The sequence below is a fragment of the Cyclobacterium plantarum genome, assembly GCF_011290685.1.
GTDB classification, from domain to species: Bacteria; Bacteroidota; Bacteroidia; order Cytophagales; family Cyclobacteriaceae; genus Cyclobacterium; species Cyclobacterium plantarum.
Genome location: NZ_JAANYN010000001.1, coordinates 288,996 through 346,666, shown reverse-complemented (window position 1 = coordinate 346,666; position 57,671 = coordinate 288,996). Strand labels below are relative to the sequence as shown.

The 57,671-nt window shown below is 42.1% G+C and carries 49 protein-coding genes (1 of these 49 only partly in view); 27 read left to right on the top strand and 22 right to left on the bottom strand.

The annotated features are described in order from the left end of the window. Positions 1 to 508: 508 nt before the first annotated feature. The gene (locus G9Q97_RS01465; protein WP_166142423.1) at positions 509 to 793 is read right to left on the bottom strand and encodes a hypothetical protein; all 285 of its coding nucleotides are present in this window, start codon (positions 791 to 793) and stop codon (positions 509 to 511) included. Positions 794 to 959: 166 nt separating this feature from the next. Beyond that, positions 960 to 2,219: a serpin family protein gene (locus G9Q97_RS01460; RefSeq protein ID WP_246255321.1), complete on the bottom strand. Its 1,260-nt coding sequence runs from the start codon at positions 2,217 to 2,219 to the stop codon at positions 960 to 962. Positions 2,220 to 2,437: 218 nt separating this feature from the next. Here G9Q97_RS01460 and G9Q97_RS01455 point away from each other — a divergent pair, with 218 nt between their 5' ends. After that, positions 2,438 to 3,124 carry a hypothetical protein gene (locus G9Q97_RS01455; RefSeq protein ID WP_246255319.1) on the top strand — a complete coding sequence of 229 codons (687 nt, stop codon included), beginning with the start codon at positions 2,438 to 2,440 and terminating at the stop codon, positions 3,122 to 3,124. A gap of 300 nt (positions 3,125 to 3,424) precedes the next feature. On the opposite strand, the gene G9Q97_RS01450 is transcribed toward G9Q97_RS01455, so the two are convergent. Further along, positions 3,425 to 3,712, bottom strand: coding sequence for a hypothetical protein (locus G9Q97_RS01450; protein WP_166142421.1), 288 nt, complete (start codon positions 3,710 to 3,712; stop codon positions 3,425 to 3,427). A gap of 245 nt (positions 3,713 to 3,957) precedes the next feature. Between G9Q97_RS01450 and G9Q97_RS01445 the strand changes: the two genes are divergently transcribed. From G9Q97_RS01445 to G9Q97_RS01415, 7 genes are all read left to right on the top strand, one after another. Further along, a complete protein-coding gene (locus tag G9Q97_RS01445; protein ID WP_166142419.1) occupies positions 3,958 to 5,196 on the top strand; it encodes a mandelate racemase/muconate lactonizing enzyme family protein in 1,239 nt (412 codons plus the stop codon). A gap of 45 nt (positions 5,197 to 5,241) precedes the next feature. Then, the gene (gene dgoD, locus G9Q97_RS01440) at positions 5,242 to 6,507 is read left to right on the top strand and encodes a galactonate dehydratase (protein WP_166142417.1); all 1,266 of its coding nucleotides are present in this window, start codon (positions 5,242 to 5,244) and stop codon (positions 6,505 to 6,507) included. A gap of 47 nt (positions 6,508 to 6,554) precedes the next feature. Further along, positions 6,555 to 7,907, top strand: a complete 1,353-nt coding sequence (locus tag G9Q97_RS01435) for an enolase C-terminal domain-like protein (RefSeq protein ID WP_166142415.1) — start codon at positions 6,555 to 6,557, stop codon at positions 7,905 to 7,907. A gap of 134 nt (positions 7,908 to 8,041) precedes the next feature. Then, positions 8,042 to 8,977, top strand: coding sequence for a hypothetical protein (locus G9Q97_RS01430; RefSeq protein WP_166142413.1), 936 nt, complete (start codon positions 8,042 to 8,044; stop codon positions 8,975 to 8,977). Positions 8,978 to 9,293: 316 nt separating this feature from the next. Beyond that, positions 9,294 to 10,442 (top strand): glycosyltransferase family protein, encoded by a 1,149-nt coding sequence (locus G9Q97_RS01425; protein ID WP_187357697.1) that lies wholly within the window; start codon positions 9,294 to 9,296, stop codon positions 10,440 to 10,442. Between the two features lie 70 nt (positions 10,443 to 10,512). Then, positions 10,513 to 11,295: a glucose-1-phosphate cytidylyltransferase gene (gene rfbF, locus G9Q97_RS01420; RefSeq protein ID WP_166142412.1), complete on the top strand. Its 783-nt coding sequence runs from the start codon at positions 10,513 to 10,515 to the stop codon at positions 11,293 to 11,295. Positions 11,296 to 11,317: 22 nt separating this feature from the next. Then, positions 11,318 to 12,382 carry an NAD-dependent epimerase/dehydratase family protein gene (locus tag G9Q97_RS01415; protein ID WP_166142410.1) on the top strand — a complete coding sequence of 355 codons (1,065 nt, stop codon included), beginning with the start codon at positions 11,318 to 11,320 and terminating at the stop codon, positions 12,380 to 12,382. 57 nt (positions 12,383 to 12,439) lie between these two features. On the opposite strand, the gene G9Q97_RS01410 is transcribed toward G9Q97_RS01415, so the two are convergent. Then, the gene (locus tag G9Q97_RS01410; RefSeq protein WP_166142408.1) at positions 12,440 to 13,738 is read right to left on the bottom strand and encodes an NAD(P)H-dependent oxidoreductase; all 1,299 of its coding nucleotides are present in this window, start codon (positions 13,736 to 13,738) and stop codon (positions 12,440 to 12,442) included. Between the two features lie 8 nt (positions 13,739 to 13,746). Next, complete coding sequence (gene rfbC / locus G9Q97_RS01405; RefSeq protein WP_166142405.1) at positions 13,747 to 14,277, bottom strand: dTDP-4-dehydrorhamnose 3,5-epimerase; 531 nt, start codon at positions 14,275 to 14,277, stop codon at positions 13,747 to 13,749. A gap of 252 nt (positions 14,278 to 14,529) precedes the next feature. Here rfbC and G9Q97_RS01400 point away from each other — a divergent pair, with 252 nt between their 5' ends. The 4 genes from G9Q97_RS01400 (at position 14,530) to truA (ending at position 19,416) form a co-directional block, all read left to right on the top strand. Then, positions 14,530 to 15,915 carry an NAD-dependent epimerase/dehydratase family protein gene (locus G9Q97_RS01400; RefSeq protein WP_246255316.1) on the top strand — a complete coding sequence of 462 codons (1,386 nt, stop codon included), beginning with the start codon at positions 14,530 to 14,532 and terminating at the stop codon, positions 15,913 to 15,915. A 9-nt stretch (positions 15,916 to 15,924) separates the two neighbouring features. Then, complete coding sequence (locus G9Q97_RS01395) at positions 15,925 to 16,344, top strand: Mov34/MPN/PAD-1 family protein (protein WP_166142401.1); 420 nt, start codon at positions 15,925 to 15,927, stop codon at positions 16,342 to 16,344. Between the two features lie 4 nt (positions 16,345 to 16,348). Continuing rightward, a complete protein-coding gene (gene moeB / locus G9Q97_RS01390; RefSeq protein ID WP_166142399.1) occupies positions 16,349 to 17,770 on the top strand; it encodes a molybdopterin-synthase adenylyltransferase MoeB in 1,422 nt (473 codons plus the stop codon). Between the two features lie 845 nt (positions 17,771 to 18,615). Beyond that, a complete protein-coding gene (gene truA / locus G9Q97_RS01385; RefSeq protein ID WP_166142397.1) occupies positions 18,616 to 19,416 on the top strand; it encodes a tRNA pseudouridine(38-40) synthase TruA in 801 nt (266 codons plus the stop codon). A gap of 111 nt (positions 19,417 to 19,527) precedes the next feature. Here truA and G9Q97_RS01380 read toward each other — a convergent pair whose 3' ends face one another. Then, positions 19,528 to 21,000, bottom strand: coding sequence for an SLC13 family permease (locus G9Q97_RS01380; RefSeq protein ID WP_166142395.1), 1,473 nt, complete (start codon positions 20,998 to 21,000; stop codon positions 19,528 to 19,530). A gap of 222 nt (positions 21,001 to 21,222) precedes the next feature. Here G9Q97_RS01380 and G9Q97_RS01375 point away from each other — a divergent pair, with 222 nt between their 5' ends. The 4 genes from G9Q97_RS01375 (at position 21,223) to G9Q97_RS01360 (ending at position 25,174) form a co-directional block, all read left to right on the top strand. Continuing rightward, positions 21,223 to 21,738 (top strand): DUF4494 domain-containing protein, encoded by a 516-nt coding sequence (locus G9Q97_RS01375; RefSeq protein WP_166142393.1) that lies wholly within the window; start codon positions 21,223 to 21,225, stop codon positions 21,736 to 21,738. Between the two features lie 402 nt (positions 21,739 to 22,140). Continuing rightward, positions 22,141 to 22,827, top strand: a complete 687-nt coding sequence (locus tag G9Q97_RS01370; RefSeq protein ID WP_166142391.1) for a hypothetical protein — start codon at positions 22,141 to 22,143, stop codon at positions 22,825 to 22,827. A 129-nt stretch (positions 22,828 to 22,956) separates the two neighbouring features. After that, positions 22,957 to 24,300: a sugar porter family MFS transporter gene (locus tag G9Q97_RS01365; RefSeq protein WP_166142389.1), complete on the top strand. Its 1,344-nt coding sequence runs from the start codon at positions 22,957 to 22,959 to the stop codon at positions 24,298 to 24,300. After that, a complete protein-coding gene (locus G9Q97_RS01360; RefSeq protein ID WP_166142387.1) occupies positions 24,293 to 25,174 on the top strand; it encodes a carbohydrate kinase family protein in 882 nt (293 codons plus the stop codon). Before G9Q97_RS01365 ends, G9Q97_RS01360 begins: the two co-directional genes overlap by 8 nt. Before the next feature lie 298 nt (positions 25,175 to 25,472). On the opposite strand, the gene G9Q97_RS01355 is transcribed toward G9Q97_RS01360, so the two are convergent. The 7 genes from G9Q97_RS01355 to G9Q97_RS01325 form a co-directional block, all read right to left on the bottom strand. Beyond that, a complete protein-coding gene (locus G9Q97_RS01355) occupies positions 25,473 to 26,066 on the bottom strand; it encodes a porin family protein (protein WP_166142385.1) in 594 nt (197 codons plus the stop codon). Between the two features lie 152 nt (positions 26,067 to 26,218). Then, positions 26,219 to 27,289 carry an alanine racemase gene (locus G9Q97_RS01350; protein WP_166142383.1) on the bottom strand — a complete coding sequence of 357 codons (1,071 nt, stop codon included), beginning with the start codon at positions 27,287 to 27,289 and terminating at the stop codon, positions 26,219 to 26,221. 1 nt (position 27,290) lies between these two features. Further along, positions 27,291 to 27,731: a GNAT family N-acetyltransferase gene (locus G9Q97_RS01345; protein WP_166142381.1), complete on the bottom strand. Its 441-nt coding sequence runs from the start codon at positions 27,729 to 27,731 to the stop codon at positions 27,291 to 27,293. Positions 27,732 to 27,762: 31 nt separating this feature from the next. Then, positions 27,763 to 29,172, bottom strand: coding sequence for a sodium:solute symporter family protein (locus tag G9Q97_RS01340; RefSeq protein ID WP_166142379.1), 1,410 nt, complete (start codon positions 29,170 to 29,172; stop codon positions 27,763 to 27,765). Positions 29,173 to 29,332: 160 nt separating this feature from the next. Further along, entirely contained in the window at positions 29,333 to 30,082 is a 750-nt protein-coding gene (locus tag G9Q97_RS01335; protein WP_166142377.1) for a succinate dehydrogenase/fumarate reductase iron-sulfur subunit, read from the bottom strand. A 27-nt stretch (positions 30,083 to 30,109) separates the two neighbouring features. After that, the gene (locus tag G9Q97_RS01330; protein ID WP_166142375.1) at positions 30,110 to 32,044 is read right to left on the bottom strand and encodes a fumarate reductase/succinate dehydrogenase flavoprotein subunit; all 1,935 of its coding nucleotides are present in this window, start codon (positions 32,042 to 32,044) and stop codon (positions 30,110 to 30,112) included. Between the two features lie 44 nt (positions 32,045 to 32,088). Then, on the bottom strand, positions 32,089 to 32,772 hold the full coding sequence (locus G9Q97_RS01325; RefSeq protein WP_166142373.1) for a succinate dehydrogenase cytochrome b subunit: 684 nt from the start codon (positions 32,770 to 32,772) through the stop codon (positions 32,089 to 32,091). Between the two features lie 404 nt (positions 32,773 to 33,176). Between G9Q97_RS01325 and G9Q97_RS24735 the strand changes: the two genes are divergently transcribed. The 4 genes from G9Q97_RS24735 (at position 33,177) to fabD (ending at position 38,092) form a co-directional block, all read left to right on the top strand. Then, positions 33,177 to 33,380, top strand: a complete 204-nt coding sequence (locus G9Q97_RS24735) for a hypothetical protein (protein WP_222851889.1) — start codon at positions 33,177 to 33,179, stop codon at positions 33,378 to 33,380. Positions 33,381 to 33,458: 78 nt separating this feature from the next. Further along, positions 33,459 to 36,236 carry a T9SS type B sorting domain-containing protein gene (locus G9Q97_RS01320; RefSeq protein ID WP_166142371.1) on the top strand — a complete coding sequence of 926 codons (2,778 nt, stop codon included), beginning with the start codon at positions 33,459 to 33,461 and terminating at the stop codon, positions 36,234 to 36,236. Positions 36,237 to 36,482: 246 nt separating this feature from the next. Further along, a complete protein-coding gene (locus G9Q97_RS01315) occupies positions 36,483 to 37,106 on the top strand; it encodes a carbonic anhydrase family protein (RefSeq protein WP_166142369.1) in 624 nt (207 codons plus the stop codon). Between the two features lie 107 nt (positions 37,107 to 37,213). After that, positions 37,214 to 38,092, top strand: coding sequence for an ACP S-malonyltransferase (fabD, locus tag G9Q97_RS01310; RefSeq protein ID WP_166142367.1), 879 nt, complete (start codon positions 37,214 to 37,216; stop codon positions 38,090 to 38,092). Between the two features lie 9 nt (positions 38,093 to 38,101). Here fabD and folK read toward each other — a convergent pair whose 3' ends face one another. Next, entirely contained in the window at positions 38,102 to 38,587 is a 486-nt protein-coding gene (gene folK, locus G9Q97_RS01305; protein ID WP_166142365.1) for a 2-amino-4-hydroxy-6-hydroxymethyldihydropteridine diphosphokinase, read from the bottom strand. An 80-nt stretch (positions 38,588 to 38,667) separates the two neighbouring features. Here folK and sppA point away from each other — a divergent pair, with 80 nt between their 5' ends. The 3 genes from sppA to G9Q97_RS01290 all read left to right on the top strand — a co-directional run bounded on the left by sppA (position 38,668) and on the right by G9Q97_RS01290 (position 44,106). Beyond that, entirely contained in the window at positions 38,668 to 40,425 is a 1,758-nt protein-coding gene (gene sppA, locus G9Q97_RS01300; RefSeq protein WP_166142363.1) for a signal peptide peptidase SppA, read from the top strand. 64 nt (positions 40,426 to 40,489) lie between these two features. Next, the gene (locus tag G9Q97_RS01295) at positions 40,490 to 41,347 is read left to right on the top strand and encodes an endonuclease/exonuclease/phosphatase family protein (protein WP_166142361.1); all 858 of its coding nucleotides are present in this window, start codon (positions 40,490 to 40,492) and stop codon (positions 41,345 to 41,347) included. A gap of 122 nt (positions 41,348 to 41,469) precedes the next feature. Further along, positions 41,470 to 44,106, top strand: a complete 2,637-nt coding sequence (locus tag G9Q97_RS01290) for a valine--tRNA ligase (RefSeq protein WP_166142359.1) — start codon at positions 41,470 to 41,472, stop codon at positions 44,104 to 44,106. A 97-nt stretch (positions 44,107 to 44,203) separates the two neighbouring features. Here the strand turns inward: G9Q97_RS01290 and G9Q97_RS01285 are convergent, their stop codons facing one another. The 5 genes from G9Q97_RS01285 to G9Q97_RS01265 form a co-directional block, all read right to left on the bottom strand. Beyond that, positions 44,204 to 44,749, bottom strand: coding sequence for an inorganic diphosphatase (locus G9Q97_RS01285; RefSeq protein WP_166142357.1), 546 nt, complete (start codon positions 44,747 to 44,749; stop codon positions 44,204 to 44,206). 197 nt (positions 44,750 to 44,946) lie between these two features. Further along, on the bottom strand, positions 44,947 to 46,035 hold the full coding sequence (locus tag G9Q97_RS01280) for a hybrid sensor histidine kinase/response regulator (protein WP_166142355.1): 1,089 nt from the start codon (positions 46,033 to 46,035) through the stop codon (positions 44,947 to 44,949). Between the two features lie 6 nt (positions 46,036 to 46,041). Next, on the bottom strand, positions 46,042 to 48,174 hold the full coding sequence (locus tag G9Q97_RS01275; RefSeq protein ID WP_246255314.1) for a 7TM diverse intracellular signaling domain-containing protein: 2,133 nt from the start codon (positions 48,172 to 48,174) through the stop codon (positions 46,042 to 46,044). After that, positions 48,171 to 48,872 (bottom strand): hypothetical protein, encoded by a 702-nt coding sequence (locus G9Q97_RS01270; RefSeq protein ID WP_166142353.1) that lies wholly within the window; start codon positions 48,870 to 48,872, stop codon positions 48,171 to 48,173. The genes G9Q97_RS01275 and G9Q97_RS01270 overlap by 4 nt, the downstream gene beginning before the upstream one ends. Further along, positions 48,862 to 49,971: a ThiF family adenylyltransferase gene (locus tag G9Q97_RS01265; protein ID WP_166142351.1), complete on the bottom strand. Its 1,110-nt coding sequence runs from the start codon at positions 49,969 to 49,971 to the stop codon at positions 48,862 to 48,864. The genes G9Q97_RS01270 and G9Q97_RS01265 overlap by 11 nt, the downstream gene beginning before the upstream one ends. A 261-nt stretch (positions 49,972 to 50,232) precedes the next feature. Here G9Q97_RS01265 and G9Q97_RS01260 point away from each other — a divergent pair, with 261 nt between their 5' ends. After that, on the top strand, positions 50,233 to 50,697 hold the full coding sequence (locus G9Q97_RS01260) for a response regulator (protein ID WP_166142349.1): 465 nt from the start codon (positions 50,233 to 50,235) through the stop codon (positions 50,695 to 50,697). 11 nt (positions 50,698 to 50,708) lie between these two features. On the opposite strand, the gene G9Q97_RS01255 is transcribed toward G9Q97_RS01260, so the two are convergent. From G9Q97_RS01255 to porX, 3 genes are read right to left on the bottom strand one after another with little or no spacing between them, the layout of a single operon-like run. After that, positions 50,709 to 51,929, bottom strand: coding sequence for an alanine dehydrogenase (locus G9Q97_RS01255; protein WP_166142347.1), 1,221 nt, complete (start codon positions 51,927 to 51,929; stop codon positions 50,709 to 50,711). After that, positions 51,926 to 52,354: a tRNA (adenosine(37)-N6)-threonylcarbamoyltransferase complex ATPase subunit type 1 TsaE gene (tsaE, locus tag G9Q97_RS01250; protein ID WP_166142345.1), complete on the bottom strand. Its 429-nt coding sequence runs from the start codon at positions 52,352 to 52,354 to the stop codon at positions 51,926 to 51,928. The genes G9Q97_RS01255 and tsaE overlap by 4 nt, the downstream gene beginning before the upstream one ends. Before the next feature lie 7 nt (positions 52,355 to 52,361). Further along, positions 52,362 to 53,915 carry a T9SS response regulator signal transducer PorX gene (gene porX, locus G9Q97_RS01245; protein ID WP_166142343.1) on the bottom strand — a complete coding sequence of 518 codons (1,554 nt, stop codon included), beginning with the start codon at positions 53,913 to 53,915 and terminating at the stop codon, positions 52,362 to 52,364. A 51-nt stretch (positions 53,916 to 53,966) separates the two neighbouring features. On the opposite strand from porX, the gene G9Q97_RS01240 reads away from it, so the two are divergent. The 3 genes in view from G9Q97_RS01240 to G9Q97_RS01230 are tightly spaced (at most 47 nt apart) and all read left to right on the top strand, a layout consistent with a single transcriptional unit that may run on beyond the window. Further along, positions 53,967 to 55,208 (top strand): HD domain-containing protein, encoded by a 1,242-nt coding sequence (locus tag G9Q97_RS01240; RefSeq protein ID WP_187357696.1) that lies wholly within the window; start codon positions 53,967 to 53,969, stop codon positions 55,206 to 55,208. A gap of 16 nt (positions 55,209 to 55,224) precedes the next feature. Then, positions 55,225 to 56,247, top strand: coding sequence for a UDP-3-O-(3-hydroxymyristoyl)glucosamine N-acyltransferase (lpxD, locus tag G9Q97_RS01235; RefSeq protein ID WP_166142341.1), 1,023 nt, complete (start codon positions 55,225 to 55,227; stop codon positions 56,245 to 56,247). Positions 56,248 to 56,294: 47 nt separating this feature from the next. Beyond that, positions 56,295 to 57,671: the 5' portion of a bifunctional UDP-3-O-[3-hydroxymyristoyl] N-acetylglucosamine deacetylase/3-hydroxyacyl-ACP dehydratase gene (locus G9Q97_RS01230; RefSeq protein WP_166142339.1), read on the top strand. The gene runs 18 nt beyond the window's last position; the window shows 1,377 of its 1,395 coding nt (coding positions 1-1,377); the start codon lies at positions 56,295 to 56,297; its stop codon lies off the right edge, out of view.

The window sequence follows — 57,671 nt, the reverse complement described above, 5'->3', positions numbered from 1 at the left end:
TTAAAGCAATCAGTTTTAAATCTGTCATCGGTAGACCTAACTTTTTAAAAAATGCAGTAATCGGGATGACGATAGGTTTTTGTATTATATGTTAATATAAAATTTTCATTTTTTAATAGATAATGGTGATTTGAAGGTTATTTTTGGTGTTTTAACGTATTTTTATTGTACTTTTGGTCCCGATTTTTTATCGGGAACAAAAAAACCCTTCCCCCCGCAATCCTCCCGCACCCTCCCGAAAAAAATCGGGACAGGCTCGGTTTTTTGTCTGGCCAGCGCTCTTTTAGTATTAAATCCTATTCCTTCTTTATTTTACAGATTCTTTAGGGTTTCTTTTATAAAAACAACTGATTCAATTACTTCACAGGTAGGCTTAGCATTTAGCAATTACACAAATCAGGATGAAATTGTTTATTTTTTAAAACGTTGATTTACAGTAAATTAACATACACGTCATCGGTAATGGAAATGCAATGCAATAATAACGAAGGCATTTTTTTTAAAAGCCCTAATGTTCTTCAGGCTCCGATGGCTTAACGGTTAATTCGATAGATTTATTCATCAGTTTATCCGCTATCCACCTTAAAAATATCCAGACTGAAAAAAAACCTACTGCATCAGTCAACCCATTAAGCATGATAAAATCAAGCTGTTCGTGCCAATCCAGGTGCCGCTGATGGAGAAGCCAGTCATAAACTCCTGTACCCAATGAATAGCCGATCAAAAGCCAAAGGACAGCACTGATAACTGGCCAAAAAGGTAAATTTCCGGTACTGAATTTAAAATGCATCATTCTTTCATCCATTTAATTTGATACAAATTAAAGCATGCCCATTGGCCCCTGCATTGACCTATGTTAAGTTTGGCACATAACCCTTTTCTTGTTCTGAATGATTCAGGCCTGCTTAAAAAAATATCAGTCCAACCTTATGATCTAACCATTTAATGGAATACCTGATTTAATCCAACAAGGAAGGATCACTCAGTTTTCCCATAAAAAGAATGGCTCCGCTGTGCTTGTCCTGGATTAAGAAAACAAAGGGTTTGTCCAAGGCGAATACCCTGGGCTGATGGGGTCCTACAGAAGTGTAACTCACTTCCACGATGGTGGCTGCTGCGGCCTCGCTTCCCCTTTCATCCACTTCGATCAGCGCATCATGGATGACCCTGCTGATGTACATGGGTTCTGTGGGATGGGCAAAGAGTTTGGTAAAGTTCATGGGACTCGGATGAAAGGGCTTTTCCAGGCCCATTGCCATCAGGTCTTCATTCATTTTATCCATCTTGTACCGCAGCTTAAATTTGGGCATCTGCAGAATAAAATTGGCTTCATTCGCATTTTCCCGCCAGTATTCCAGGTCTTCAAAGGAAAAGCCCTGTAACTTTTCATCCAGGGCAAAATCATCTGAAATGATCACGCCCATATTATACTGTCCGGTGCTGTAAGGTATTTCGAGATATTCCAGTCCGCCATCGCTGAAATACCTCAGCGATGCTGCTTCTTCCATTCGCATCATGTCAACGGCCACTTCATTCCCGGGGCTGACATAAAAAGGTGCTTCCCGTGTATTGGAGGCATTGAAGCGGTACTTCCAATCCGCCTTGAAGTAGATGGCATTGACCAGGTACATAGCTGCATTGGGCGGAATGGCATCCAACATGTCTTTGATCAGGCCTTCCGTGTTTTGTTCAATCCAATTATTGATCACATTTACAGATTGGGGATTGGCCATGTCCAGTCCGCCCACTTCGGCACCAAAGCTGTTTCTTACGGTTTCTTCAAAATCCGGATTGACTTCCCATTCCTGCTTGTACCAAATGGCATTGGCAATGGACAGCCTGACTTTGGGATCCAGCTCCAGTAAAAATTTGGTTAGGGATTGTGCTGCTTCATTCGCCTCTTCCAGGCCCATCCCTTCATACCTCAGTACCCGGACAAACTCTTCCAAAACCTCTCCTTCGTTGCCATTCATGGCCATGGAAAGGGCCTGATGGATGCTGTAGGGACTGTAAAACTGATTGGGTACCTCCTTTTTTTGAAACTGATGAAAAAGGTCCATGGCGAATCGGGAACTGGATAGGACCATTTCCTGCTCATGAGCCTGCAAAGCCCGGAGGTTAGGGCTTACCAATTCATCCTCTGTGCCTCCCCAATCACAAGAGCCAAACAAAAATAAAGCAATAAGGGCTAAAGTCAGATTGAGTCGCATGTTCATCATTACTTGGGATTGATTTCCCTGTCCAGACGCAGTGATGACCAAAAATGCTACATGCTCCCATCAAAAAGATGAGGTTTTCCTTTAAGGTAATTGATTAAAATAACCAGATTTTTTTCTCTGAGTCTCTTTTATCCTTGCCTGAAAAAGAACTAACCACCTAATTTACCCGTATAATTTTTAAATTAAATTACTTTCAAAAACCCCTACCCCTGTATATCATGAATGTCCGACTCCTACTGCTCGTACTCATTTCTACATCATTGGCAAATATAAGGGGAAATGCCCAGCAATTAATTGGAGGCATCCATTTCAAATCTGGAATTCCAACCGGGGACTTTCATCAGGCGTCCGGAATAAACGTTGTTTCAGAATTAAGTGCTGGCGCACTTTATGGCATCAAGGGCAGCCCGGTCTTTGTTGGCGCAGATCTGGGCTATGGTCGCTATGGAACAGCGGTGACCCGAAGAAGGGATATTTTCCCTGGTGTCAACCAACGCTTCCGTATCAGAAGAAACAATAATGTTGTCAACCTCATGGGCCTAGTCAGGTTGATGCCCGATTTGAATTCTAAATTTCGTCCCTTTTTGGAAGGGCAGATTGGCGGAATCCATACTTTTACCAGGTCACGCATCAGGGAAAACAGGTTGGCCGATCCCATTGCCTCAGGCACTGAGCACCACGATTGGGCCCTGATGGTGCAGGCAGGTGCCGGAGTAATGGTTGCGGTAAATTCCAGCAGGGATACTTTTATGGAGTTAAAGGTAAATTATGTGAATTCCGGGGAAATAAATTACCTGAGCAGGGACAGTGCTACCTACAATGAGCAGGGAGAATTAATGCTGGCGCCAAAAAGTTCAACCTTTAACATGATTCAGCCATCGGTGGGAGTTAAATATTTGTTTTAGTTGTAATCCTGAATGAGGGAAAAGAAAGGTTAAGGGTTAATTGGTTGTTATCGTGGTGTAGTATTCAAAGCAGCATTTAGGCAACTGGGCTTGTTTTAGGTTCAACCCTGGTTGTTAAGGGTTAATTGATTAATCGGTTAATTGTTTAGGTTTGTCATTCCTCCCCATTTTCAAACCTCGCCCCTCGCTCCTCGGAATTTGCAATTCCGTGGGACAGATAAAGGGGATTTGCAATCCCCGGTCGTAAAGGCACCACGGCCCAGCAATAGAAATGCAATAATAACCAGCCATAAGTTTATTTCATTCCTCCCCTTTTTCAAACCTCACCACCAGGTACCTGAAAACACTTTCATCATAATCCGGATGAAACTGGTATTTACTCTCAAAATAATTGTAAAAAAACAACTGGGAAACAGAATCCGTCTCCAGTAATGCTATGGTACTGGGATTGATGGGAACCAAACTATCGGTTTCAAAAGTAATTTCATCGATGAACTTTAAATGCCAATCATTCTGCTTCAGACCTGTATTGCACGCAAAAAGCGTGATACAGCTGATTAGGGTGAAACCATTAAAAAAGCGCCGCATAAAACCTAACTTTTTGAGTTGGTTAAAACTAAATAAATATTAATGGATTTCCTATTTTACTTGCCCCCTGACAAAGCATGTTTTTCGTATCCTCAGGCTGTTTTTTAATCAAAGGATAAATATAGTGACCAACTTACATGCATCTTCCTTTGGCATGACAGCCCAATCCTGCCACATTGAATTTGCTTTTTTGAGGATTTATTAGAAGATTATAGAAAATTTTCTATCAAATACCCTGATAACCCATGCAAAGAAGACAGTTTATGAAACTGGGGGCACTTGGCTCCATGGCAGCATTTTCGGGATTCCCTTTTATATCCCATGCCAGATCCGATTTAAAAATCAAAAAGATCCGTTACTATGGCGCTCCAGGCTACAATAAACCCCTCTTTAACCAGGCAAGGGGGATCGTGGAAGTGGAGACCGATTCGGGGTTAATTGGAATAGGAGAAGGCGGCACCCCTGATATGGTCCGGCAATGCGCAGAAATGCTGATCGGGGAGGATCCCTTCCGTATCGAACACCTCTGGCAATACCTGTACCGGGGCATGTTTTATCCGCCTGGTAAGGAAAAACTTCACGGGCTTGGTGCCATTGAAATGGCTCTTTGGGACTTAAAAGGCAAAGCGCTGGATGTACCTGTCTATGACTTATTGGGCGGAAAAACGCGCAACTATGTGGAATGCTATGCCACAGGTTTCCGGAATTCCACCGCCAGTACCATGGAAGGAAGGGCACAGGACTGTCTGGAAGCCGGTCTGCGGTGCTACCGGATCGGTCCTACGGGTGGAAATGGGGATTTGCCTTTTGATTTTTACGAGCACAGCAAAAAAACCATTGCACTTTGTGAGCAACTCGATAAGGCAGTGGGAGGAAACGGCAACTGGGCCGTGGACCTGCATACCCGATTTGACACCCCAGAGGCCATCAAGATTTGCGATGCCCTGGAGGAATTGGAACCCTATTTTGTAGAAGACATCATCCGATCCGAAAACCCGGAAGTTTACAAGACTATCAGAAACTTGACCAAAGTTCCTATAGCCGTGGGAGAGCAATTTGGTGACCGCTGGGATACCAATGTACTGATGGAGAACCACCTGATCGATTACAGTCGGGTAACCCTTCCCAATACGGGAGGCATTACCGAATTGAAAAAAATTATCGCCATTGGAGAAACCCACTATGTAGGCATCATTCCCCACTTTACCGGCCCCCTTTCCACGGCTGCGCTGGTACATGTGCTGGGCTCCTCCAGTCCTACCCGCTGCATGATCGAACTGGCAGGCGGGGAGCCCGAAAAGCCGGCTTACTTTAACGAAGACTTCATTGATTTCAGAGAGGGAAAGGTACATGTCAATGACCGCCCCGGATTAGGGGTCAGTTTTGATCCTCGTAAAGCGGAATTCCTGTTTGAGGTTACTAAAAACACGGAATTTACCCATCCCTATCTCAAAAGTCCGGATGGAGCCATTCATAATTGGTAATCTAAAAAACATCCAGACCATTTAATCCCAAATATATCCAGCCTTATGCCAAATCAAGTCAAGAAGACAAGCAAAAAATCTTCTACAACTCTATCACGAAGGGCCGCCATTCAATCTGTTCTGGGGTTGGCAGGAACCGGCATGATGCTTCCGCTTTCCTCCTATGCCCAGCAGCCCGACCCTCTGTACCTGCGAAAAAACGAGGTACGCATCACCAAACTGGAAACCTTTCTGGTCAAACCCCGGTGGATTTTTCTGAAAATACATACCGATGCTGGTGTTACCGGCCTGGGAGAGCCGCTGCTCGAGGGTCGGGCACTTACCATTCAGACCGCCATAAAGGAAATTGAACCTTACCTGATCGGAAAAGATCCCCGCAGGGTAGTCCATCATTGGCAGGCCATTTACCGACATGCCTTTTACAGGGGAGGACCGATCTTAACTTCGGCACTCAGCGGCATTGACCAGGCCCTTTGGGATATCAAAGGCAAACTGCTGGGGGTGCCGGTCTATGAACTTTTCGGTGGTCCTACCAGGGACCGGGTGAGAATTTACGGTAGGGCCAGCAATGCCGAAGACATGAAAAAACGGAAGGCGGAAGGCTATACAGTAATCAAAACCGGAGTTGCCAAAAAACAAGTCGCCCGGATAGTGGAAAATCCAGCTTTTATAGACTTTGCAGCCGAAAATTTTGCTTCGCTCAGGGAGGCAGGTGGACCGGAAATGGATATCGGAATCGATTTTCACGGCGCCATATCCCCGCAGACCGCCAAACTGCTGATCAAAGAACTAGAGCCCTACCAGCCCATGTTTATTGAGGAACCTTGTCAGGCCCAGAATGTGGATGTACTGGTAGATATCGCCCGAGGCACCCATTTACCCATTGCGACAGGTGAACGGATATTCACCAAATGGGGATTCCGGGAATTACTGGAGAAAGGGGCAGCCAGTATACTACAACCCGATCTTTGTCATGCCGGCGGCCTGACCGAAGGTCGCCTCATTGCAGGCATGGCAGAAGCTTACTATGCTGCCATCGCCCCGCACAATCCCATGGGACCCATTTCCCTGGCCTGTGGCCTCCACCTGGCGGCCAGCATTCCCAATTTCCTGGTACAGGAGCAGGTTTCCCTGGGAAATGGTTACCTGAAAAAACCCTTTAACCTGCAATCTGACGGAACGGTATTGATCCCCGAGGGGCCCGGATTGGGCATAGAACTGGATGAAGAGGCCCTGCAGGACAAAATCGGCCATGATTGGGCCAATCCTGAAAGCTATGACCCGCGTGATGGATCCGTAGTAGACTGGTAATCCTGGTCTTCCGAAATAAACTTTAAACCAAAAACTTAATTGTATCCATGCCTACAAAAAACAATAATTCGAGACGAAAACTATTGAAAGGACTTGGCCTGGGAGCCATGACCGGTTTTATGGGCCTTTATTCCGGTTCACCTGCATCTGCTGAAACAGCAAATGAAAAACCCGCCTTCCTGAATGGCCTTCCTCCTTTGAAAATTACCAATGTCAAAGCCATAGGTACCGCTCCCAGTGGCTCCAACCTGATTGTGGTTAAGGTAGAGACCTCCGAGCCCGGACTCTATGGTCTGGGCTGTGCCACCTTTACCCAAAGAGCCTTTGCTGTCATTACAGCCATAGAAAAATACCTGCAGGATTTCTGTGTAGGCAAAGATGTAGACAATATTGAAGACATGTGGCAATCTGCCTTTGTGAGCTCCTATTGGCGCAACGGCCCGGTGCTGAACAATGCCATCAGTGGCCTGGACCAGGCTCTCTGGGACATTAAAGGTAAACGTGCCAACATGCCCCTTTACCAGTTGCTGGGGGGAAAAAGCCGTTTTGCAGTTCCCTGTTATACCCATGCCAGTGGCAGTACGCCTGAAGCGGCCGCTGATCAGGTATCCGGATATATGGAAGAAGGCTACCGCTACGTACGGATTCAGCAGGGGGGATATGGGGGTACAGGTCTTACCGGAGAGCCTGATTTCAAAAAGCAAGGTTATGGCCGGGAAAGCGACCAGTATATGGACCAGGGCAAATACATACGGGATGTACCAAAGCTTTTTGAAACTGTCCGGCGGCAATGTGGTGAAGAAGTGGAATTGTTGCACGATATCCACGAGCGGCTGGAACCCATGGATGCCATCCGGGTAGTCAAAAGTACCGAGCCTTACCATCCCTTTTTTATCGAAGATCCCTTTTCGCCTGAGCAGATGGAATGGTTTCAGGCCTTGCGTGAAGCTACCACTGTGCCTCTGGCCATGGGAGAACTCTTCAACAACATCAACGAATTTAAGGAGCCGATTACCAACCGGATGTTTGATTACATCCGCATCCATATTTCCCAGATAGGAGGTATCAGTCCTTCGATGAAAGTGGCCCGGCTGGGGGAATTTTACGGAATAAAGACTGCCTGGCATGGCCCGGGAGATGTCTCCCCGGTAGGGCATGCCGCCAATGCTCATATTGACCTGGCGGTATGGAATTTCGGTATTCAGGAGGCGGCCCGGATTTCAGACCTTTCCCGTGAGATTTTCCCGGGATCACCTGTCATGAAAGATGGCTACATGTGGGTAAACGAGGCTCCGGGCCTGGGAGTGGATATCAATGAGGAGCTGGCAGCCAAATACCCCATGCACACCCGTTCCAACTGGACGGTAAGGAAGTTTGACGGCACGATTATCCGGCCTTAAGTTGGCCTTCGGCAAGCTACCTATTTAGGTTGATCTTTATTCAGTCCGACTGGCCCGGACACTACGGGCAACAGATTGACAGAAAATTTAAGTTTTTGCTGGAATAGACATTACTAATCTTAAATTCAATTAAAATGGGAAACAGCAGTTGGATCAAATACAAAATCGAAATCTGGGAGAGGCTTAGACGATTTGCAGCTGGAAGATTGGCCATGCCGGAAAAATCACCAAAGACAACAGGAGCAAATTTGATTCGTGCATTCTTCATTAAAACCCTGACTGCAGCATTACTTACCACCTGTTTGTTTTATGCAGCTGACTTGTTAGTGGGTTCTGGTTTATCTTTCAGTCAGTATGTCTGGCAAACGGTAGCTAATTTCCTGATAATCTTATTATTGGGCATCTACCTTCACTCAACTAGGCTGAAAAATTGGAAGCGGTACCTGTCGGTCGTTGCCATATATTTTTTTATCGGTCATTTCTCCATTCTGATTGAGGCGTATTTGTTTGATGTTAGTGACCTGAACATGACTATTCTGGAAATGGCCAGAGGGTTTTTCATTGTACTTCTTATTTCATTAATTTTGGTCCGGTTATTTCCAGTTCGAAAAGAGCCCATAAAATCCAACACGGACTACCCTGTGAGATTCCGGATTCGTCCTCTCGGATTACTATCAGGTGTATTTCTTTATTTGTTCATTTATGGCCTAGCCGGCTTTGTATTACAAGCAAGCTATCCGGAATTTCTGGAATTTTATAAAGGAAAAATTCCATCATTTTCCCGAATAGCCGGCGTTCAAATAATTCGTTCCTTTCTATTTATGGGGATAGCGATAGTGGTACTCCGATCCTGCCTATTGGCAAAACCAAAAACTGCCCTGCTTATAGCCATGTTGTTTTCGGTACTAGGTGGAATAGCGCCATTGATTCCCCCCAACGAGTTGATGCCTGGATACGTTCGGATAGGCCATTTCTTTGAAGTGGGAATTTCCAATTTCCTTTATGGATATATATTGGGGTACATATTGGTTTCAAATTCAGAGGAAAAAGAAAAAGCCTTCGTAACTTAGCCAGGCATCAATGACAACTAAAAGCTCACCAACATATGAGTATAGTAAAAGTCTCAGGCTTGTACCGATCCGCTTGCAAGGTAACTCCCATTCACAAAAGGATTTTTCTATTCCAAAACACCAGGTTAGCAACTGATTTTCGAAGCTTTTGTCCGGGTCAAATAGACAACAATCCCCACTCTAAATCCACTAATCATAAAAACTTAACCAAACGATTTCGAAAAGAACAAAAAATCCTCTATTTTGCATGAGTCAATTTTAACAATATTTTTGGATTTGGATGAAGCCTCGTGTCTTTTTAATTAATAATTACTCCATGGAAAACGCCTATTCTCTTTGGGAAAAAGGTTTGAGCGGAAGCCATCACGTTTGGGGAAAAGTAGAACTGGATAAAAAAGGTAAGGTGGACATGAGTATCTTCCCTCACGAACGGTACCCCCTTTTGAATAAAATCGGAGCGTTCTTTGGCATTGGGCATCTGGACCAGCAAATCCGACTTTTACGCAACCTCAAAAAATTCGATATCCTGTATTCCCCCTATTCTTCATCTAATACCAAATTGTTGGTTCTGCTTAAGGTTTTGGGTTTATTCAGAAAACCCATCGTCGTCACTATTCATCAGCCGTTTTGGCAAGGAAAAAATGAAAACCCCCTGTATAGGTTCCTTTCAAGACATTACATCCTAAGCTACGATGCCTGCATTTTTTTGAGTGAACCACTTATGAAAAAAACGGTTTCGCTGTTAAACATTTCAGAGAAAGACGCAAATAAAAAGTTCAGCCTTACACAGTGGGGGCCGGATATAACCTATCTGGATAAATTTAGCCGTAAACACCTTCCTTTTGAATCCTGTGACTATTTCATCAGTGCCGGACATACGGACAGGGATTTTGAGACGCTGATTGAAGCTTTTAGGGGTCTGGATTATAAATTATGGATATTTTGTACACCTGACTCCATCCCTAAAACCACCGATATTCCCCCAAATGTGCAGGTAAATTGGGAAATTATTAGGTCCTATGACCTGATTCCATATTATCAAAAATCGATTGCCATTCTGATTCCTCTAAAATACCCGGAGCATAAGGAAGGTTGCCAGGGAATGACTAGCTTGCAAGATGTGGTTTCCTTCAGCAAACCGGTTATTATGACGCGCAATCCTTGTTTGAATCTGGATATTGAAAAAGAAGGGGTAGGCAAATACGTAGACATGTATGACGTACAGGGCTGGAAAAAGCAATTAACGGTCTTTGCCAGCAATAAGGCATCTTGGGAAAAAATGAGCGAAAACTCCCGTTTATTATTTAAAACCAAGTTCAACTCTGAAGTTTTTGCGGCACATCTGGAAAAAGTGCTATTGGCTACATTTCAGGAAAAATCAAACTTGAAGGATAAAATCGAGCATGTTGAGAGTCTTACACCGAGTTATAAAAATCAGCCATTCCAGAAAGGAAATGACATTTGATTTCACACAGTGCGTGCCTATTGGTCGCAAACTTTTCGCGAATGCGAATATTTTAAACCCTGAATAAGCTATGAAGGCAGTAATTTTAGCCGGTGGTTTCGGCACAAGGATCAGTGAAGAAAGTACCGTTCGCCCCAAGCCAATGGTGGAAATTGGTGATAAGCCGATTTTGTGGCATATCATGAAAATGTACGCCCATCACGGCATAAGTGATTTTATCATTTGCTGTGGCTATAAAGGCCATGTTATTAAGGATTACTTTATCAACTACCACCTCATGCATTCTGATTTTACCGTAAACCTTGACACAAACGAGGTGAAAGTCCATCAACAGCATGCCACCCCATGGAAAGTTACCCTCGTGGACACAGGATTGGAGACCATGACAGGGGGTCGTCTGAAAAGGATAAAAGAGTACATAGGGAATGAAACTTTTTGCATGACCTACGGGGATGGCGTTTCGAATGTCAACATCCGGGAGAGTATTCAATTTCATAAAAAGGAAGGTGTAGCAGCCACGCTTACGGCGGTAAGGCAACCCGGGAGATTTGGAGCCTTCGTTCTTTCCTCACCCGGGACACGCATTCAACAATTTAGGGAAAAACCACAAGGGGATGGCACGGAGGGTGCGATGATCAATGGTGGTTTTTTTGTACTAGAACCCTCGGTTTTTGACCTGATTGAAGACGATGAAACTGTATGGGAGCGAGAACCTATGGAAAAGCTAACCATTAACAATGAAATGGCCGCTTATGTCCATCACGGATTTTGGCAGGCCATGGATTCCCTTCGTGACAAAAATTATCTGGAAACACTCTGGTCTTCCGGGAAGGCTCCCTGGAAAGTTTGGTAATCTATCGATAAAAAGAAAAATTATGAACATACTCATCGCTGGCAATATGGGATACATCGGTCCCGTGTTGGTACAACACCTGAAAAACAACTACCCCGATTCCCGGATCATTGGTTTTGATATAGGCTATTTTTCTCATTGCCTAACCACTACAGGCCCCTTGCCGGAAATCATGATCGACAAACAAGTATTTGGTGACATACGCCATTTCCCGGATGAACTTTTGGAGGGGATCGATGTGGTAATTAACCTTGCGGCCATTTCCAATGATCCTATGGGGAAAACTTTTGAAGATATCACCCTGGAGATCAATTACCGCTCTTGTATAAATCTGGCAAAGAAGGCCAGGCAAGCAGGAGTCAAACATTTTGTTTATGCTTCCAGCTGCAGTATGTATGGGGCTGCAGACGATTTTCCCAAAACCGAAGAAGCAACTTTAAACCCTCTGACTGCCTATGCCCGTTCGAAGGTATTTGCTGAAAAGGACTTACAAGCCCTTGCCCGGGAAAATTTCCTGATCACTTGTCTAAGGTTTTCAACCGCCTGTGGGTTTAGCCCAAGACTTAGGTTGGATCTGGTTTTAAATGATTTTGTAGCCGGTGCTATCACCTCAAAAAAGATCAATATACTAAGTGACGGCACTCCCTGGAGAGCCATGATACATGTAAAGGACATGTCCAGAGCTATCGAATGGGCCTCTATACGGGCCAGAGAAAATGGTGGAACCTTCGTAGCTGTAAATGTGGGAAGTAATGCCTGGAACCACCAAATCAAAACTGTGGCCCTGGAAGTCCAGAAATTAATTCCGGAAACCCAAGTTTCCTTAAACGAAGACGCCCCGGCAGATAAGCGGTCCTACAGGGTTAATTTTAGCAAGTTCGAACAGTTGGCACCTGATTTCCAGCCGCATTTTAATTTGGAACGAACTATTAAGGACCTTCAGGAGGGGCTTACAGGAATCGGTTTTAATGATCCCCATTTTAGGGAATCGAGCCTGATCCGCCTAAAGGTTTTAAATCGGTTTCAACAAAAACGAATCCTGGACCAGGATTTGTCCTGGCTCCCGATAGCAGCATCCAAGACATAGGTATCCTCAGCAGAGAACTGCAAATGTCATACTTCCGATTTGTGTTTCCAGGGAAGTTTATGCCTTTGGAAAGAAATAGGCATTCTGCTCTGCCCGAAGACGGTCACTTATCCTTCCCTCAGGAACCTGAACGTCATCGTAGGTAATCACCTGATCTTTTGGAACATCTCTTTTGAGCACACATCCTCCAGCCAATCCAAGTGGAAGCAAGCGCTCTTCCATGGAAACCGGCATGTTTTCACATAGCCCGTACATCATGTATTGGCCAATACCATCAAGCACTTCTCCCTTTTTGAGATCCTTTTTCGCCGTAGCCACCACATCCACCATTGGTTTGACAGGCGCAATGGTGGCATCGTGAAACAAAACAGCTCTTGCAACCGTGATGGGAACTTCAAAGTGACACAAATGATAGGGATTGTAGAAACAATAAAAAGGACCTTCTCCAACTTTGTACAGATTAAGATAGGTTTTTTGAATGGGATGGTCCATGGTACCCAGAACAAAAACCCCGGGTCCCGGGCTTGCTCCGACGATATAATCAACGATACCATCTCCTTTGAGCAAATCTTCTGCCGGATACTGATCCAAACAATCCCGAACATGTTTTCCTGATTCCACTGTAGGGCCATGCATGCCTCTTTTGGCAACCTTCATTCCGGTAGCATTTGCTGTTATGGCTTGCTCAAATGAGATCTTACTACCATCGGCAAAAGAGGTAACCATGACCGGGTTTTGGTTCCATTTTTTGGCAAACCCTTCCTGGGTGGTGGGGTTTCGGTAGGGGTCATGCAAGCCCTTTATATTACCACATAATACCGGCTTAAGTCCAATTTGCCTGACATATCGATAAAGGTTCAATGTTACCCCCGGTTGATCTCCATCTGCATTGGTAAAAATCACGCCTTTTTTATCCGCATACACTTTTAATATGGGGCCGAATGTTCCGTCGGCTTCTGCGTTCATCATGATCAGGTGTTTCCCATGGTCAATCGCCTCCAGTGCAACCCTTGCTCCAAATTCTACCGCTCCGGTAACTTCAATAATGGCATCAATGCCGCTTGCCTGACAGAGCAATAAGGGATCCGTGCTGATTGCCTTTTTGTCGGCTTTTAGTGCGGATTCCAACTGACTCAGGTTAGTAACTTCCTCGGCCTGCTTATGCCCGGCATTTTGAAATACTTCCCTGGCTTTGGGTAGCGTCCGGTTAGCAATGGCCACTAATTTCATTCCCGGGGTGTACATCTCCATCTGAATGGCAATTCCTTTCGCCATAAAACCGGCACCAATCATCCCTACTCTTATGGGGTTATTTTCTTCTTCACGTTTCTGAAGCGCACTATCTATAAGTATCATGACTATAATTAGGAGGTAAAATAAGGATGAGAATTGTCTTTTTCAGAAATAACCGACACCTCAATGGGCCACTTTAAATCAAACTTGGGGTCATCCCATTTGATTCCCCTTTCGGAACCCGGAGTATAAAACTGTGAAACAAGGTATTGAATGGAAGTATTGTCCTCTAAAGTAATGAAACCGTGGGCGAAATCTTTGGGAACATACAGCATTCTGTTGTTTTCCCCTGAAAGTTCCACACCAATCCATTTCCCATAAGTGGATGAATCTTCCCTGAGATCAATAATGATATCATAGATAGCCCCTGAAGTGCATTTTACAAGTTTGGTCTCCTGATAAGGGGCTACCTGGTAATGCATCCCCCGTACGGTTCCCTTTTTTTTGTTATAGGACATGTTGGCCTGGGCAATCCCGGTTTCAAGCCCATGTTTTTCAAATTCTTTCTGACAAAAGGTTCGTCCAAAAAAACCTCTTTCGTCTACTATTCTTTCTACTTCAAGGATAAAGGCTCCTTTTAATTCCGTCTCGGTAAAAATCATGCTATTTCAAAATTTGAACGAAATATACGGATTAATCAAACAAAAAAACATTAATCCCGGTATTTCGGCGTTACCTAAACCAAAATAAGCTATTTATAAAGAAAAATATCTCCCAAATATATTTCGATTGTAAAAAAAGAAATTTAATTTTACATGATTATTTTCAAATGTATATTTTTGCCATTCTAATGCAATTAAATGCATTTAAAACTTTTGCCGAATCAGTAAAGAACCGCTATGGAAACTGGAATCATGAAAAAGATCTGGGAGCTCTCCGGAAAGATCTCAGATAAAACAGGGTATCAACGTTTGACCAGTTTATCCGAAAAGCTTATTGAATTGTATCGTGAGCAGGGAAGAATTGAAAATAACCCCCTCGCATCATCCAGAAAAAGAACCCTTTCGGTCCCAGCTGAAGACCTGAAGCAAATCCTAAATCAGTCTTCCATACTTGTAACAGGCGGTTTGGGATGTGTGGGCTCCTCGTTGGTTCGGGCACTTTTGGAACATGGGCCGGCAAAAATAGTGGTAGTGGACAAGGTATCCCCGCAGGAAAGTAGCTATCAACTGCCGGAATCAGAGCAAATTGAATTCAGACAGCATGACATTCTGGACGAAAATGGATTGGAAGAAATATTCAGAACCTATCGGCCGGAATTTGTATTTCATACCGCCGCACAAAGAAACCCCGGTCTGGCAGAGAAATCCATCTTAGACACTGTTAAAACTAATATATTGGGTACTTTAGCGGTGCTGACTGCCTGCGAAAAGACGCCATCGGTGAGCCAATGCGTGTTTACCTCCACTGGTAAAGCAAGCAGGTATCTTACCAATGAAATTTATGCGGCTACCAAGAAGGTTTGCGAAATGTTGCTAGATGACTTTTCCAGAAACGGTTCCAAAATATATAGTATGGTACGGTTTACGCATATAGTCGACAACAGCCTGATGGACAAGCAAATCATGGAATATGCTAAACATGGGGATTTCATTCCTATTCATTCACCGGGTAAATTTGTCACCGCTCAAAACGTAAACGAAGCAGCCCTGTTATTGCTAAACGCTTTGATTCATTCAGAAAAAGGAATCGCTCGATTTTTATTGGTAAAAAACCTGGAATGGCCGGTAGAAAGCCTTGAATTGGCCCTCTACTACATCCAGGAATTTAAACGAAAAATACCCATTATTTTTACCGGGAATCCCAAGGGATATGGAGAGAAATTTTTCCGCGGACAATTAGACTGGAAAAATCCACTTGAGTTAAATTTATTGATAAATGTCTATGAAAATCGAAAAAGGGAAATCAATAGAGCAGAAGATATCATTATTTCAACCCTGGTACCCACCTCCCATAAACTTCTTGATCACCTGATCAGTGCTTTGAAAAAAGTAAGCACCGACCAGGAGGCAAAAACTGTTCTTTTGAAGGGACTGAAAGATTTATTTGAAGATTCCCTGGCTCATGTTCCCGCCTCCCAGACCATGGAAATTCTAAAATGGGGGCTGGATCAAAATCACCTGAAGCAAGACGGTTTAACGCCCTCGGATTTTGGGGATATGATTCCCATCATGATGCGTTCCTTATCGGAAACTCCTTTTGAAAAAGAACTAAAGGATGCTTTCGAATCGCCCTGTTAATTGTATTTTATGATTTGTATTGCAGCATCTTTAGTCGCTAGTTTGGTACAGGAGGTCGAAACCGTTCCGGAGGAATCCTGCGGGTTTTTGTTGGGAAAAACTAGCAGAAATAAAAATAATATCTTAAATTATATACCCGTAAAAAATGTCAGTGACCAAAACAGGGATCGACATTATCTTATTCATCCAAAGGATTATTTGCAAGCGGAAGCTTTGGCCATGAAAACTCAAACTCAAATGATAGGTATTTACCACACGCATCTGGATTGGCCTGCTATTCCATCTGAAACTGACCTCCTTTCAGCCTTCCCGAATGTATCTTATGTAATTATTTCCTTGAATAACCTTCGCTTTTCAGACATAAAATCCTGGCGATTGAACGATACCAATCAATTTATTGAAGAAAAATTTCACATTATTACCGAATAAAATTATGGCAACAATATTCATCCCTACCCCTTTACGTAAGTTCACTGCAAATGCAGCCAAAACAGAAATTGAAGCAGAAACGATAAAGGAAATGTTGGACGAGCTTTCGAAAAAATTTCCTGAGCTAAAAAGGTATTTATACACGCCGGATGGGAATATACCTTCCTTTATAAATATTTTTATTGACGAGGAGGATATTCAGAATCTGGAAATGGAGCATTCCAAAATCAAAAGCGGAAGTGTGGTAAGCATTGTTCCTGCAATAGCAGGGGGTACAGACGATATTAGCTTCAGTAAGGAAGAATTGGCCAGGTACAATCGCCATATCATCATCCCGGAATTCGGATTGGAAGCCCAAAAAAAACTAAAAAAAGCCAGGGTACTGGTCATTGGTTCCGGAGGCCTTGGTAGTCCACTGCTTCTCTATCTGGCAGCAGCAGGAGTGGGTACGCTGGGTATCGTGGATTTTGATGTAGTAGAAGACAGTAACCTCCACCGGCAAGTAATTTTTGGCGTTTCCGAATTAGGCATACCGAAAGTTGAGGCTGCTAAAAAAAGGCTTCTGGAGATCAACCCTTATATCCAGATAAATGTATATAATGAAAGGTTCACCAAAGAAAACGCCATGCGGCTAATTGGAGACTACGACCTTGTAGCAGATGGCACGGATAATTTCCCTACCAGATACCTGGTGAATGATGCCTGTGTCCTGTCAAATAAAACCAATGTTTATGCTTCCATTTACCAGTTTGAAGGGCAGGTATCAGTTTTCAATTATCAGGCAAATGGGGTGTTCGGACCAAACTACCGGGACCTGTATGAAACCCCTCCGCCTCCCGGGCTGGTGCCGAGTTGTGCAGAAGGTGGGGTATTGGGCGTATTGCCCGGAATCATCGGCAGTCTGCAGGCATTAGAAGTATTGAAAGTCATTACAGGCATTGGTGAGGTGCTCAGCGGCAAGTTATACACATTCGATGCCTTAAGTTTTCAATCCCGGACTTTTAAAGTAGGGAGAAAAAAGAGCAATCCATTAAATGGGGAAAACCCAAGCATCAAAGAGTTGATTGATTATGAGGAATTTTGCAGTGTAGGCAAAATAGAATCCAAAATCAAGGAAATTTCGGCCGAGGAATTCAGGCAGCTCCAGGAAAGAGAGGAAGCCTTCCAATTGATCGATGTACGTGAGCCTCACGAATTCGAGATTGCGAATATTGGAGGAGAATTGATCCCCTTGGGTACTATTATTTCTCAAGGTGAGAAAATCGAAAGGGATAAAAAGGTAGTTGTTCTTTGCAAGGTTGGAGGCAGAAGTGAAAAGGCTATCCGGGCACTGGAAGAGCAATTTGGATTTAGCAATTTGTATAATTTAAAAGGAGGAATAATCCATTACCTGAATACCTTTCATCCGGAAATGGAAACTTATTAATCTCTTAAATTTACATACTCAAGAACAATAAGAAAAGTTTTATCCCTCATAAAAAGTATTTGTTAAACTTTTTATCAGTTCTTCTTATCCATAAAATTAAGGTTCAAGTTCCCCTCAATATGAAGTGGAAAAAGTGTCCATCTCTCCGATAAACGAAACATTAAAGGTCTATTTTCATTCCAGGGAATGGAGCCGGGATACGCGCCAATCGTTTGAAGAGGGCTGGGCAGATTTTTTTCACTAAAAAACGAACTGGCTTTGTCAAAGTTTGTGTTATTTCTGTCAATAAATTTGGTTTTTTATCGTTAAGCCTATTGGCTTTTATGTTGACCTAAAGCTCCTTTATGAAATTTTCTCAGGGCAAGTCAATGGTTACTCTTTACAAAGGATAGAGAAATTTTCAGGTTGAATATTTTTTTACCATCTATCCAGGTTAGTAGTTGCTTCATTTGCAGGTCATACCCTAAAACGAATTATACGCATCAAAAAATGGGATAGAAAATACAAGGAATTTCGGTTTCAAAATGCATGGCGTTAGTTTCTGAAAGGGGAATTTTTTGATTTCTCAAGATCAGCATTTGATCTTGAGGCAGACTGAGTAGAAGATATTGAAATTGTATATGTGGATATTCTTCAAAAATCGGATACCGGACCATATACATGCTTTTCCGAACATCGAAACAAAGCAACTTTTCCAAGATATACTTGAAAAAGATCGTTTCCTTTTTTGCGGGTCCCGGACAGAAAAAAAATATTTCAATAGGAACGCTGTATTCGGAAAAATGGCAAACGCAAACCTTACGATTATCCTTGCACCCTTTCTTACCAAACCGTAGCTTTATATCATGAAAACCCGCCCCTACACATACCTGTTTCGCATTCAATACCTGGGTCTGCGCTACCATGGCTGGCAGGTACAAAAAGGAGTGAAAACCGTACAGGGAACACTGGAAAGAAGCATCCGATACGTACTGGGACACGAGGACTTTAACCTGCTTGGAGCCAGCAGGACCGACAGTGGCGTATCCTGCCTGGAGGGTGCCTTTGAGTTATTTCTCAGGCAAGCTCTGGATATCCAACGTTTTTTAGCCGATACAAATGAAAACCTACCTTCAGATATCCGCCTGTTGAGTTGTCAACCGGTATCTGCTGCATTTAACGTGATCCAGGACGTGCAGTGCAAACAATATGGTTATTATTTCGCCTTCGGAGAAAAGCCCCACCCTTTTCTGGCCGGAAACCTGGCCTATGGGGGAGATGAATTGGACCTGGAATCCATGCAGCAAGCTGCCTCCCTTTTTGCTGGTAAACATGATTTCAGGCGCTTCTGCAGCCAGGGTAGAAATACCAGTGATTTTATCCGGGAAATAAATTTTGCTGCTATATGCCCGGCAGCAGCTGAGCTTTCTTTCTTGCCCGCTGAAGGGGCCTGGGTTTTCAGGGTCAGGGGAAAGGGATTCCTCATGCATCAGGTGCGAAGGATGGTGGCCTCCCTTTTTCTTCTGGGTAAAGACCTGCTTAGCCTGGACGAACTAAAAAATGCCCTGCTCAGTGAAGACAAAAGCCCCCTGAGCCACAAGGCACCGGCAAATGGGCTGGTACTGGAATCGATTTCTTTTCATATGGAAAAATTAAATCAGGGTTAATCCCGGCAATGCAACCTGGTCCAGGTCAGCGATGGGATAAATGGAAAGGGGGACGCAGAAGATTAACCCTGCCTTCTGGCTTGGAATGTAACTGGAATACCGATTTTTTTTTCAATAAACCCATTTGATCAGCGTAAAAGCCGCTAACCACAATAAAAGGATCGCCATAAGATTCAACCATATCCCCACTTTCATCATTTCCTTGATACGGATAAAGCCACTGGAAAACAATATGGCATTTGGAGGAGTGGAAATGGGCAGCATAAAAGCAAAACTACTGGCCATGGTCACGGGTATGGCAAATACCAACACTTCTTCCCCCATACCATCTGCTATGGCCATGACTACCGGTAGAAAAATGGTGACGAGTGCCACATTACTCATTACTTCTGTCAAAAACAAAGAAACAGCTGTAAGGGCAAGTACCAAAAGGGCCACTGAAAGCAGTTGGTTATCGGCAATGTAAACCCCAATTCCCTGAATGATTCCTGCTGCCTCCATGCTTTTGGCCAGGGTCATCCCTCCACCAAAAAGCAATAAAATCCCCCATGGCAGCCGCTGCATGCTTTTCCAATTTAGCAGTTTTGCCCCTTTATAATCTGAAGCCGGCACAAGAAACATCAGGATTCCTCCTGACATGGCAATAAGGGTGTCATTCAACAGCGGGGATGGGAGTATTTGGTTGATCGGGTTTCTGAAAATCCAAAGCAGGGCAGTTAGGATGAGAACTCCGGCAGTTCTGGTTTCTGCAGACCTGACAGGTCCCAGGGCATGCAATTGCTCCTGTATCACTTCGGCCGACCCGGCCAAATTGCCCAACCTGCTGGGGTATAATATTTTTACCAGAAGCACAAACATAAACAGCATCATGAAAGCAGCAACTGGCAAACCTACCAAAAGCCATCGGTTAAAATCGAGAGAGAAATCATATAACTCCTGCATGTAACCCACCAAAACGACATTGGGTGGTGTTCCAATGATGGTGATCACCCCTCCAATATTTGCTGAGTAGGCAATACCCAGCATCAACGCAAAGGCAAAATTGGAAAAGCCTTTTTCTCTGGCCAAAGAAGGGTTATTGGCCTCAATCAGCTGTACAATCGACATGGCAATGGGCAGCATCATCACCGCAGTGGCAGTATTGCTGATCCACATGCTCAGAAATACGGTAGCCAGGTAGAACCCCAAAATGATGCCATCGGGCCTGGTACCGGTGATTTTGATCAGGTTCAGTGCAATGCGCAGGTGTAATTTGTTCTTTTCCATGGCCAGGGCAATGATAAACCCTCCCATAAAAAGATAAATAATGGGATTGGAGTAAGGGGCCGTGGCTTCAGCCATGTCAAAAATACCCAGCAAGGGTAATAAAATCATGGGCAGCAGTGCGGTTACAGGAATGGGCACTGCCTCTGTCACCCACCAGCAAAGCATCCAGGCCGCCAGCGCCAAAACCTTTGTGGCAGGTCCTGATTCCCATGATAGCAGAAAGGCAGCAAACAACACCATCAAAAAAATGAAAGGTCCCAGAAAAAGCCCCAAAAAAGAAGAAGGATTTAGATTTTCTTTATTTGTTGACAAGTTCATCTCAGGATGTTGTTTGTTGTAAAAACCTAAAATAAAGGGATTTTTCAAGAACTCAGAAAATTTTTCCCAATTATGATCCTGAAACCTGCAGAGGTCAGGCAGAGTTAAGCCATAATGGTTAGGTATTCATTGTGAAGGGACTGAATTCTAAAAAAGCCTTTTTTGTTTCAGGGATTTCAGATTACCTTCGTGCTTTTAAAGAAATTGTGAAGCAATCGAATTATGAGAACCTGGTTTTTGTGTAAAGTAAAGTATGCCAAAGAAAACGAGCAGGGCCTGCTCAAAAATGTATCTGAGCAATACCTGGTAGATGCCGTTTCTTTCACCGAGGCCGAAGCCAGAATATATGACATGTTAGGCAGCGTGATCAGAGGGGATTTTCAGGTGACCAGCATAGGCAAAAGTAATATCGTAGATGTGTTTTTTTACGAAGATGTAGATGTTTGGCACAAATGCAAGATCACCTATATAGTGGCAGATGCGGATAGTGGGAAGGAAAAAAAGGTCACACAATACATGCTGGTCACAGCTCATCATGTCAAGGAAGCCTACGAGCGGATCTATGAAAGCCTGAACAACATGCTGGTCAGCTTCAATGTACCTGAAGTAACAGAAAGCCCTATTGTGGAAATATTTCCTTACGAAAAAGACGATGAGGAGCTTAATCCAGCTATTCCTGATAACCTGAAGCCGGTGGAAAATACCAAACAGGATCAGGAAGAGGAAGACAATCAATGAGTGAATAAAAGGACCTTTTGCACCCATTTAAAAATTAATCGATCCATTTCATGTTACTTTGCGTAAATTACTTACCCAAAGGCCTGATTGAATCCAAACAATTAATTAAACCTTAATTCAAATTTTTGGGTTTCAATGACATATTCTTTTCTACATTAGGTCATTTTATTAACTTGCATTTTGAAACTAATAAATACATCAAATCCAGCATGAAGGGGGTGGCGTACAGAGGGATGAATGTCATGGTGAGATTCCATATGACCACTTAAAGACAATTATAATCACATGAAATCGAGCATGACGAAAACGTCACACAGTGGGATGATTATCATAGCGAGATTCCCAGTCCGACTGGCGTCAGCCGGGCGGGCATCTGACCATAAAAAATCAAATTATAAACAGATGAAAGCACTCTTATTCCTTTTTATAAGTTTTTTGTTCACTGCCGGCATTTCACATGCCCAGGATGACAGAACAGACAGGTTGGGGATCGGGATTGGACCCGCCAAAATGTACGGTGATAACACGGGCGTACACAGTAAGTTCAAATTTAAAGTACTTCCTGTTTTATCCCTCGATTACAACAAAAAGATTGAAACCAACTTCGATGTTAAGGCAACATTAGGATGGCAGATGGTGAATAGTGGAGATTTTTACAATACCGAACAAATAGACAAAATCGCTGAATCCAATTTACCTCATGCTTTTAGGGGAAACATATATTATGCAGATGTCATGCCTGTATATCACATTAATCCAAATCAGAGTGGATACCTTCCTTCTTTGATTAAAGTTTATACCGGATTGGGGCTGGGCTATTTTTACTCTCAAAGAACCGATGAAAGATTGATTCTGAATGACCCTTTAAGAAGAACTGAAACTTATTCCGCTTCTGATTCCGGAATTTATCTGCCATTTAGATTGGGAATATACAAAGATCTCCAATCAGATGCTGATATAGGGTTGGAAGCAACTTTAGTGGTGAGTCCTTTTTCTGAATTGGAAGGAAATGATCAGCAACAAAAAAGAATTAAATCCGATATGCTGATGCAATTTCAATTTTTCTACAGGATTTTTATTGGAAAATAATTCTGTGAACTGACAAACAGCCTGCGGATAGGTTAAAAAATTATCATTTGGTATTTAATTTTCATTTAAATTTTTTAAAAAGCCCATATCTGTTTAGATTTAAAAGTTATTGTCTATAGCGATTACTTTATGAAAATCAACAGTTATGTGTTATTTCTTTCTTTGGTTGCGGCTTTGGGAGGATTTTTATTCGGTTTTGATACCGCGGTTATATCAGGAGCCGAAAGGCAGATTCAGGAAGTTTGGAATTTAAGTGACTGGAGCCATGGCCTGGCAGTGGCCATAGCCCTTTACGGCACAGTTATCGGAGCCCTTTTTGGAGGCATACCAGCAGACCGATATGGAAGAAAAACATCGTTGATATGGATAGGTGTCCTGTATTTTGTTTCTGCTTTGGGATCTGCAGTTGCCCCTGAAGTTAATTCCTTTATGTTCTTCCGTTTTATCGGAGGAATAGGGGTTGGAGCTTCTTCTGTGGTAGCCCCCATGTATATCAGCGAAATATCCCCTGCAAAGAACAGGGGACAGCTGGTGGCCTTATTTCAGTTTAACCTTGTTTTTGGGATTTTGGTGGCCTACTTTTCCAACTACCTGATCGATATCAGTATTACCGTCAATAGCTGGCGATGGATGTTGGGCGTAGAAGCCATTCCAGCCTTGATTTATACCCTACTGGTATTGAAGGTACCGCAAAGTCCAAGGTGGCTGATTGCTAAAAAAGATGATTTCGAAACCGCAGAAAAAATACTACAGAGGACTGATCCCGAAGGGGTGGATGAAGCCATCAGGTTAGCCCTTGAAGAGAAAAAATTAACCAGGGTTAAAGTAGGCTTCATGGCGTTATTTCATTCCAAATACATTAAAATTACCATGCTGGCCATATTGATAGCACTTTTCAATCAATTATCAGGGATTAATGCCATCATTTATTTTGCACCAAGGATATTTGAAATGGCAGGCATAAGTGCGGAAAGTGCATTGCTATCCACCGTAGGGATTGGAGCAGTGAATATGGTCGCTACCATGCTTGGCCTTTACTTAATTGACCGCATCGGCAGGAAAAAACTCATGTATATGGGTTCTGTAGGCTATATCATTTCCTTGATATTGATTGCTTATTCTTTTTCCGGAGGACAAATCAGCAGTGCATTTTTACCCATTTTCGTTTTCATGTTTATTGCTTCTCATGCCATTGGTCAGGGAGCTGTAATATGGGTGTTTATTTCTGAGATTTTCCCAAACGAGCTCAGGGCTTACGGGCAATCCATCGGCAGCTTCACGCATTGGATCCTAGCAGCCATCATCGCCAACGTATTTCCGTTACTTGCCAATCAATTCGGTCCGGTAATCATCTTTGGTTTCTTCGCCCTGATGATGGTGCTGCAGTTGTTATGGGTAACTTTCAAAATGCCGGAAACAAAAGGCAGGTCGCTGGAAGAAATTCAAAAAGATTTTATCACAAAAAATGCATAAAAAAATAATCTGTTTCGGAGAAATGCTATGGGATATTTTTCCAAAAGAGAGTATCGCCGGAGGTGCGCCTATGAATGTGGCCCTTCATTTGGCACATCTGGGAATGGATGTTAAAATGATATCTGCCATTGGTGAGGATAAATTGGGCAAGAAATTGCTGTCATTTATTAGAAAATTCGGGCTTTCAGAAGATTTTATTCAAATAAATGCAACTTATCCCACCGGAACGGTGAATGTGGATGACAGGGATAAGGAAAATATAAAATATGAAATAGTTAAACCAGCCGCATGGGATTACATCCTATGGTCTGAAGAAATGGACAAAGCGGTCAGGAATGCAGATGCCTTTATTTTCGGCACTCTAGGGGCGAGAAATGAGACAAGCAAGGCTACACTTGAAAAACTCCTGGAAACACCAGCGCTAAAGGTATTTGACATCAACCTCAGACCGCCATTTTACACTGCAGATTTGTTGGAATACCTGCTGAAAAAGGCGGATATTCTCAAGTTAAACGAGGATGAGCTTACCTTGCTGGCAGATTTTTATGACCTTCCCAATAAGATGGAGGCTGCGCTTGAAAAATTAACAGAACTTTTCGAATTTGACATGATTTGTATCACCTTAGGCAGTAAAGGTGCTGCCATTTACCAGGAGGGTGAAATAATCAGCCATCCGGGATATCCAGTAGCTGTAAAAGATACCGTTGGCTCCGGAGATGCATTTTTAGCAGGTTTTGTGAGCAAATACCTTTCCCGGGAATCGCCGGAAAAAATCCTCGATTTTGCCTGTGCACTGGGCGCTTTGGTGGCTACATTCAGTGGAGGAACTCCGCAGTATAACGAATCGGACATCGGCAAGATAAAGGACCTGTAAACAAAAAACCCGAAAACAATTTAAAAATAAATTTGTCTTCGGGTCTGAATGCATCTTTAGGCAAACCAAAATAGTTGATAAACCTGCAATCCTGGTTTCGTGTTACATCCGAAATATGCATTAGAATTTCTACTGCGGTCTAAAAACACTTTAAAATCAACCACATCACTTCTCATATCGGGTTCAGCTTAATGTTGCCCAAGCCTCAGCCTCCAAAGCGACTGATTTTCTTGCTTCTTAATCCATTCCCGATTTTGTTCGGGAGAGACTGTCAGAAACCCTGATGGCATGAATCGGATTAAAAGCTGATACCTGCGGATAGCTTGAATCCCCTGTTATAGACATCTGCATCAGAATCCTTGAAAACCGGTGTCAGACCTAGGTCGTAACTCGCCTGCAGATTCAAGCCCACAGGTAAGTTATACCCCAATCCAATTACCAATCCTGCATCCAGGTCATTGATGCTTTCCGTTTCCCAGCCATAAGTATTGCCCAATGCATCAGCTTCAAAGGTGGAATTCAATAATAACGACGCCTGAGGACCTACAAAAAAATTTACTCCTTCGGTGGCATAAAATCGAAACAAAACTGGCAAATCCAAATAATTCAACACCGCCCTGGAGTTGACCATGTCGTCATTTTGAGTTCCTTTAACGGAGTAATACAAGCCTGGCTCAATTGAGAACCTATCTCCCAGGAAGCTGTTTCCATAAATTCCGGCATGAAATCCCACCCGATTGGTGTAGTCATTGCTACTGATGTCGGATCCACTCCAATTGAATAAACTGGCTCCTCCACGGATCCCGAATCCTGACTTACTTGTATCATTCTGTGCCTGAACAATGGCCATAGATGAGACAAGCAATGAAAATAATAATACGATCTTTTTCATGGTAAATAATAAGTTGGTTAATCACTTACTACAGGTTACCAATTTGATGCCAAAAATCGCTAGTTCACTGAATCCACATTCAAACCTCTAAAAATGAGCTGAATACATAAATTTAAAAGTTTAATTGGCAATTGCCCAGGATTTTTCAGGAATTACACTACCCTTTTTTCTATATAACTGGAATTTAGTATGGCCAAAGCCCCCATGTATTTAAGGTGAAATTTGATCAGGTCTCCCACCTTGTAATTTTTCGGGTTTTCCCCCAGATTGATGATCAGCATATCTGAACTGGCTCCCAGTATCTCAAAATCCCCATCTCCTGCAATCAGGTATTTGGGATCTACATCCAATAATCCCAGGTCCAAAATGGCTCGAAAGGAAGATTTTCCATACAAAGATTCATCTATCTCTGCCACCTCTCCCTGCGGATTTGTGGCCAGGCTTCCTGTAGGAAGCAGGGGTTTTTCCTGCATTTCAATGATCTCTGTAAACAATTCAAAAACATTCGGATTCATCCCTTCAATGGTCTTTTCCTCAAATAGGTCTGCTCCAAAATACAATGTCTCACCTACCCTGAAGTGATTGACGCCTTTGGGGAGCTGTTGGTGCAGCATCAGTGGAATTGTCACGGAAGTACCTGCTGATACCCAGGGGATTTTCTTATTGAATTTTAGTTCTATGATCTGTTTGTAAAGAGAAAGTTGAATAAGTTTGTCTGCTGAAGGCATCACCCCATTCAAACAATTGAGATTGGTACCCAATCCGATTACTTCAAGATTTGGCAGGTCAAAAACCTTGGCATAAAAATCAATCAAATGGTCACCCATGACACCCTCCCTGAGGTCGCCCGTCTCTACCATAATGATTATTTTGTGTTTTTTATCCTGTTTGACTGCTTCTTCACTGATCCACCGTATGGTATTCAATTCGCTGTTCAGACTTACATCAGCGTACCGAACCATATCCGAAATATTCCTCTTGGAAGGAGGTTTGATATAAACCGTTTGAACACTGGGATTTATTTCCTTCACCTTTGCAAGATTACTGATCCGGGAGTCATGAATCTCATCGGCCCCCATATCAATCAACTCTTTGATATATTTTCTATTACCGCAGAGAATTTTAGAAACCACTCCCCAGGACACATCATTATCATCGAATTCTTTTTTCAAAAATTCGAAGTTTTCCCTTAGCTTATCACGATATAGGTTTAGAAACGCCATTTTATTTTTTTAGTCTCATTTCAAGATATTTGTTTGTAAACCCCAGTTTCTCATAAAGAAATTTAGCGGGATTATCCGGCTCAACATGTAAAGCGATGTCACCATGAGCCATATCTATTGCTGTTTGCATCAATTTTTTTCCTAATCCTTTCCCCCTCTGAGAAGCATCAACAGCTATGTAAACGAGGATATTTTCAGGAATATAGCCCGACATTCCGGTTTTATTTACGACTACAGTCCCAACGATCTTGCCCTCTTCTCTGGCCATCACGACGAATCCCCCTTTATCCCCGGCCTGGTCCAGGGCGTAATCCAGGCAACGCATGATATGCGTCTTAGGATCGCCGTATTGATCCAAATGTTGGAATAAAAAATCAGCTATTTCGTTTTTTTGTAAATAGGTGGCATTATCAATTGCTGAAAGTGTTTCAATAGTAGACATTTACCTTATATTTTGTTATTTAATATGTAACTTACTTTCGTAGCTTATAAACAAGCAAAAACACTGCTAAAGATGAAAAAACCCCGAAAAAGTTGGGATCCAGACCAAATGGCAGGTTCAGGTCAAACATGGATAGCCCGGCAGTGATGCCTCCCCCGATGATCATTGAGGCCATGGCAGCCACAGGGGACCGCATATTCCAGAAAAGTCCTGCTATGATGGGTACCAGTAAGCCTGACACCATAAAAGCATAGGAATACAACATCAATTCCAAAACATTTGTCATTTGAATGGCAATGACCAGGGCCAACGCACCAATAATTAAGGTAAATAACTGACTCATTCGCATGACAAAGCCGTCATTTTTTGTTTTCAGGTATCTCCCGAATATATCCGTGGTGAGGTTTCCGGAAGCTGCCATCAGACAGGAATCAGCAGTAGACAGCACTGCGGAAAAATAAGCAGACATCATCAAACCCATGATTCCTGGTGGCAATACAGTGCTCAATAATATGGGAAGCCCCATCTCTGGATCCAGGTCGTCCTGACTGACTGCAATAAGCCCCTGCTCAAATGCAACCTTGGCCAAAAGTCCTAATGAGACACCCATGAAGGCCATGATGGGCCACTCGAATAATCCGGCAATAAACCAGGCCTTTTTAGCAGATTTGACATCTGTACTGGCAAAAATCCGTTGATACAAAGTCATTCCCACAAACCAAATGGGTAAAATCGTAATCCCCCAATTGGCCAGGTCTTGCCAACGCAGATTGGCCAGGGAAAAATATTCAGCCGGCAATGTTTCTCTAATGGCTTCCCAACCTCCAACATGAAAATAAGAAACCGGAAGACCAATAAAAATAAACCCAGCCATAAGGACAATCCATTGAACCGTATCGGTATAAATGACGGCCTTTAGTCCTCCCAAGACAGTATAGACCACAGCAATAATTCCCATGATCAAAAGAGCTACATTGAGATCCAGTGGTTTGAAAGTCCCTGCCGCTAATTTGGCGCCCGCCAAAAGCTGAGAAGAGGTGAATCCAAGGTAGCCGACAAAACAAATGACCGCAGCCAGAATTCCCACCTTCCTGTCAAAAATGTGTTGAAAAATCTGTGGTAGGGTATAAAATTTTTCAAAGTCCGGGTTGGATCTAACCCTTGGAATGAGCAACACGGCAGCCATCCATGCGCCCAACAGTCCGGTAAACAACATCCAACTGCCGGACAAACCCATCAAAAAACCTAATCCGCCCAGCCCTACAGAAAAACCTCCACCAACATCTGTGGCTACTACAGAAAGTCCTATGTGCCAACTTCCTATGTTTCTACCGCCTACGTAATAGTCATCTTGTCCGGAATTTTTCCTCATGAAATAAAACCCTACCCCGAGCATCAAAATCATGTAAACTATGAAAATAGATAAATCTATATAAGACATTTTTCTTTGGTTAGGTCTATAAATTGCTTCTTATGAAAACAATAAAATTTTAAAAATCCTAATCCTGAGCAAAATGATAGCTAGGAAAAAGGCTGGACACACTCAGAATGGGATAAAAAAAAGACCGGAATTCCGGTCTTTTAAAGTATTTATTGAGTTTTCAGACATTCTCCGTGCTCAGAGATGCTGAGAAATATTCCCTGTTCATCCTCGCGATGTTGCTCAGTTTGATTTCTTTCGGACATTCAGCGGAACATGCTCCGGTATTGGTACATGCGCCAAAACCCTCTTTGTCCATTTGGGCAACCATTTTCTCTGCTCTTTCTCTTTTCTCCACTTTACCCTGTGGCAATAAAGCCAACTGAGAAATTTTTGCTGATACAAACAACATGGCAGAGGCATTTTTGCAGGCAGCCACGCAGGCTCCACAACCAATGCAGGTTGCGGCATCAAAGGATTCGTCAGCTATCACTTTAGGTATGGGTATTTCATTGGCATCAGGAACGCCCCCTGTATTGACTGACACATATCCTCCTGACTGGATGATCCGGTCAAATGAACTTCTGTCTACGACCAAATCCTTTACAATGGGAAAGGCATTGGCACGCCAGGGTTCGATGGTGATGGTGTCTCCATCCTTAAAAGACCGCATGTGTAACTGGCATGTGGTCGTTTGATGGGGTCCATGGGGCTGTCCGTTGATATAAAGGGAGCACATTCCGCAAATACCCTCACGACAGTCATGGTCGAAATGTACCGGATCTTCACCTTTGTCGGAAAGATCCTCATTCAGCACATCCAACATTTCCAAAAAAGACATGTCAGCAGAAATCCCACTAATTTTATATGTTTTAAAACCACCCTTTTCAGATGGATTTCTTTGTCTCCAAACTTTTAAAGTAAGGTTCATTTTTTATGAATTTTAGGTTACAATCAATTATTTGTAGCTTCTTTGGGTTAGTTTGACATTTTCAAATACCAGCTCTTCTTTGTGCAAAACTTCATCTTTACCATCTCCCTGGTATTCCCAGGCAGCTACATATGCAAAATTTTCATCATCCCGCAAAGCTTCGCCTTCAGGTGTCTGGTATTCATCCCGGAAATGACCTCCACAGGACTCATTTCGGTGTAAGGCATCATCAATCATCAACTCGCCCAACTCCAGAAAGTCAGCTACCCTATGCGCTTTTTCAAGGGATAAGTTTAACTCTTCTCCGGTCCCCAGCACTTTTACATTGGACCAGAATTCTTCCTTCAGTGACCGTATCATTTCTTTTGCTTTGGTAAGGCCTGCTGCATTTCTGGCCATCCCGCAGTGATTCCACATGATCTTTCCCAGCTTTTTGTGAAAGTGGTCAACTGTTTTGTCTCCATTTATGGTAAGCAGTTGTTTTACCCTTGCTTTTACTTCTTCCTCTGCTTTTTTAAATTCGGGATGATCTTCGGCAATTTTTTCATAAGGTAAATTGGCCAAATAATCTCCAACGGTATAAGGAGCAACGAAATAGCCATCAGCCAAACCCTGCATGAGGGCAGAAGCCCCCAGACGGTTGGCTCCATGATCTGAAAAATTAGCCTCACCAAGTGCATAAAGTCCGGGAACAGATGTCATCAGGTTATAATCTACCCAAAGCCCCCCCATGGTATAATGTACCGCGGGATAAATCTTCATTGGTGTTTGGTAAGGATTTTCGCCGGTAATTTGTTGATACATATCAAAAAGATTACCATACTTACCCCTTACAGCATCCTCACCATCCCTCTTAATGGCATCCCGAAAATCCAAAAAAACAGCCTCCCCGGTTTCATTTACACCCCGGCCTTCATCACATACATATTTGGCGTTTCTGGAAGCCACATCCCTGGGTACAAGGTTACCGAATGAAGGATATTTGGTTTCCAGATAATAATCGCGTTCTTCTTCTTTAATATCTTTTGGTGCAATTTCCTTTTTCCTGAGCTTTTCTGCCATTTCCCGGGTTTTTGGAACCCAAACCCGGCCATCATTTCTTAAAGACTCCGACATCAAGGTCAGTTTTGATTGATGGTCTCCGGAAACAGGAATACATGTTGGGTGAATCTGTGTATAGCAGGGGTTGCTGAAAAAAGCTCCCTTTTTATGTGCCCTCCATGCTGCGGTCACATTGGAACCCATGGCATTGGTAGAAAGAAAAAACACATTCCCATACCCCCCGGTACAAAGCAATACCGCATGGGCACTATGTGATTCAATGGCTCCGGTGATAAGGTTTCGGGTAATGATTCCCCTGGCCTTACCATCTACAACCACTACATCCATCATCTCTGTCCTGGGATATAACTTTACCTTTCCGTTTGCTACCTGTCTGCTAAGTGCAGAATAAGCACCGAGCAACAACTGCTGTCCGGTTTGGCCACGGGCATAAAAAGTCCGGGATACCTGAGCTCCCCCAAAAGACCTGTTGGCCAATAGACCGCCATACTCCCGGGCAAAAGGAACTCCCTGTGCTACGCATTGATCGATGATATTTACCGATACCTCCGCCAATCTGAAAACATTACCTTCTCTGGACCGATAATCACCTCCTTTAATGGTATCATAAAACAACCGGAAAACAGAATCTCCATCATTCTGGTAATTTTTTGCTGCATTGATGCCCCCCTGAGCCGCAATGGAATGGGCCCTTCGGGGACTGTCCTGGAAACAAAATGCCTTTACATTGTATCCCAACTCCGCAAGTGAAGCAGCAGCAGAGGCCCCCGCAAGGCCGGTTCCAACCACAATAATTTCATATTTTCTTTTATTGGCAGGATTGACCAATTTTACATTAAATTTATGCTTGGTCCACTTCTCAGCCAAAGGACCACTGGGTATTTTTGAATCAAGTTTCATTAATATTCAAATTTAAATTCCCTTTATTTTCTATTTTCAGTCAGTTAATTGCTTTGTAAAAACATGACTATTGGTATCAAGGCAAATAAGGCAGGAACGATGATGGCAAAGCCTATTCCCAGTTTTTGGATAAAAGGTGTATATTTTTTATGGTTTACACCCAATGTTTGAAATGCGCTGGAAAATCCATGAGACAGATGGAAAGCCAAAACTGCCATACTGAACACATAAAAGATCACGTAAATAATATTTCCAAATGCTGCCGAAACGATAGCAAAACCATCTTTGTAGGTTACCCCATCGTAAGTGACATAAGGCATTTCACCAAACTTAAATTCATACCAAAAACCCCTCAAATGGATCAGGATAAAAATCAAGATTAAAGACCCAAGAATTCCCATGTTTCTGGAACTCCAGGTGCTGTTGGCAGAGCTCTTGGTAACGGCATAGCCCACCGGGCGGGATTTTTTGTTGTATCTTGTAAGGATGGCGGAATAAATTGCGTGCAAAGCTATGAAACCAAAATTCACAATACCTACTATCCTGATCAACGGATTACTTGCCATGGTTTCAGCGTAAATATTGAAGGATTTTCCCCCATCAGGAATCAGCAATTGTAAATTCCCCGCTAAATGGACCACTAAAAACAAAATCAGAAATAATCCCGTAAGGGCCATTAACAATTTTTTGCCCAGTGTACTATTTAAGGTTTTAAATACCCAACTCATATAATTTTTTATTATTATGGTTTGATCAAAGTTATTTATTAAAGCCAAATTTACATTTGGAATCAATAGCAAACAATCAAACCATAATCAATGCTCTTATTTTAAATAGTTCTAAATAAATGTATCTCTTTTTCAAAAAATCTAACCAAAGCAACACGGGCTTTGTTCATTAAAATCAATAAACATCCGGAAAGTGAAATTAAAAGGTAACAGTAACGGTATAACAAGTTAAATCCATTCTTGAGATACTGTTACCCAACAAAATAAACAATCAGAAAATAGTATGCTGCAAGGAGCGTTAACAGAAAACAGGTCTGATTCAGGTTCCCTTTCCAACTATCTGCTTAAATAAATTTTCAAAGAAAATGAAATATTCCTAATAAAGATATAATTTAGGGTAACCATTGAAAAAACAAAAACGTTTTGTTGTTAGGCATAGTTGTATTGGGGTAAAGCAGACTACAATTTTAACAAATCCTTCTGAGCGCATTGTAGTTCAAAAGGCAGAAATAAATGCGAAACTTGAAATCAAGCATGGAGCAAGCGACACAGAAAGGGAGGATTATGCAATATGCCGGGTTCTACCGAATCAATTTCAGGAAAATTGATTCGGAGCAGGTTGGGACAGGTTATCCTTACCTTTATTGCGGAACAAGATTTGGCCGCTAAAAGACAATTATAAATTTATGAAATACTGTTATTTTCTTTTGGGGTTACTCGGCATAATGATCGCCTCAATTTCTACCACCTGGGCTACCCACATCAGAGCCGGGGAGATTATTGCTGAAAGAATTTCTACTCAAACCTTAACGTATAAAATTACTGTGGTGGGATATACAGATACCCGTTCCACGGTAATATTTGGTCCTGGGGAAATTGATTTTGGAGATGGCCGAAAAGAAGTCTTAAATACTGAAAGTGATTTTAATGTAACAGAAAGTCTCGGCGACAACATAGAAAAGAATATTTTCGTGATTACGCATACCTATCAGGGACCTGGTAATTACACCATTCGTTTTATGGAGTTCAACCGGAATGCCAATACCTTAAACATGGATCAATCGGTGGATACGCCGTTTTACATTGAAACGATGATCAGAATTGATCCTTTTTTGGGAGTCAATAATTCTCCCATACTGACCATCGCTCCTGTGGACAATGGGGCTGTGAACCAAACCTATATCCATAATCCCGGAGCTTACGATCCGGATGGAGACAGCTTGGCTTATGTGCTGGATGTCCCAAAACAAGCTTTTCAAAGGGAAGTAAACAACTACAGAAGCCCGGCTTCCGGGGAATTCAGTTTCACCAGGCAGGATGGCACGACTCCCCCGTTTCTTGAACTTGATCCGGTGACCGGAGATTTAGTCTGGGACGCACCAGGCATTGCAGGTCAGTACAATGTGGCCTTTCGGATAGAGGAGTGGCGGTTTGTTGCAGGAGAATGGGTCCGCATAGGATACGTATTGAGGGATATGCAGATCATAATAGAAAATACCGATAACCGAAGGCCCGAATTAATCATGCCAGATGATATTTGTGTAGAGGCCGGAACCAATATTACCGAGATATTTCAAGGCTTTGATCCGGATGGAGATCCTATCATGATCGAAGTGTTTGGTGACCCTATTGAAATCACCTCTTCTCCTGCTGCTTATAATCCTGAATCCATTTTCCAGCCTTCTCCCGGAATCATCAACTTTGAATGGCAAACCATATGTAACCATGTTCGGGCAAGAAATTATCAGGTAAGGGTACGTATCCGGGACCAACCCCAATCAGGGCCTTCCCTTGTTGATATTCAAACCTGGAACATTACTATAGTGGCACCACCGCCAGTTCCCTTTGCCATTGAGCAGCAACAGGGAAGATCTGCTGAACTGGAATGGGACCCGTATATCTGTTCCAATGGGGCAGAAAACATGCAGGTATGGCGTAGGATCAATAGCGATCCCTATGAACCGGATTCCTGTGAAACCGGTATAAGACCCGGTTATGAATTGGTAGGCACTACCAATATAGAAGAAATTAGTTTCATCGACACCAATGAGGATATGGGACTTAGTCCGGGTAACACCTATTGTTACCGATTGGTGGCAGCCTTCCCAGCTCCAAGAAGTGGAGAAAGTTATGTTTCTGAAGAAATTTGCATCACTGTAGATGTGGATGTCCCGATCATTACCAATGTAAGTGTAGAGAATACTGATCCTGAGTCGGGAGAAATGCTTGTAAGATGGACACCTCCTTACGATATTGACACCGACCTTTATCCAGGGCCTTATTCTTATGAATTGATTCGAAACCAGGGATTTATGGGCCAGAGCAATACCACTTCCCTGATTACCACTTCTGATACGGTATTTACAGATACAGATTTGAACACAGAAAATCTGGTTTATAATTACAAAGTAATCCTGATTTCGGAGGATGAAAAAATTGATACAAGCAGCATTGCCTCCTCAGTTAGGGTAGAACCTACCATTATCAACGAAGCCATTGAGCTCAATTGGAGTTTTAACGTTCCCTGGAACAATGAAGTCAGTTCTTTCCCCCATTTGGTTTACAGAAACAGGACTGACCCGGAGGCAAATGACACTGAAAATTTTAGCCTGATTGCTGAAGTAAATGTTACCCAGGAGGGATTTGTCTATCTGGATGATGGAAGCCACAATGGAATTCCATTGGATACAGAAAAGGAATATTGTTATTACATTGTAACCAATGGCAATTATAACCTGGATATTTTAACTTATCCTTTGGCCAATAAATCACAGGTGGTTTGTGCCAGGCCTGATGATGACCGCCTTCCCTGTCCGCCTGTATTGACCTATGACGGACCTGAATGTGAAGCTTTTCTGGCAGACAAACCCTGTAATTTCAGTGATTTTTATCATGATCTAAGCTGGGAGCCAGATTTCTCCGGCAATTGTGATACCGAACTCAATGGTTACCGGATCTACTTTTCCGAAACAGGGGAGGAAGGAACTTTTAATCTTGTAAGCAATGTTTCCGTCATCAATACGGATACCCGGATCGATGGATTGTTAGAGTTAAAAGGCTGTTATTATATTACAGCGATTGACAGGTCGGGCAACGAAAGTGAACCGAGCAATATCGTTTGCGTGGATAATTGTCCCAATTATGAGCTTCCAAATGTATTTACCCCTGATGGAGACAATATCAATGAAACCTTTCAGGCTTTTGACAATCCTTATGACAAATGCCCGAGGTTTGTTGAAGCTGTGGACATAAATATTTACAACCGATGGGGTGTAAAAGTACACCAGTACAATAGCACTCTGGCTGCGGAGAATAACATTTATATCAACTGGGATGGACGAGACACCGAGGGCAATTTACTTCCCTCAGGTACCTATTATTATGAGGCGACCATCCAATTCAATGTACTGGATGAAAGCCAACGGCAAAGAAAAATAAAAGGGACCATTCAGCTGATGAAATGACCCAGCAATTTAATGGGTTTTTTGAACCCTTAAATGGATAATAAATCGAGACTGAGGAGAGCGATCCTCAAAGAAGTGATTACCATTGTGAGACTCCTCCGAATCAATTTCCCGAAATCGGTTACGGCAGGCCGGGACGGGCTATTCGGGACTCCGTTGCGGTGGAAGTTATGGCCTTAAAAATGATTGTGTAGACAAAAATGATTTTTGAAATAATTTAAGCGAGTAAAACAATAAATATTAATTATGAGAGCCCACACTAAAACGACCCAGGATAGCTTAAGCCCCGAAGGGGCATTGACCATTTTAAAGGAAGGCAATGAGCGGTTTCTTAAAAACCTCAGGACCAACAGGAATCTGCTTCAAATGGTGAATGAAACCAGGGATGGACAGTGGCCATTTGCAGTAGTATTAAGCTGTATTGACTCCCGGACTTCAGCAGAGTTGATTTTTGACCAGGGATTAGGGGATATTTTCAGCGCCAGAGTAGCTGGGAATGTGGTCAACGAAGACATTTTAGGTAGCATGGAGTATGCCATAAAATATGCAGGATCAAAGTTGGTGCTGGTGCTTGGTCATACCAAGTGCGGCGCAGTAACAAGTGCCTGTAAAAAAGTCAAAGATGGGAATATTACGGCATTATTACATAAAATAAAGCCCGCAATTGACAGGGCATCTAAAGAGACCCGGGCCGAGGTAGATAGTCCGGAGTTCATTGAAAAAGTGGCTGAATTGAATGTATTTGAAGCCATGGATGAAATCAGGGAAAGAAGTACCATTATCAATGGTCTTGAAAAAGAAGGTAAAATCAAAGTGGTTGGTGCGGTGTATGATGTAGAAACCGGCCTGGTTACTTTTTTTGAAGATTAGCAATACCCAAAAAGGTGAACAGATAAGGCAGGGAAACCCATGGTTTCAACCTGCCTTATTTTTTTGCTTATATTTGGAGGTTGAACCAACAAAAACATCTTTTTATCATGGTAGCTTATGTATTTCCGGGCCAGGGAGCCCAATTTCCCGGTATGGGAAAAGATCTTTACGAAAACAGGTCTGAAGCCAAAAAATTATTTGATCAAGCCAATGAGATTTTAGGTTTCAAAATAACAGACATCATGTTTGAAGGCACAGCTGAAGCCCTGAAGCAAACCAATGTCACCCAACCCGCAGTATTTCTTCATTCTGTTATTGCAGCACTCACTTCAGAGACTTTCCATCCCGATATGGTGGCAGGTCATTCATTGGGTGAGTTTTCCGCATTGGTAGCCAATGGGGTACTAAAATTTGAAGATGGACTGCAGCTCGTACACCATAGAGCCCTTGCCATGCAAGAGGCTTGCGAAATCAACCCCTCTACCATGGCGGCAATACTGGGCCTTGAGGATGAGCAGGTGGAAACCATCTGCGCCTCCATCACAGACCAGATAGTGGTGCCCGCCAATTACAACTGTCCCGGCCAGTTGGTCATATCAGGCAGTCTGGAAGGCATACAAATCGCCTGTGAAAAAATGAAAGCAGCAGGGGCAAAAAGGGCCCTTCCCTTACCTGTTGGAGGAGCATTTCACTCTCCGCTAATGGAACCTGCCAGGGTGAAGCTTGAAACGGCCATCAACAATACCACATTCTCCGCACCTATTTGTCCGGTTTACCAGAATGTAAGCAGTGCGGCGGTATTGGATATTGCAACCATCAAAGAAAACCTGAATGCCCAATTGACTGCTCCTGTAAAATGGACCCAATCTGTACAAAACATGGTTAAAGATGGTGCCTTAAAATTCATTGAATGTGGGCCAGGAAAAGTCCTTCAGGGATTGGTCAAGAAAATTCATAAGGAAGCAGAAGTAGGTGCCCTGGAATGATGCGCCAGATTAACCGTCAGACACTGGTCTGACGGTTAATCGGTCTTCACATCTCTCTAGTAATTCACGGTGAGTTAATTTATTTACAGGGTGTTGTTCCTCAGGCAAAATCTCTGCCAATGGGATTAAAATAAAATTCCTGGAAAGCATCAGCCTGTGAGGCACCTGAAGCCGGTCTGTCTGAATGATGCTATTATCAAAATATAGGATATCAATATCCATGGTCCTGTCTCCCCATTTCAAAACCCTTTTTCTCCCCAATCGGTTTTCTATTTCCTGAATAAAGTCCAATGTTGACTCTGCATCCATGGAAGTGTGCAAAACAAGTACTTGATTGAGAAATGCTGCCTCTGAATTCCCACCCCAGGCTGCAGTCTCATAGATTTGAGAAGCATGGAGCAGTTTCATTTCCCTAACCAGTAATTCCAGTGCTTTCCTGATTAAAGCAAGCCTGTCTCCCACATTTCCGCCCAAACTCAAAACCACCCTGTGCATAGCAAATTTTATTGTTCCGAAATACCCCAGTTTTATCAAAAATAGGTTAATTTTGGAACTTAATAAAACGGATAATATTTATGAAATTTTTGAGCAATGTTTTGGCAGTAATTGTAGGGTTACTAGTTTTCTGGGTGCTCGCATTTTTTATTATCGCGGGAATTATCGCCATCAGTGCGGGTTCACAAGAAGTTACTGTTAAGGAAAACTCCCTTTTACACATCAATTTAAATGGGGTAAACATCGTTGAAAGGGCTCCCGAAGATGATTTTTCTTTACCGCCACTTCCTTTTTTGGGTGAAGTAGCCAATGTGGGATTAAACCAAATCCTGAACGCCATAGAGGCAGCAGAGGAAAATGAGGATATTAAGGGTATTTATCTGGAAAGCGGTCTAATTGCGGCCGGGCAATCTCATATTCTAGAAATCAGAAAAGCTTTGGAAGATTTTAAAGACAGTGGGAAATTCATTGTTGCCTATGGGGAATATTTTTCGGAATCAGGTTATTTTCTTTGCTCTGTTGCTAACGAAATTTATCTCAATCCTATCGGAGACCTGGAATTCAATGGCTTCGCAGCCAACAGTATTTTCCTTAAAGGCCTTTTTGAAAAAATAGAAGTTAAACCGGTTATTTTTCGTGTTGGGGAATTTAAAAGTGCCATTGAGCCATTTATTTTGGAAAAAATGAGCGAAGAAAACCGGCTTCAAACCAGTGTTTATCTGGAAGACCTGAATGAGGTTTTGGTAGCAGAAGTGGCCAGGAGCCGTATGATCCCGGAGGATAAAGTACAGGAAATAAATGATAACATGCTGGTCAGAACCAGTCAGGACGCTGTGGATTTAGGATTGGTAGATGCCCTTTGGTACGATGATCAGGTGAAAAACAAGCTAAGGGAAAAATTGGGCCTGGAGGAAGACGATGATATCAACAGTATAAACATATCAGGCCTTAATCAAACAACCAAAGAAAAGAACAGGTTATCAAGAAATCAGATCGCCATAATCATGGCCGATGGGGAGATCGTTGGCGGAAATGCCCCTAATCAAATCAGTTCGGAAGTCTTTTTAAAGGAAATCCGAAAAGCGAGGAAAAACGAAGATGTGAAAGCCATTGTGCTGCGGGTCAATTCTCCAGGAGGCTCGGCTGTTGCATCGGAGGTCATTTGGAGAGAATTATCGGAGGCCCAAAAAGAAAAACCCTTGATCGTTTCCATGTCCAATTACGCTGCTTCCGGAGGTTATTATATTGCTGCAGCTGCCGATACCATTGTGGCCCAACCCAATACCATTACAGGCTCAATAGGTGTATTTGGCATTATGTTCAACACACAGGGATTACTGAACAATAAGCTTGGCATCACCACTGATGCAGTCAGCACGGGTACTTACTCTGATTTTTTAAATCCTACCAAAGAGATGTCAGAAAATGAAATGGCTATCATGCAAAATTCCGTTGAGAAAATTTATGACACCTTTATCAACAGGGTAGCAGAAGGAAGGGGAATGAGCAGGGAACAGGTAATTGAAGTAGCGGGCGGAAGGGTATGGTCTGGCAAAAGAGCCAAAGAGGCTGGTCTGGTGGATGTATTGGGAGATTTTAAGGATGCCATTGGTATTGCTGCCAAAAAAGCCGGACTTGATGAAGACTACCGGGTCGTCATGTACCCAAAACAAAAAAGTTTGTTGGAACAACTGCTATCAGATTTTGGGGCTGATGTACAAGGAACCTATCAGCGAATTACAATGGGATATTCATATGAACTGTTTCAGACCCTGGAAAGGGTGAATAGATTGCAGGGAAAAATGACTATTCTACCTTTTCAGTTAGAAATTGACTAAATAATTTGTTAACAAAATTAAATTTACCAATTTTAATAGTATTAAATATATTCAAAATACTGCAATGAATTCATTACTGATAAACTTCCTGGCAGCATTTTCTTTTTTGATCTTCCCTTTACAGGTTGATTTATATGCCCAGGAAACCTACAATATCGCCACCTATAATATAAGGTTTGATAACCCGGGAGATGAAGGCAATCTTTGGAAAGACCGCTCGCCGCACTTAATCAATCTGATCCGCTTTCATGAAATGGATATTATTGGAACCCAGGAAGGCCTGTATACCCAATTGGAGGATATCAGTAAGGACTTACAGTATCCATACATTGGCGTTGGTCGGGATACGGGTGGAAATGAAGGGGAGTTCAGCGCTGTTTTTTACAATCCTGACAAGTTTGAACTGCTGGATAAAAATACCTTTTGGCTCTCGCCAACTCCAGATAAACCCTCCAAGGGATGGGATGCGGCCCTCAATCGGGTTTGTTCCTGGGGGAAATTTCAAACAGAGGAAGGAAATGAATTTTATGTTTTCAATGTGCATTATGACCATATAGGACAAAAAGCCAGGGAAGAAAGTAGTAAATTATTACTGAAAAAAATCCAGGAAATCAATACAGAAAATTTGCCTTGTATACTAACGGGTGATTTCAATGTAGAAGCTGATAATCCCGCATACAAAGAACTCCTTAAAGATGGTCGTCTGAAAGATAGCAAAGATGCCTCCAAAACCCCATCACATGGTACTCATGGTACATTTAATGCTTTCAATTGGGATTTGTTTCCCGACAGGAGGATTGACTATGTTTTTATCAGCGACGATTTCACCATTTCCCACCATGCCACGCTTACCGACAATTATGGGAAAAAGTATCCCTCAGATCATTTTCCGGTAATGGTTCGGCTCATGTTTCGGGAATAAACCTATCGAATTTTCTTCCTGCGGGAAAATCCGGTGGTTTTCCTTTTTTTTTAATTAGCCGGAGCAAATGGCATACCTTCAGCCATAATGTATTAATTTTGCCCTTCAAATTTAAAAATCGCATGGCACGCTCAACCAAATATAATCCCAGAAACGCTGAATCTAAATGGTACCAATACTGGATGGATCATGGTATGTTTCATTCAGAACCAAATGATCAAAAGGAAGCCTATTCAATAGTGATCCCCCCTCCTAATGTAACTGGAGTACTTCACATGGGCCACATGCTGAACAACACCATTCAGGATATATTGGTAAGAAAGGCACGAATGGAAGGGAAAAACGCCTGTTGGGTCCCAGGCACCGACCATGCGTCTATTGCTACAGAGGCCAAGGTGGTGGCCATGCTAAAAGAGAAGGGGATTGAAAAAAAATCCATTAGCAGGGAGGAATTTCTGAAATATGCCTGGGAATGGAAAGAAAAATACGGCGGAATAATCCTTGAACAACTCAAAAAGCTGGGGGCCTCCTGCGATTGGGAAAGGACCAGATTCACCATGGATAAAGACCTGAGCGAGGCCGTTATTCAGGTATTCGTAGATCTGCACCAAAAAGGAAAAATCTACCGGGGCATTCGAATGGTCAATTGGGACCCTAAGGGGAAAACAGCCCTTTCGGATGATGAGGTAATCTTTAAGGAAGTAGCTTCCAAACTTTATCACATTGCCTATCAAATTGAAGGGACAGAAGAAACACTTACTATTGCGACCACCCGTCCTGAAACCATCATGGCCGATGTTGCGATTTGTGTGCATCCCGAAGACTCCAGATATGCTCATCTGAAAGGAAAAAAAGCATTGATCCCATTGATCAATAAGCCCATCCCTATCATAGAAGACACCTATGTGGACATGACATTTGGAACAGGTTGCCTAAAAATTACACCTGCCCACGATATCAATGATTATGAGATTGGTATGAGACACCAACTGGAGGTGATCGACATTTTAAATGACGATGGTACCCTTAATGAAAAGGCCGGATTACTGGTAGGTGAAGACCGTTTTATTGCAAGAAAAAAAATCGCAAAATTACTCCAAAAAGCCGGTCAGCTTCCAAAAGAAGAAGATTACGCCTCCAATGTGGGGCATTCGGAAAGAACAGACGCTGTCATTGAGCCAAGACTTTCCATGCAATGGTTTTTGAAAATGGAAGAAATCACCCAACCTGCGCTCAAGGCAGTAATGGATGATGCTGTACGGTTATTCCCTCCAAAGTTCAAAAACATGTACAAAAGTTGGATGGAAAATGTACGTGATTGGTGCATTTCCAGGCAGCTTTGGTGGGGGCACCGCATACCGGCCTATTACTTGCCCAATGGATCTTATGTAGTGGCTGCTTCCCCGGAAGAGGCAGTTCAACTGGCCAATAAACAATACGACCAACAATTTACCGCCAATGATTTAAAACAGGATGAAGATGTATTGGATACCTGGTTTTCCTCCTGGCTTTGGCCCATTTCTGTTTTTGACCCGGAATTTTTCAAAACAGGAAAGAAAAATAAGGATTTAAGTTATTACTACCCTACCAATGATTTGGTGACAGCCCCGGAGATTCTTTTCTTTTGGGTAGCCAGGATGATCATCGCTGGATATGAATATACGGGCGAAAAGCCCTTCAGAAATGTGTATCTGACAGGAATCGTAAGAGATAAAATGGGCAGGAAAATGTCCAAATCTCTGGGCAACTCTCCAGACCCCCTGGCCTTGATAGATACCTATGGAGCAGATGGGGTGAGGACCGGTATGCTGTTCAGCAGTCCTGCGGGAAATGACCTCCCATTTGATGAAAAATTAGTCGAACAGGGAAGGAATTTTAGCAATAAAATATGGAATGCCTACCGCTTAATTGAGGGTTGGGAAGTAAAAAAAGCAACGGGCCTTCCCAATGAAACGGCTATTCTCTGGTTTGAAAGCCGGTTTAATCAAGCTTTGTCAGAATTGACCGATCATTTTGAGAAATTTCGGATTTCTGATGCCTTGATGACTGTTTACAAGTTGATTTGGGATGATTTCTGTTCATGGTATCTGGAAATGATCAAACCTGATTATCAGCAACCAATAGACCAGGCAACCAAGGAAAAAACCCTCGTGTTTTTTGAAAGCCTGCTGAAAATGTTACATCCCTTTATGCCTTTTATCACAGAGGAGTTGTGGCAGCAGATCAATAAAAGAGAAGAAGGAGAGGCCCTGATGTGTGCTGACTGGCCTAAACTAAAAGAATTTGACGAAATTATTATATCAAAGGCCCAGCAGGTATTTGAGGTGGTTTCTCAAGTCAGAAATATCCGGGCATCAAAAGGGATCTCTCCAAAGGAAACATTGGAAATGACCATTAACACCAAAAATGAGGATTTGTACCTGCAGTTTGGTGGGATTATTAAAAAACTGGCCAATATCCGGTCGATAAGTTTTGCAGAGAAGGAAGAAAATGCAGTAAGCTTTGTGGTAAAGGCGGATGAAATTTTTATTCCAATCAAAGAACAGATAGATCCCGAACAGGAAAAAGAGATTCTGCAAAAGGAACTGGAATATACAAGAGGCTTTTATAATGCGGTATCCAGGAAGCTGGAAAATGAAAGATTTGTCAACAATGCTCCTGAGGCTGTAGTCCTAAAGGAAAAGAAAAAAATGACTGATGCGCAGTCAAAAATAAATGCACTTGAAGAAAGTCTAAAAAAACTGGATCAAATGTTTTAATTTTTTGGACCATGGCAAAAGGATTGGTCAATCCTTTTGCCATGGTCCATTAGAAAGCCAGCAACAATCTGCTTAAGACAAGTCCCAAATATACAGGTTATTTCTGCTTCAGGGTTCTGAATGTCTTATCATAAAGTTCAATCGCGTCATTTATGATTCTGGTGGCATCTTTTTTACCCAAAAAATCCTCAACTTTTACTTCCTTGTTTTCGAGTTTTTTATAGTCCTCAAAAAACCGGTGGGTTTCCTTCATCAGGTGGGGAGGAAGCTCGGAAATATCTTCAATATGGTTAACAGATTGGTCTTCAGCAGCTACAGCAATGATTTTGTCATCGGCCTCTCCGCCATCCACCATTCTCATCACACCAATAACTTTGGCCTTTACCAAGGTCATGGAAGGAATATCAATTTGAGATATGATCAATATATCCAATGGATCATGGTCTTCACAGAAAGTCTGGGGAATAAACCCGTAATTTGCCGGGTAATGCACTGCTGAAAACAGCACCCTGTCCAAAAGTAGCATGCCTGATTTCTTGTCAAGTTCATACTTTCCTTTACTTCCTTTGGGTATTTCAATAATGCCCATTACATAGTCGGGCAAATCTTCACCTATGCTTACATCATGCCAAGGATTAATCATATAAAAAACATTTTAATTACTATTAATTGAAGTGCAAATTACCTCCATTTTATATCTGAACAAAGGAAAAAAAGAAATTTTTGGCCCATCTCAAATTAGCCAAGTCACCGGATTTAATGAATCAGACAATTAAATAAGGGCTATCGAAAAAATAAAAGTAAAAGGCAGGTTATCGCAGGTTGTGGATAAAAAATAACTTAATTATTATTCAAATCAGGCAGGTGCACCTGTACAGAAGTCCCTTTCCCTACATCTGATTTCAATACTACATTCCCCTTCAGTTGTTCTACCGATTCTTTGACCATGTACAGACCAAGTCCCGAGCCCACATTCCTTTGAGTAGCCCTGTGAAAAAGATTAAACACATCCGACTGATGTTTTTCCTCTATTCCAATACCATTATCCGCTAGCTCCAAATAAGCCTTATTTCGGCTGACTTTTATGCATATGTGGATCCACCTATTGCCATTTTCTTTCTGAAATTTATACGCATTACTAAAAAGGTTATTGAGGATTACACGGATTTTAGACTCATCAGAATAAAAGGGTTCTTCCTGGGAAATATCAAAACTCAGCTCAATTTCACTCAAATCCCATTTTAGTTGATAATCCTTCATCAATTGATCAAAAATCCCCTTAAAATCGATGGAAACTATTTTGTTTTCAATTTTTGTGGACCTGTAAAAATCAAGCATTTTATAAATAAAATCATCGAGTTTGAGAGTCGCCGAATCAATCATCTCAAAATACTCTACGATTCCAGGCTCATTAACTTCCATTTTAGCGAGTTTCGATATGCCTGAAATACTCATTAAGGGCCCTCTTAGTTCATGAGATAAACTGTAAACAAACTGGTTCATTTCAGAATGCAGTTTTTCCAGCCGCTCATTTTTTTCTTTAAGTTCCTTTCTCGCATAGTATATTTCTGCTGCATTGATGACGGCATTTTTGATCTGCTCAAGGTTCCATGGCTTATCAATAAAACGATAAACCTCTCCCCTGTTGATAGCATCAATTACACTCGAAATATCAGAATACCCTGTAAGCAAAATACGGATGGGGTCTGGGTTAATTTTCACTAACCTTTCAAAAAACTCCACCCCGGTAATGCCTGGCATTCTCTGGTCGGCAATAACAACTTCGAATTCTCTGGTTTCAGCAATCTTCAATCCTTCGGCTGCATCCAAAGCAGTATGAACCTTAAAATCCCTACGCAATGCAGCCTTAAAAGAATTGAGGTTGTTATCCTCATCATCTATGTACAGCACATTGATTTTCTTTGTCATTAGCTGTTAATTTTGATTGGTCGGTAATTCAATGGTAAAAGTAGTACCCATTTTATCTTCCGAGTCAACTTTAATATTCCCTTTATGGTTTTCAATAATCGTATAAACAATGGATAATCCCAACCCAGTACCTTTACCAACCGGTTTGGTTGTAAAAAAAGGTTCAAAAATCTTTTCCCGAACTTGTGCCGGCATGCCCGGTCCATTGTCTCCAATCTTAATTACCACCCTTTCATTTTGAAAAAAGGTAGTGATGGTCAATTCAGGTTCTCTTCCCTCCATTGGGTGATCCAGAAGTGCATGAATGGCATTGCTGATGATATTCATGAATACCTGATTCATTTTCCCTGCAAGGCATTCAACCTGCGGAATGGATCCATAATTTTTGGTTAATTTAATTTTCCCGGACATGGTACTATTGAGCAAGATCAGTGTGCTGTCTATCCCATCATGAATATCAACCTCCTTGACATCTTGTTCATCTACCCTTGAAAATAATTTCAGACCGCGGACGATCTCTACTGTCCTCTTGGCACCATCCTCCATTCCATTAAGCAATTGCTCAACTTCCTCCAATAAATAATCAATCTCTATGTCTTCTTCCAAATCGGAGATTTCGGATTTACTTTCTTCAGAAAATTCCTCTTTCCCCTTCTCCCTATATACTTCCATCAATTCACGTATATCCTTAAGGTCTCTCTTAAGTGGTGAGATATTGGAGCTGACAAAATTAATGGGGTTATTGATTTCGTGTGCAATCCCGGCAGTCAACTGACCCAATGAAGCCATTTTTTCCTGGTTGACAAGTTGAGTTTGTGTATTTTGAAGATTTTTCAATGTCATTTCAAGCTCCTCTGTCCTTGATTTGACCATATCTTCCAAATATAAATTCTGCTCCTTTATCAGCCTTTCATTTTCCTTAAGGGCTTCCAGTTTATCCAATTGCTCCTTTTCCTTTTCTTTTTTCAATATATTGATCTTGTCGGCCAAAGCAAAGGAAAGCAATAAGGCTTCAATAGCCGTGCCCGCCAAAAGAGGGAAGTTGGCATAGGATCCCAGATCAATAATCCGCTGATTGTGCAATATGTAGACCACTAGCCCAAACAATAAAAAACTCCATGCCAAAAGGAAAAAATAAGCCGATCTGTAGCCTTTTCTCGCCGCTATGATTCCTATCGTGAAAAAGCAAATCGCTAAAATCATTCCATTCAAATCTGTCAAGGAATAACTCAACTCCACAAAACCGGATATCCTGAATACCAGGGTAACAAAATAGGATACGGGTATAAGGTAAAGCCATTGATTGTATTTGGGAACGTATACTTTGGTTTTTAAAAATAACTGGATGAAAGGAATCACAAAAATGCTTGAAAGCGTGGTAAAGCCAATGATGCTCACTTCATATAGGTAAGCGTTTTCCATCAGGAAAAAGTAAGAATACCCCGAAAGGGAAAGTTGGGCCAAAGCGATGAAAAGAATATAAAAGCAGTAAAAAAGATATACTTTGTCCTTAACCGAGAAATAGAGTATGAAATTGTACAGGAACAAGGCAATCATTATGCCGAAATAAGAACTGATTATTATCAGTCTCAGGCTGTAGTTTTGAAAAAAGGAATCAGAGGGAGATATGGCAGCATCAAATTCCAGGGGAACATTCGACCTGATTTTGAAAACCAATATGGAGCTGTAGGCTTCCTCCATCCGGAGCCTGAAAAAAGGATTGGGGTTCTTTAATGGGTTGGTTTTGGAAAAAGCTGTTCCGGAAGTTTGTTTGGAAACCAAATTCCCTGAACCATCATATCTCATCAGTTCTACTTCCCTGAAAGAAGGGTTGCTTATTTCCACAATGTAAAGGCTGTCCTTTACCAACCCATTTAAATCCTCCAAATCAACTTTGACATACAAATTCTCATCAATTACACCCAAATCAATTTTTTGATAGGCTTCATATTGAAATTGATCCAATTTCAAAGTTTCGGTTCCAAGGTTTTTATCAGAAACAAAATAGGCATATTTTTCAAACCTCAGACCTTCATCCTGACTGAAAATACCTAAATAGTAAATGATGGGCAGGGTGACAAATAAAATCAAAAACAAGGACAAGCCTATGCTTCTTAAATACATATAAAAGTTTTTCATTTATCAGGTTTAGGTATTTGAAGTTCAAATTGCAATTCCATTTCTCCTTTAGGACCACTTTCTACGGTGTTGAAATTGATTTTTTTCCTTAGCTCAAAAATATAGTCCCTTTCAGCCAATTGAGCATGTGAGAGTTCGTTGATATCATTTATTTCCAAAGCAGTGGCGATCAGCCCTTCTTTGGGATAATAAAACGAACCATTATCCCCTAATACCGAAATTACCTGGTATCCTACACTCTTGGAAATGCTCAATGTCACCGGGGAACTTAATCCAAAAAGCTTTTTTAAATTCAACTGGGGCAGAATAGCTATACCTACCCGTACCAAATAAATACTCCCTATCCCATAACCTGCTACTTCCCTGCTGTTCCAAAGCCCACAATATTCAGCTACTTCAAGATCCTTAAAATCAGCCATGTAATCCGTAATTTTCGGATCTATTTCTTTTATGGCCAACTCAAAAGGAAGGGGGAAATTTTCTGTTCTGAGCTGTATTCTTCCTCCACCTAAAATTCTCAAATCCTCTACTGACTCAAAGAGTATCAGGTATACATGGGGATTAAGAGCCCAGGAACGGTCCGCAGAAGTCACTTTCGTAATACCATAAGATTCCAATACCTTATGGTGGCCAAAAATATACTTTTCTGTGGCATCAATATCATCTATAGCCCTAACTATCCTAACTCTAACTTTCATTCAAATTGAGTATCTTGTCCAAATCAACATAAAATCTGCCGGATTTTACCTCCTGGCCTAGAAGTAACATTCTGGCGTAATGGCAACAGGCTGCCCCCCCCAGTAAAACAGAGGATGCCAACTGTGGCCATGAGGTTATGGTTTTACCTAGTTCCCCAAAACTGTATTTAACCCTATCAGACAATTTTTCAAACTCCAATAGTGAAATCATTATTTCTCTTCCCTTTTCCGGAAGCATCTTCAATAATTCCCTTTCTTCTCCATAGTCCGACAACAATCCATGGAAAATGGGTCTTTCAGGCTCCAGATCAAACCTTTCAATATCCATCATACCCCTATCACTGGTATCCATCATCACAGGAATACCTGAGCTTCTCGCCTTTATCCTGCTTAAAATTTTTATTGGTAAACTATCGCATTCCTCAATCAATAGATCCATCTTGCCCCCTTTCGTCAGGAAGTCATCAATGTTGGCCTCAGTAGTACCTTCATCGTACAGTGTTACTTTCAGATAGGGATCAATTTCCGCAATTTCTCTGGCAACAATCCAGGTTTTCTTTAGACCAAGGTTAAATAAACCCGTTCTTATTCTATTCATGTTGCTTAAGTCCAGCGTGTCAAAATCTGCTATCCTAAGCTCGCCAAAGCACCTTTCCATGGCCAAACTCAATGCAACGCTTTGACCAACAGAAAGCCCGATCACCCCAATCACCTGTTGTTGTAGCTGCTCCTGTTCCTTCCCGTTGATCTTGTACTTGTTCCTGACTGTTCGCAACCTGATGAAATCTTTTTCCTCTAAAATTCTGACCACGGTATTTCTCCAGGGGTAATAGACCCAATTGCCATTTTCCGAGGCATTTTTTTCAGATGCGGTGTAATAATCTGCTTTTTTTTCCGACAACTCCTCTAAAGATAGTTTTCTTTTTGGGTTTTCCATTTTAATGAGCTCCGTCAATTGAAGTTCAAAAGTGTCGAAAAACAGAACTTTACCTGTGTCCTTCAATTTTCCCATTGTATTCATATCCTCCTGAACATAAGGAGAAAAGATTAAGGGTTTGTAGGGATGCATAAACTCAGATTTTTTATTTGAGTTTTCCATAATTTTACTGCCTAAAAAAGGTTATAATATGGGTAAAGTTATATTTTTGTAGTAATAAACAATCAAAAATACAGAATTAATTTATTATATTTTTTTTTGTATTTAAGGTTTAATTCTTTAATTTATAAAATAAACTTTTGAATATAAATATAATACGATTAAACTAATGAATATTAATTGAAAAAGAACGATATTTTATTTAAAATTAAAATTCAATTTCTTATTCTTAACAAATCAATAGGTTATTACGATATTTAAGGCATGGAAAAAGATAAGATTAGGATACTTTATGTAGATGATGAAGTCAATAACCTTAAAGCTTTTAAAGCTACTTTTAGGAGGGATTACAAAATATTTATGGCTGAATCTGCTGACGAGGGAAGGGATATTTTGCTCCAGGAAGATATAGACATCATTATTACAGATCAAAGGATGCCCAAGGAAAATGGAGTGGATTTTTTGGAGTCTATCATCCCCATGCACCCTGATCCGATGAGGATTTTACTTACCGGATATACCGATATTCAGGCTGTGATAGATGCCATCAATAAAGGTAAGGTCTACCATTACCTGACCAAGCCCTGGGAAGAAGATTACCTAAGAACGGTAGTGAAAAATGCTTTTGAAGTGTACTCCCTGAGAAGGGAGAACAAACAACTTACAGATAGTTTACTGAAAGCCAATGATCAACTGGAGTTTCTCCTCAGACAAAATCTGCTTTCCTGAGGATTTTTCCTTTAGTATCTTGCTGCCAGCAAAAGCTGTAATTCTTTGTGAGCCATTTGAAACTTTCTGCCCAGGTGGGCATTGGTCAGGCTACCCCTATAGGTATAAACCCCCTTCATGAACCATTTGTAATTGAAGATCATTTCTTCTGCGCCTCCCAGGTCTGCCATTTGCAAAAGGATCGGTGTGAAAATATTGCTGAGGGAGTAGGAGGCTGTTCTCGATACACGTGAGGGAATATTGGGCACACAGTAATGAATCACACCATGCTTCTTATATACGGGTTCATTGTGGCTAGTCATCTCTGCAGTGGCTATGCAGCCTCCCTGATCAATGCTGACATCGATAACGATACTATCTTCCATCATTTGGGAAACCATTTCTTCAGAAACCACCAACTTTGGCCTACCCTTTTCAGCCCTTAAGGCACCAATCACCACATCTGCTTCCTTCAGCGCTTGTCCCAGGACATAATTATCGATAGTTGAAGTAAAAACCTGCTGGCCCAATACTTGTTTTATCCGCCTTAGTTTATAAATGTGGTTGTCAAAAATTTTGATGTTTGCGCCCAGGCCCAGGGCTGTTCTTGCAGCATACTCGGCAACTGTTCCAGCACCGATGATGACCACCTGGGTGGGAGGCACACCGGTGATTCCTCCCAAAATCATTCCTTTACCCTCACTCACACTGCTCAGGTATTCAGCTGCAATCAGCATTACCGTACTACCTGCTATTTCACTCATGGCCCTTACTACCGGCATTCCACCTACTTTATCTTCAAGGTGTTCAAAGGCCACCGCCGTGATCTTCTTTTGGTTTAATTGTTGAATAAAAGCAGCTTTTTGTTTGCCCAGCTGAAGTGCCGATATCAGACAAGCACCCTGCCGCATGTAGCCTATTTCTTCCGCCACCGGAGGCTCTACCTTCAATACCACGTCTGCATCAAACACCTCCTTGCTGGAGTAGACAACGGATGCTCCGGCATCAGAATAATCCTTGTCAGAAAACTTGGATAAAATACCCGCATTTGTTTCAACTTTTACCCTTTGTCCATTATTTACCAAAAGACCCACTGCCTCAGGTGTAAGGACTACTCTGTTTTCCTGCTCCGCCGTTTCCCGGGGAATACCGATCAAAACCTGCGAACCTTTTTTTTTCACCCTGGCCACAGCCTCTTGAGTGAACACTCCCGTTTCTCTGGCTATTTCGGAAAATCCTGATCCCCCTATCATTGATGGATTATTTTTACACTTATTTCTCTCATTTCCTTTTCCCCTTTTTCAATTTCAATCAAAGCAAATTCATCTGGCAAAAACGAGGGGATTTTTTCTGCCCATTCTACAAAACAATAGTGCCCGCTGTCAAAATACTCCTCAACACCTATTTCAACGGCCTCCATAGGATCTTCAACCCTATAAAAGTCGAAGTGATAGATCATTCCGGCATCCTTGGTAGCATATTCATTCACTATTGAAAATGTGGGACTACTTACCGGGTCATTGACTTCAAGTACGGCCGAGATAGCCTTGATCAAGGTGGTCTTGCCTGCCCCCATCTCCCCTTTAAACACCCAAACATCAATTCCCCTGCATAAATCTAGGATTAATTCTGCGGAATTTGAAATTTCATTTAAATGATTGCAATGTATTGTTTTCAAAAAGGGTTTATTTTGGCTGTAAATGCACTATTGGAATAATCATTTCTTCTAAAGAAACCCCCCCATGCTGAAAGGTATCTTTGTAGAAATTCACATAATAATTGTAGTTGTTGGGGTAAGCAAAGAAATAATCTTCCACAGCGAACACATAACTGGAAGAGATGTTCAGTTGGGGGAGTTTGGCTTCACCGGGTTTTTTGATTTCAAATACTTTTCCTGATTCAAAATTAAGGTTTTTGCCTTGTTTGTACCTCAGGTTTGTGGTCACATTTCGATCACCTACAATTTTATAGGGTTTGTTTACCCGCTTGGTACCGTGGTCAGTGGTTACGATTACCTCCGCACCCGCCGAACTGATTTTTTTAAATAGTTCAAATAGGGAGCTGTGTAAAAACCAACTATTGGTAAGAGAGCGATAGGCCGACTCATCAGGGGCAAGTTCACGGATCATCTTCATATCTGTTCGGGCATGTGACATCATATCCACGAAATTATAAACCAAGACATTCAGCTCGTTTTTCATCAAATTGGGAAATTGATCCAAAACGGCTTTTCCCTGATTGGTCTGCAATATTTTATGATAGCTTGAACGAATAGAAAGCCTGTTTTTTTTCAGGTTCACTTTCAAAAATTCCGCTTCGTTATTGTTTTTCCCTTCATCCGTTTCCTCTCCTTCCCAAAGATCAGGATGGTATTTAGCCATATCCATTGGCATCAATCCGCTGAACAAAGCATTTCTGGAAAACGCAGTAGTGGTAGGCAAAATACTATAATAGGTTTTGTCCTCTTTGACTGTAAAATAATCTCCCAGTTGATTTTCAATCATTTCCCATTGATCGAGGCGCAGGTTGTCTATCACGATAAAAAATAAAGGCTTACCTTCCTTGATCTTTGGAAAAACATGTTCCTTCATTACCTGATGAGACATTACAGGTTTACTGATATTGGGAACGTTCAACCAATCCAGGTAATTTTCCTTTATGAATCTGGCAAAGTTTGCGTTGGCTTCAACTTTTTGCGTCTCCAATACCTCCTGCATGCTTTTATTTTCGGTTTCATCTATCTCCAACTCCCAATAGGTTAGTTTTTTATAGATGTCTGCCCATTCTTCATGGTCTATGGCATCATTATATGCCATACTGATATTCCTGAAATCCTGCTGATAAGAAAGGTTTGTCTTCTCGCTGATAAGCTGCTTGTTTTGAAGGATTTTTTTTACAGACAGCAGAATCTGATTTGGATTTATTGGCTTGATCAGGTAGTCGGCAATCTTACCCCCAATGGCGTCGTCCATGATATGCTCTTCCTCACTCTTCGTTATCATGACTACAGGAATTTGAGGTTTCAGGCTTTTGATCTGTTGCAGCGTTTCCAGGCCAGTCATTCCCGGCATCATTTCATCCAAAAACACTACGTCATAATTTTCCGCTTCTACCTTTTCTACCGCATCCAGTCCACTGTTTACGGTCACAATATCATATCCCCTTTGCTCCAGGAATAAGATATGCGGTTTCAAGAGGTCAATCTCATCATCAGCCCACAATATTTTGAAATTTTCCATATCAATTGGTTTAATTCTTTTTAGATTAATTACTTTTGGCAAGTTGCCTTTATGAACAGGACATTGAAAAGCCATAAAATCATCAATGACCCCGTGTACGGGTTCATCAATATTCCCAGTGAATTGATTTTTGCCGTAATAGACCACCCCTATTTCCAAAGGTTACGCAGAATCAAACAATTAGGTTTGACAGATATGGTCTACCCGGGAGCCCTGCATACCCGATTCCATCACGCTATTGGAGCCATGCATTTGATGAGCATTACCCTTGATCAACTGCGCAATAAAGGCATTGAAATATCTGAAGAGGAATATGAAGCTGCCCTTTTGGCAATATTACTGCACGACATCGGTCATGGGCCTTTTTCCCATGCTTTGGAGTCAATTCTTCTTAAAGGACTACATCATGAAGCCATTTCCCTGCTATTCTTTGATGCATTGAATAAGCAATTTCATGGCCAACTTTCATTGGCCAGAAAAATATTTGTGGGAAGTTACGAAAGAAAATTCTTTCACCAACTGGTCTCCAGCCAACTCGATATTGATCGCCTGGATTATTTACAGCGAGATTGCTTTTTTACCGGTGTTTCAGAAGGCACAATTGGGGCAGACCGTATTATCAAAATGATGACCATCGTAAACGATCAGGTAGTCATTGAAGAAAAAGGAATTTACAGTATTGAGAATTTTTTGAGTGCAAGAAGATTAATGTATTGGCAGGTATACCTGCATAAAACGACTGTTTGCGCTGAGAAAATGCTTATCAATCTGATTTTAAGGGCCAAGGAACTGAAAAATGCCGGAATAAATTTGCCGGGATCCGAAGAACTCCTTCTGTTTCTGGAAAAAGACCCGGCCAATGATCCCAAAGAAGGGCAAAAGGATTGGCTGAATGACTTTTCCCAAATGGATGATTTTGATGTTTGGGGTGCCATCAAACTCTGGAAAAACGAAGAGGATTTTGTCCTGCGGGAAATTTCCCATATGTTTCTGACCAGAAACTTGTTTAAAATACATTTGGGCAATCAGCCATTTTCCACTGAAGAGATTCGGCACATGAAGCGAAAGGTGCAAAGCAAACATTCTTTTTCCAATCAGGATATGGAATATTTCTTTTCTTCTGGTGAAATCAGCAATTACGGATACCTGGCCAAAGACAAGATTTGGATCCTGACAAAAAAGGGGGAGGTAATGGACGTGGCCATGGCGGCGGATTTGCCAAATATCAAAGCCATGAGCAAAATAGTGAAAAAATATTATGCTTGTCATGCTAAAAATTTAACTTTACGGTAAAACAATTAAGAAATAAATGGAATTTACCATCGATGAAATTGCACTACTTTTGGATGGAAGCGTGGAAGGAGATGGTTCTGCAAAAATCAATCGCCTTGACAAAATACAGGAGGGAAAAGCAGGAAGCATTGGGTTTTTATCTAACCTCAAGTATGAAAAACACCTTTACGATACGGACTGTTCCGCTATCATCGTTGCGGATAGTTTTAAACCTCAGAAGCAATATAAAACAACCCTGATCCGGGTAAAGGATCCCTATTCCGGCTTCACAAAACTCCTGGAGACTTATGCCAAGATGGTGAAATCGGAGATTTCAGGTATTGAGGAACCCAATTACTTTCATGATAGCAGTAGAATCGGGGCAAATTGCTTCCGGGGCGCTTTTTCCTACGTGGGAAAAAATTGTAGTATCGGTAAAAATGTGAAAATTTATCCACAGGTGTACATAGGAGACGAAGTGACCATAGGAGATAACTGCACCTTTTATCCGGGAGTCAAAATATATTCCAGGACCGTCATTGGAAATGACTGTGAGGTTCATGCCGGGAGTATTCTAGGGGCTGACGGATTTGGCTTTGCCCCCCAGCCTGATGGCACCTACAAGAATATCCCCCAATTGGGAAATGTAGTATTGGAAGACGGGGTAAGTATAGGGGCTAATACCACCATTGATTGCGCAACAATGGGGTCCACACATATCGGTAAAGGAGTTAAAATCGATAATCAGGTGCAGATAGCCCATAATGTAAGCCTGGGAGAAAATACTGTAGTGGCCTCCCAGGCCGGCATCTCAGGGTCAACAACCATAGGAAAGAACTGCGTTTTGGCTGGAAAATGCGGAATTGTGGGGCATATTCAGATTGCCGATAATACCACTGTGGGAGCCAACTCTGGTATCATGAAATCGGTCACCGAACCGGGAAAAACGATTTTTGGATACATTGGGTTTGACATAAAGGGGTTTTTGAAATCTTATTCCATTTTCAGAAAATTACCTTTACTTCAGGACAAATTAAGAGAGCTGGAAAAAAAACTATAAATTTGTCAGTTAATTGGGACATCGCAGCCATTTAGTAACTAATTTTAATGAAAGTAAAACAGCATACCATAAAAAAACAAGTCACCATATCCGGAGTAGGATTACATACAGGTATTGAAGCCAACATGACATTTTTGCCGGCCAATCCAAACCATGGTTATAAGTTTCAAAGGATGGATCTGGAAGGCCAGCCGGTTATCGATGCAGACGTAGATAATGTGGTGGATGTATCCAGAGGCACTACCCTGGAGCAAAGCGGGGCCAGGGTCTTTACTGTAGAACATGTGCTGGCTGCACTGGTAGGTATGGAAATAGACAATGTGCTGATACAACTTAGCGGGCCTGAACCCCCTATTTTGGACGGCAGTAGCATTCAATTTATTGAGATCCTGGAAGATGCAGGCCTGGAAGAACAGAATGCACTTCGTAGATTTTTTGAAGTACCTGAAAGTATCCATTACAAGGACAGCGCCAGGGAAGTGGAGATGGCAGCCTTGCCCCTGGACGATTTCAGGGTCACCGTAATGGTAGATTATAACTCCCCGGTGCTTGGAAGCCAGCACGCTTCTATTACCGATATCAGTCAATTCCGGCATGAAATCGCCTCCTGCCGAACCTTTTGTTTCCTGCACGAGTTGGAAATGCTCTATAACAATAACCTGATAAAAGGCGGTGACCTGAATAATGCCATTGTAGTAGTAGATCGCGTAGTCGAAGAAGCGGAATTGTCAAGCCTGGCCAAAATGTTCAATAAACAAAAGGTTGAAGTTCAGAAAGAGGGAATTTTAAACAATGTAGAACTCAGGTATAAAAACGAACCGGCCCGACACAAACTCTTGGATGTCATTGGTGACCTGGCACTGGTGGGCAGACCTTTAAAAGCCCAGATACTCGCTGCCAGGCCCGGCCATGCGGCCAATGTGGCATTTGCAAAAAAAATCAAAAGGGCCATGGAAAAATCAGGCCCCATGAATATCCCTTACTATGACCCCAAGCTACCTCCGGTACTGGACATAAACCAGATCAGCAACATTCTTCCTCACAGGTATCCGTTTCAATTGCTGGACAAAATCATTTATCTTGATGACAAATTGGTGGCGGGGGTGAAAAATGTCACCATTAACGAACCCTTTTTTATGGGGCACTTCCCGAACAATCCGGTTATGCCAGGAGTATTACAGGTAGAAGCCATGGCCCAAACCGGAGGAATATTGGTCCTCAGTACTGTGGAAGATCCTGAAAACTATTGGACCTATTTTCTTAGTATTGAAAACTGCAAATTTAGAAAAATGGTGTTGCCTGGTGACACATTGATCTTCAAATGTGAACTTCTCAATCCCATCCGGAGAGGAATCGCAAAAATGAAGGGGGAGGCTTTTGTAGGAAATGCCTTGGTTTGTGAAGCCATAATGACTGCCAGCATT

Excerpts from the sequence above, each read along its gene's own strand:
- G9Q97_RS01335 (WP_166142377.1), bottom strand. The coding sequence starts at position 30,082 with ATGAACCTTACTTTAAAAGTTTGGAGACAAAGAAATCCATCTGAAAAG.
- rfbF (WP_166142412.1), top strand. The coding sequence starts at position 10,513 with ATGAAGGCAGTAATTTTAGCCGGTGGTTTCGGCACAAGGATCAGTGAA.
- G9Q97_RS01400 (WP_246255316.1), top strand. The coding sequence starts at position 14,530 with ATGAAAAAGATCTGGGAGCTCTCCGGAAAGATCTCAGATAAAACAGGG.
- porX (WP_166142343.1), bottom strand. The coding sequence starts at position 53,915 with ATGGAAAATTTCAAAATATTGTGGGCTGATGATGAGATTGACCTCTTG.
- G9Q97_RS01415 (WP_166142410.1), top strand. The coding sequence starts at position 11,318 with ATGAACATACTCATCGCTGGCAATATGGGATACATCGGTCCCGTGTTG.
- G9Q97_RS01255 (WP_166142347.1), bottom strand. The coding sequence starts at position 51,929 with ATGATAGGGGGATCAGGATTTTCCGAAATAGCCAGAGAAACGGGAGTG.
- G9Q97_RS01460 (WP_246255321.1), bottom strand. The coding sequence starts at position 2,219 with ATGATGAACATGCGACTCAATCTGACTTTAGCCCTTATTGCTTTATTT.
- truA (WP_166142397.1), top strand. The coding sequence starts at position 18,616 with ATGAAAACCCGCCCCTACACATACCTGTTTCGCATTCAATACCTGGGT.
- G9Q97_RS01455 (WP_246255319.1), top strand. The coding sequence starts at position 2,438 with ATGAATGTCCGACTCCTACTGCTCGTACTCATTTCTACATCATTGGCA.
- G9Q97_RS01270 (WP_166142353.1), bottom strand. The coding sequence starts at position 48,872 with ATGAAAGTTAGAGTTAGGATAGTTAGGGCTATAGATGATATTGATGCC.
- G9Q97_RS01240 (WP_187357696.1), top strand. The coding sequence starts at position 53,967 with ATGAACAGGACATTGAAAAGCCATAAAATCATCAATGACCCCGTGTAC.
- G9Q97_RS01365 (WP_166142389.1), top strand. The coding sequence starts at position 22,957 with ATGAAAATCAACAGTTATGTGTTATTTCTTTCTTTGGTTGCGGCTTTG.
- G9Q97_RS01395 (WP_166142401.1), top strand. The coding sequence starts at position 15,925 with ATGATTTGTATTGCAGCATCTTTAGTCGCTAGTTTGGTACAGGAGGTC.
- G9Q97_RS01465 (WP_166142423.1), bottom strand. The coding sequence starts at position 793 with ATGATGCATTTTAAATTCAGTACCGGAAATTTACCTTTTTGGCCAGTT.
- G9Q97_RS01275 (WP_246255314.1), bottom strand. The coding sequence starts at position 48,174 with ATGAAAAACTTTTATATGTATTTAAGAAGCATAGGCTTGTCCTTGTTT.
- G9Q97_RS01425 (WP_187357697.1), top strand. The coding sequence starts at position 9,294 with ATGGAAAACGCCTATTCTCTTTGGGAAAAAGGTTTGAGCGGAAGCCAT.
- G9Q97_RS01315 (WP_166142369.1), top strand. The coding sequence starts at position 36,483 with ATGAGAGCCCACACTAAAACGACCCAGGATAGCTTAAGCCCCGAAGGG.
- fabD (WP_166142367.1), top strand. The coding sequence starts at position 37,214 with ATGGTAGCTTATGTATTTCCGGGCCAGGGAGCCCAATTTCCCGGTATG.
- G9Q97_RS01340 (WP_166142379.1), bottom strand. The coding sequence starts at position 29,172 with ATGTCTTATATAGATTTATCTATTTTCATAGTTTACATGATTTTGATG.
- G9Q97_RS01280 (WP_166142355.1), bottom strand. The coding sequence starts at position 46,035 with ATGACAAAGAAAATCAATGTGCTGTACATAGATGATGAGGATAACAAC.
- G9Q97_RS01345 (WP_166142381.1), bottom strand. The coding sequence starts at position 27,731 with ATGTCTACTATTGAAACACTTTCAGCAATTGATAATGCCACCTATTTA.
- G9Q97_RS01350 (WP_166142383.1), bottom strand. The coding sequence starts at position 27,289 with ATGGCGTTTCTAAACCTATATCGTGATAAGCTAAGGGAAAACTTCGAA.
- sppA (WP_166142363.1), top strand. The coding sequence starts at position 38,668 with ATGAAATTTTTGAGCAATGTTTTGGCAGTAATTGTAGGGTTACTAGTT.
- G9Q97_RS01355 (WP_166142385.1), bottom strand. The coding sequence starts at position 26,066 with ATGAAAAAGATCGTATTATTATTTTCATTGCTTGTCTCATCTATGGCC.
- G9Q97_RS01320 (WP_166142371.1), top strand. The coding sequence starts at position 33,459 with ATGAAATACTGTTATTTTCTTTTGGGGTTACTCGGCATAATGATCGCC.
- G9Q97_RS01325 (WP_166142373.1), bottom strand. The coding sequence starts at position 32,772 with ATGAGTTGGGTATTTAAAACCTTAAATAGTACACTGGGCAAAAAATTG.
- folK (WP_166142365.1), bottom strand. The coding sequence starts at position 38,587 with ATGCACAGGGTGGTTTTGAGTTTGGGCGGAAATGTGGGAGACAGGCTT.
- G9Q97_RS01265 (WP_166142351.1), bottom strand. The coding sequence starts at position 49,971 with ATGGAAAACTCAAATAAAAAATCTGAGTTTATGCATCCCTACAAACCC.
- G9Q97_RS01410 (WP_166142408.1), bottom strand. The coding sequence starts at position 13,738 with ATGATACTTATAGATAGTGCGCTTCAGAAACGTGAAGAAGAAAATAAC.
- dgoD (WP_166142417.1), top strand. The coding sequence starts at position 5,242 with ATGCCAAATCAAGTCAAGAAGACAAGCAAAAAATCTTCTACAACTCTA.
- G9Q97_RS01290 (WP_166142359.1), top strand. The coding sequence starts at position 41,470 with ATGGCACGCTCAACCAAATATAATCCCAGAAACGCTGAATCTAAATGG.
- G9Q97_RS01295 (WP_166142361.1), top strand. The coding sequence starts at position 40,490 with ATGAATTCATTACTGATAAACTTCCTGGCAGCATTTTCTTTTTTGATC.
- G9Q97_RS01360 (WP_166142387.1), top strand. The coding sequence starts at position 24,293 with ATGCATAAAAAAATAATCTGTTTCGGAGAAATGCTATGGGATATTTTT.
- G9Q97_RS01330 (WP_166142375.1), bottom strand. The coding sequence starts at position 32,044 with ATGAAACTTGATTCAAAAATACCCAGTGGTCCTTTGGCTGAGAAGTGG.
- G9Q97_RS01445 (WP_166142419.1), top strand. The coding sequence starts at position 3,958 with ATGCAAAGAAGACAGTTTATGAAACTGGGGGCACTTGGCTCCATGGCA.
- G9Q97_RS01260 (WP_166142349.1), top strand. The coding sequence starts at position 50,233 with ATGGAAAAAGATAAGATTAGGATACTTTATGTAGATGATGAAGTCAAT.
- G9Q97_RS01375 (WP_166142393.1), top strand. The coding sequence starts at position 21,223 with ATGAGAACCTGGTTTTTGTGTAAAGTAAAGTATGCCAAAGAAAACGAG.
- moeB (WP_166142399.1), top strand. The coding sequence starts at position 16,349 with ATGGCAACAATATTCATCCCTACCCCTTTACGTAAGTTCACTGCAAAT.
- G9Q97_RS01370 (WP_166142391.1), top strand. The coding sequence starts at position 22,141 with ATGAAAGCACTCTTATTCCTTTTTATAAGTTTTTTGTTCACTGCCGGC.
- lpxD (WP_166142341.1), top strand. The coding sequence starts at position 55,225 with ATGGAATTTACCATCGATGAAATTGCACTACTTTTGGATGGAAGCGTG.
- G9Q97_RS01450 (WP_166142421.1), bottom strand. The coding sequence starts at position 3,712 with ATGCGGCGCTTTTTTAATGGTTTCACCCTAATCAGCTGTATCACGCTT.
- rfbC (WP_166142405.1), bottom strand. The coding sequence starts at position 14,277 with ATGATTTTTACCGAGACGGAATTAAAAGGAGCCTTTATCCTTGAAGTA.
- G9Q97_RS01435 (WP_166142415.1), top strand. The coding sequence starts at position 6,555 with ATGCCTACAAAAAACAATAATTCGAGACGAAAACTATTGAAAGGACTT.
- G9Q97_RS01430 (WP_166142413.1), top strand. The coding sequence starts at position 8,042 with ATGGGAAACAGCAGTTGGATCAAATACAAAATCGAAATCTGGGAGAGG.
- G9Q97_RS01380 (WP_166142395.1), bottom strand. The coding sequence starts at position 21,000 with ATGAACTTGTCAACAAATAAAGAAAATCTAAATCCTTCTTCTTTTTTG.
- G9Q97_RS01285 (WP_166142357.1), bottom strand. The coding sequence starts at position 44,749 with ATGATTAATCCTTGGCATGATGTAAGCATAGGTGAAGATTTGCCCGAC.